The following is a 55,441-nucleotide window of genomic DNA, read 5'->3' as shown; positions in this document are numbered from 1 at the left end:
AGGTGATCCATAGCAAGGCTTTGAGGACCAGGCGTCGGTGTTGTTCGTTCTTGGCAGCGTAACCAGGCATCGGTGTTCTCGGGCGGAGTGAGGCAATTGCGACAGTGGTGCGATGGCGGCAAATGGCGTCATGCAGGAACCCTGCCGAGCCTGGTGAGTCCAGTGTTCGCAGGCATTCGAAGGGACGAGGAAACCGGTAATGATAGTGCGCCGGGAAATACGTCAGAATCACGACGTTAGTTGGGAGAGGGCTGTATGACAACAACAATGGACAAACGGGGATGGCATCGCTGCCTGCTGGCGCTGCTGTTGATGGGGGGGGGACTGGGCTTGGTTCAGGCCAGCGAGGATCTGGCGCTGATCGAGACGATCAATACCTATCGCAGCGAAGTGCAGCGTTGTGGCGTGCAGGCCTCCGAACCGTTGCCACCGTTGACCAACGACCCGCGCCTGATACTGCCCGCCAATGGCACCGCGGACCTGCAGGATTCGCTAAGTGCCTCCGGCTATCCGCTGGTCAACGTCCAGGCCATTACCCTCTCCGGCCCACGCAATGCGCAAGCGGCGATGCAGGCATTGAGCGAGAGCTTCTGCCGCGTGCTGCTCGACCCGCAGTTCATTGATATCGGCGTCAGCCAGGAGGATCGTGACTGGCGCATCGTGCTGGCAAGGCCGCTGCTCAGCGGGCGCCTGCAAACCTGGCAGACCGAGGGGGAAGGGCTGCTGCTGCTGGTCAATTCCGCCCGTGCCGAGGCGCGCCAGTGCGGCGACCAGGCATTCGCCGCGACGGCGCCGCTGGTATGGAGTGCTGAACTGGGCAGCGCTGCCGAGAGCCACAGCCGGGCCATGGCCAACGGCAACTTCTTCGCCCATCAGGGCCGCGACGGCCTGACGCCGGGTGATCGGGCCGAACTGGCGGGCTACGGCGGCACCACGGTGGGTGAGAATATCGCTGCCGCGCTGGACACCACCGCCAAGGTGGTCGAGGGCTGGCTGGCCAGCCCAGGACACTGCGCCAACATCATGAACCCGGCGTTCAGCGAGTTGGGCGCTGCCTACGCCAATGACCCGCAGAGCGATGCCGGCATTTACTGGACGGCATTGTTCGGCGGGCAATGACTCAGTTGACGCCGAACACCTTGGCCAGGTGCTGCTCGTAGCGCGCCACATCGCGCTCGACGTTCGGCACCTTCATCACGTCGTTGCACAGGAACGTGGGCAGGCCGCTCATGCCAAGGAACTCGTTGGCCTTGTGGAAGGGGAAATACACCGCGTCCACGCCCTTGCCCTCGAAAAAGTCGCTGGGGTCTTCGAAGGCCTGCAGCGGCGCGTTCCAGGTCAGCGACAGCATGTATTGCTTACCCTGGATCAGCCCGCCGCTGCCGTACTTCTGCGACGCATCGGAGCGCGTACGGCCGTCATTGGCGTAGAGGCTGCCGTGGCCGGCGGTGAACACCTCATCAAGGTACTTCTTCACCGTCCATGGGGCGCCCATCCACCAGCCGGGCATCTGGTAGATCACCACGTCGGCCCAGAGGATTTTCTGCACTTCATCCTCGACGTCGTAGCCGCCATCGATGAAGGTGGTCTTGATGTCGAAACCGGCGCGGTCGAGGAAGGCCACGGCAGCATCGTGCAGCGTGGCGTTGTACTGGCCGTCGGAATGGGCGAAGGCTTTGCCGCCGTTGAGCAGGAGGATCTTTTTCATCGGGGGTTCTCCAGAAAATGTGGCGGCAGGTTAACGAGCCCTACGCGGGCGAAACACCCCGGAACGCTCAAATTATTGTTGACTGAAAGTCATGAAAGTTAATTTCAGTCCTGCGTTAAGGTGAGGCATCTTCATTCTCACGAGACCTTTGTCATGCACGCCTTCATCCTCCACGCTCATACCAGGCCCGAGCAGGCCGAGGCCTTCGAGCAACTGTTTCGCGCCTACATCGAACCCAGCCGCGCTGAGCCCGGTTGCGTCCAGTACCACATGCTGCGCGACGCCCAGGACCCGACATTGTTCATCTTCTTTGAGGTCTGGGCGTCGCAGGCGGCGCTGGCCGAGCACATGGCATTGCCGCATATGCGTGCCTTCCATGAACGACGCATGGATTACCTGCGCCGCGATTTCGAGATTCGCGAGATCGTCATGCTCAGCCCGGCGGGTTGATCCAGTTGCGCCTACGCTGGCGCCTTTCACCGTCCGCCTTCTATGCTTGCGCTGAAGCTGGCCTGGCTCGACGCCGGGGACAGTCGACCATCTGGAGAACGACTGCTTGGAGAAGGCGCATGTTCGCTAATCGATTGAAGAAGGAGCTGCAGGAGAAAGAGGCCGAGCTGTCGTTGTACAAGCAGCTCTACGAAGGCATCCGGGCGCAGAAGATCATGGTGTCGATCGATCCCGAGAGGCGGATCGTCGACCTGAACGACAAGTTCGCCCGTTTCGTCGGCTATGCACCCGAGCAGTTGAAAGGTCGCCCGCTCAGCGACATCGTGCCGGCTTACGTCAAGGATCTACCATGCTTCAAGAACCTCAGCACCGCGATCAGCTTGGGTGAGTCGGTCAGCGATCGTTATCGTTTCCTGCGTAGCGATGGTGCGCTGGTGTGGGTGCAGGCCTCGTGGATGCCGCTGGCCGACGAGCGCGGTGTTGTGCGACAGATCCAGTGCATCGGCAGCGAAGTAACCGAGAGCATGAACAAGGCGCGTGAGAACGAAGACTTTATCAACGCGCTGCTGCGCTCCACCGCGGTGATCGAATTCGATCTTCAAGGCCAGGTGCTCACCGCCAACCAGCAATTTCTCGATGCCATGGGCTACAGCCTGGAACGGATCAGGGGCCAGCATCACCGGATCTTCTGTGAGCCGCAGGAGGCGTCGTCCAGCGAGTACGCCCACTTCTGGGAGCGGCTCAACCGTGGCGAGTTCGTCGCCGGGCGTTTCAAACGGGTGGACAGCCATGGCCGGGCCGTCTGGCTGGAGGCCACCTACAACCCGGTGCACGACACGCAGAACCGCCTGTACAAGGTGGTCAAGTTCGCCACCGTGATCACCGAGCAGGTCAACCGCGAGGAAGAGGTCAACGATGCCGCCGACACCGCCTACGGCATCTCTCAGCGCACCGATACCACCGCACAGCAGGGCGCCCAGGTGGTGACCGAGACGGTGCAGACCATGCAGCGTATCGCCCAGGAGATGACGTCGGCGTCCGAAGGGATCGAAGCCCTCGGCAAGCAATCAATACTGATCAGCACCATGGTGCAGACCATCGGCGGCATCGCCCAGCAGACCAACCTGCTGGCGCTCAATGCTGCCATCGAGGCTGCGCGGGCGGGCGAGCAGGGACGCGGCTTCGCCGTGGTGGCTGATGAGGTGCGTCAGTTGGCCAGCCGCACCAGCAAGGCCACCGAGGAGATCGTCGGAGTCGTGCAGGACAACCAGCGGCTGGTGGATGCCGCCGTGCGCGATATGGCCAGCAGTCGCGCCCAGGCCGAAACCGGGTTGGCCCTAGCCAACCAGGCGGGCGACGTGATCGTCGAAATTCGCCAGGGCGCCAAGCAGGTTCTCGGAGCAGTGGAGCGATTCGCCCGGCAGTTGCATTAGGCCGGTACAGCCCGCAGACGCGGGCGCTCCACTGGCGTCGTCAGGCCCTTGTCGTGCTCGTCGAGCACCTTCCTGACGATACGCATCACCTCGACGTTGGCGTCCTCCATGGTGGCCAGGTTGTCCAACGTCTCTTGCAGCCGACCTTCGGCGAAGGCGGTGATGGCCTGGGCGCCGCACTGGTGAACCTGCTCGTGCGGATGTTCGATCTGACGGAACTCGCGGTTGCCCTGCAGCGCCGCGTTGCCTTCGCCGTAGTACCAGCGCCCGAACAGGCACTGCTCTTCGCTGGGCAGGTCGCGGGCATTGCCCTTGCCGTTGAGAATCGCCTGGTAGACCGAGGCCTTGAGCGACAGCTCGGCGAGGTTGGCCAGCTCGATGCCGGAGCGGAAGAACGACTGGCTGATCTCGTGGTGCATGCGCTGCGCCTGGCCGTGAACGTTGAGCATGGCGCCGCTGGCTTCGGTGGTCATGGCATGGAAATGACCGGCGCTGCCGGTGTGTTGCTGAATTTCCTGCTGGGCCGCATGGATCACGCTCTGGATATCTGCCGTCTCGCGAACGATGTCCTGAGTAGCGCTGGCAGTTTTCTCCGCCAGATCGCGGATTTCACCAGCGACCACAGCGAAGCCGCGACCGGATTCCCCTGCGCGCGCCGCCTCGATGGCGGCATTGAGTGCCAGCAGGTTGGTCTGGCTGGCGATACTGCCGATCAGGCCGACGATGCGGTCGATTTCACTGGCGCGCTTGACCAGTTCCGATATGCGCTCATTGAGGCTGGCCAGGCCGTCCTCCATGCGTTGCGACTCCTCTTGCAACTGGCCGAACTTGAGTTTGTTCTGAATCGCTGCATTGGCCACGTCCTGGGCGCGACGATTGTTCTCATCGAGACGCGCGTTGAGATAACTGAAGGAGTCGCCGACATGCTCGATGGATAGGCCGAACTTGAGCAGATTACCCGCCAGCCCCTGGTAGAAGCTCAGGTCGCTCTGCAGCCGGGTGTCCTCCTGGCTGGCCTGTAGTGCGCTGCGCAGATGTTGGGTTTCCTGCTCGCTGGCGGTGAGGCGAGCGAGTAGGGCGTGATGGTCGGCTTCGAGGCTGCGATGGCGTTTGGCGCTGACGAAAAACATGGCGGTATCCGGCACGAAAAGAAGAGGTCACGGAGGACATTTCAGGTTTCGTGCCAGCACCTGGCGGCTTGCAAATCAATGACTTGTCGTTTCGTTGTCATCATGACTTGATGTCAATCTGACATTTTACGGTGTTAATGACCTGATGTAGCACCGGACTGTCGCCAGGCCGGCAAGGTGTCAATGACTGTAGCCCGGCTTCTGGCGAATGGTCTTGAGCAGGTCGTCTGGGCTGATATGACCGACCACCTGGGTGGCGGCACTACCAGGCTGCGGTAGGTCGAGGATGTGGCCCTTCATCTTGCCGATCACGTGCATCTCGCACGGTTTGCAATCGAACTTCAGGGTCAGCACTTCATCACCGTGCACCAGTTGCATTGGCGCGACCTTGGTCTTCACCCCGGTGACGCCCTTGGCCTGCTTGGGGCACAGGTTGAAGGAAAAACGCAGGCAGTGCTTGGTGATCATCACCGGCACTTCGCCTTCTTCTTCGTGGGCCTCGTAGGCGGCGTCGATCAGTTGTACGCCGTGGCGGTGATAGAACTCGCGGGCCTTGTGGTTGTAGACGTTGGCCAGGAACGACAGGTGCGACTCGGGGTACACCGGCGGTGGGTTGCTCTCGGCCTTGCGGCGGCCGCGCGGGTGGGCCGCGACGCGGGCTTCTGTCAGCGCCTCGATGGCCTCGCGGCGCAGGCTTTTCAGCTGCGAATTGGGCACGAAGAACGCCTGTGGTGCATCCAGGTTGACGCCTTGGGCGTGGTAGATGGTGGTGCCGAGCTGGGTGAGCAGGTCGCGCAGGCCGTCGAGCGCCTGTTCCGGCTTGTTGGCCACGCCGAACGGGCCGGGCAGGGCGACGTCGACGCTGATGCCTTCTTCGCTGGTGGCGGTGAGCTTGAGGGCGTCTTCACGCAACTCGGCCTTCCAGCTCACGCCGATGCGTCGTTCCGCCGAGGTTTTCTGCAGCGCCTGTTGCCAGTTATGGTCGAGGTTGCGCGAGAGCGGGTGATTCGGGCGCAGGCGGAACAGGCCTTCGGGCATCTCGTTGGGCTCGACGCGGTAGCGGTAGCGCTTCTCGCCGTCTTCCTCGAACTCGCCTTTCAGTTCAGCGATATTGGCGCGGAAACCGACGACTTCGCGCTTGACCAGCACGTTGAGGCCGTCGCCGTTGGACAACGGCTCATGGGTGACGGCGATCAGGTCACGCTTGCCCACCTTTTCGACATGGCCGACAGCGAGCCCGGTAAAGGTCGGCGAGTCGAAGGCGCCGATGTCCACTTTGCGCTCGGTGACGAAGTAGTCGGTGCTGCCGCGGTGGAAGGTCTTGTCCGGATCCGGCACGAAGAAGTGCGCGGTGCGGCCGCTGGAGGCGCGGGCGAGATCCGGGCGGTCTTCGAGAATCGCGTCGAGTTCGCGGCGGTAGTGAGCGGTGATGTTCTTCACGTAGGCCACATCCTTGTAGCGGCCCTCGATCTTGAACGAGCGCACACCCGCCTCGACCAGGGCGCGCAGGTTGGCGCTCTGGTTGTTGTCCTTCATCGACAGCAGGTGTTTCTCGAAGGCGATCACGCCGCCTTTTTCATCCTTGAGTGTGTAGGGCAGGCGGCAGGCCTGAGAGCAGTCGCCGCGGTTGGCGCTGCGCCCGGTCTGCGCGTGAGAGATGTTGCACTGCCCGGAGAAGGCCACGCACAGCGCGCCGTGGATGAAGAATTCGATGGCAGCATCGGTTTCATCGGCGATGGCGCGGATTTCCTGCAGGTTCAGCTCGCGGGCCAGCACCAGTTGGGAGAAGCCAGCCTGGTCGAGAAACTTGGCGCGGCCCAGGGTGCGGATATCGGTCTGGGTACTGGCGTGCAGCTCGATGGGCGGAATGTCCAGGTCCAGCACACCCAGGTCCTGCACGATCAACGCGTCCACGCCCGCGTCGTAGAGCTGGTGGATCAGCGCGCGCGCCGGCTCCAGCTCGTCGTCATGCAGGATGGTGTTGATGGTGGTGAAGATGCGCGCGTGGTAGCGGCGGGCGAATTCCACCAGTCTGGCGATATCGCTCACCTCGTTACAGGCGTTGTGCCGCGCGCCGAAGCTCGGGCCGCCGATGTAGACGGCGTCGGCGCCATGCAGGATGGCCTCGCGGGCGATCTCGACGTCGCGGGCAGGGCTGAGCAGTTCCAGGTGGTTCTTGGGCAAGGACATGGTTTTTTCTTTATCAGGCGGCACGGGCAAGCTGCGCATTGTAGCGGCAGCCCGTGGCATCGGCACACGTCCCGACGAGCGTTCCTGCGACAAAGCTTGGAAACGGCCCCTATTGGGTAGCAGCGAATTTATTCGCGATCATCGTCGGGCGCCCAAGCCTTCGCGAATAAATTCGCTCCTACCGGCCATGCGTCCCGGTGACCCGCGTGCAGGAGAGGCCTCTTGCAGGCTGAAAAGGTCGAATGCAATCAGGCTCCGGGGAGAAGGCAGCCAGGCGCCTGCGGCCCTGAGTGAACAGCATTACCCTTGTAGGAGCGAATTATTCGCGATCGTGGGCGGGCATTGGGCCAAAGCTTATCGCGAATAAATTCGCTCCTACGGGTATGTTGGGGCTGAAAATTCTGGCGCTTCCAGGCCTGCAGGGCCAGCGGCCAGGCTGTTTCGCGGCGGCCAACTGTGGGACAGTAGCGCCCTTTTTCAGCGGGAGGCGTTGCGATGGACAACAGAGGGTTGGAGAAGCTCGATCAGTGGCTGCTCAAGTACGGCAACGATGACTCGATCCTCTCTGCCAGCGAACTGGACGGCTATTTCGCCGCCATTGTCTCTGCGCCGCGCCAGGTCGCGCCGGCCGTCTGGTATGCAGCGATCTGGGCCGACCAGCCACCGCAATGGCCGAGCGACAAGGACGGCGAGCGCTTCATGAAGCTGGCGGTGGAACTGATGAGCGAAGCCACCTACATGCTCAGCGAAGAGCCGGACGACTACGAGGCGATCTTCCTCGCCGACGACAACGGCAAGGGCGAGAAACTGATCGTTTCCGAATGGTGCGCCGGCTATCTGCGAGGCGCGGCGGTGGCCGGCTGGCTGGAAGCCTCGCTGCCCGACTCGGTGGCGGCAGCCCTGGCGTTGATCACTCTGCACGGCGACGAAAGCGGCACCGAGACGCTCAAGGCCATGTCCGACGCGGAATATGACGCCAGCACGGCGCTGATAGAGCCGGCTGCTGTCGAGCTCTACGAGTACTGGCAGCAGAACCTCGAGCCGGTGCTGCCGGTGCGCCGGGACGACACCAAGGTGGGTCGCAACGACCCTTGCACCTGTGGCAGTGGCAAGAAATACAAGCAGTGCTGCATGCGCTGACTCCCCCTGCCGCAGCCGGCCGGCTTGGGTTCGATACCTGCGCCAGCCGGCGGCTGCATGGCCGGGTGATGCCGCTCAGCTGAGCAGTTCGGCAAACGCCTTGTCTGCCTCCAGCACCGCCGGCAGCGCCTCGAACAGCTTGTCCAGGTCGACCTCTTCGAACAACGGGCCTTCCAGGCTCTGTCTGGCCTGCTCGTTGACACCGTGCGAGTCGATGCATTCGGCTACGGTCACCGACTGGGCCAGCAGGCGCGCATAGCGACTGTCACCGGGCGACTGGGTTGGACGTGCCTGATAGGCGATGGCGTGCTGGATCAGCGCCGGCAATTGCCAGCGTCGTGCCAGTTCGGCGCCGACCTCCGGGTAGCCGAAGCCCAGTTGCAGGGTTTCCTCGGCGGCGTGGGCGGTGGCCTCGCGTTTCGGGTGACGGTTCATGCGCCGGGCGAAATCCGGCGCGCCGGTCTGGATCAGCAACTCGCCGATGTTGTGCATCATGCCGCAGGTGAAGGCCGCGTCGGTGTCCAGCTTTAACTGCTTGGCCAGGCAGCGGGCGATACTGGCGACGCGGAAGCTGCGAATCCAAAACCCCTTGAGGTCGAAGCCGGTGTCGGTCTTGAACGCGCCCGTCATGGCCGAGGCCAGCACCAGCGTACGCAGGGTGTTGAAACCCAGGCGCATGGCGGCGTCCTCAACGCTCACCGCTTCGCGCGCGCCGCGAAAACGGGGCGAGTTGGCCAGGCGCAATACCTTGGCGGCGATAACCGGGTCACGCTCGATGTTGCGCGCCACGCTTTCCAGGCTGGAGGAGGGGTTGTCGAACTGTTGGATCAGCTCCTGCGCGACCTTCGGAATGCTGGGCAGGGTGTGCAGTTGGGCAAAGAGACTTTCGATATCCATGTTGGCTCCGGTGGCTACGGGCGCGGCTCTGGCGCTCGGTGAGAAGGTGCTCTTTGAGCATAGTCGCGCCGGCCATCGCATCCAGTCTCACAGCCGCTTGCTAGAGCTTTTTTCACCGCCCGGCCCGCTCTCGCACAAGCGCCACGAAGCATGGGTCGTCCGTGGCCAGTGCGGCAGAGTCCGCCGCTACTGGCGCGGCGCTGGGCTGGTCTCACCCGTAGCCGACCACAGGCGATAGCGCACCTCGATATCGTCCGGCGCGTAGATCACCAGCGGCAGCTTGCTGTTGTAGCGCACCAGCTGCGGCTCGCCGCCAACGCGTACGAATGCCTGCTTGCGGCTGCCGTCCGGGCAGGCCATCAGCGTGCTAACAGCCGGGCCGACCTGGCCCAGTTCGTAATAGCTGTAGCCCCAGCCTTCCACGGTCTTTTCCTGCCACTGACCGCCCAGGCGGTGTTGGTTGCAGTCCACCTCCAGTGTCTTGCCGGCGATGATCTCTACCTTGTACTCGGCTTCGTTGGCTTGCGCCGGCAGCTCGATCACATGGCGGCTATAGCCTTCGCCGGCTGCAGGGTAGGGTTTCAGCGCCTCGGGTGTGGCGGCGCAGGCCGCCAGGGGCAGCGCGCAGGCGAGGGTGAACAACGGCAGCTTGAGTCGGTTCATAATGATTCCTTGCTGAAGGGCCTTTTGAGCCATCCGTGAGTGGGAAACCGCCGGGGTCGGCGGAGCAGCACAGACCCTTTTCAATAGGTCTGGTCCTCGCGCTTTTCAAGCGGCCTCAGGCGCCATGCCGTCGCTTTCGCTTCGTCATGTTGGGATCATGGCCAGACTTCTGTCGCTGGCCATTACCGCACCGTAAGGTCACCGGGCGGGCCCCGCCTCGTCGCCGAGCAGGGACTCGTCATCCCTGAGCAAGCGACCTGCCAGCGCCAGCGTGGCGCCGAGATAGACCACCGCACTCCAGCCCGCCATCAGCATGCCGCCCAGGCGCTGATCGTCCAGGGCCTGCAGGCCGAAAGCGCCCAGGCAAAGCTCGGGAGGATAGATGAGCTGTGGCGCCATGATCAGCACCAGACCCAGCATGGTCATGTGGGCGAACGTCAGGAAAAAGCCGCACAGCGTCAGCACCAGCCCCTGCTGTGAGCGTCTGGCGAAACCCAGTAACCAGATGGCCAGGCCGACGGCAAGGAAGCTGGCCTGCTGCAGGACAAAAAGGGAAGTGTGCAGCGCGGCGGCTTCATGCAGCGCCGGTAGATGCCAACCCCACACCACCAGCAACTCGGCGATGAAGGCCAGGCTCAGCCAGGTTGCGCTGGCGTAACGGTCGAGGCAGAGGCCGGCACGCGCCAGGCCGATGGCCAGCAGCGGGGCGGCGAGCGCCACGACGCCCAGGTGCAGCATCATGTGCAGCGAGAACGCCGTGCGGCTCATGGCAGGCAACGGTCCCAGCCAGAGCACCGCCAGTACCAGCAGGCCCAGGTACAGGGGCCAGTTAAGTGATGTTTCGGCGCTTTCAGTCCGCATCGAGGTAGTCACCGATACTGCTTGCCAGGTGCTCGGGCGTGACGTTCTGCGCGAACAGTTCAACCAGGCGTCCATCAGGAGCCACCAGGTAGAGGCTGGTGGTGTGATCGAGCAGGTAGGTGCCGCTGCCCTCGCGCCGCGAAACATACACTCCGTAGGCGTCGGCGGCCTGCATGACCTGCCCGACGCTACCGCTCAGGCCGAGAATGCGCGGGTCGAAGAAACCCGTATAGCGCTGCAGAAGCTGCGGGCTGTCGCGTTCCGGGTCGAGGGTGATGAATAGGGGTTGCACGTGCTGGCTGCTTGGCCCGAGCTTGTCCAGCGTCTTGGCGACCGTGGCGAGGGTGGTCGGGCATACGTCCGGGCAGTGGGTGAAGCCAAAGGACAGCAGCAGCCAGCGTTCGGCAAAACTGTTCTGGTCAAGGAGTCGGCCCTGATGATCGACCAACTCGAATGCCCCGGCGACTTCCCCGACCAGTGCGGCCGGTGGTACGGCAGCCGGCCAGAACCTGTAGGCCAGCGGCAAGCCTGCCAGCAGCAGGCCGATGCAAATTGCCGTGCCCCATAATGATCGCCTCATCCTGCCCTCTCGCGCGCATCCCGATCTCTACAGACCCGCAATCGGCCATTGGGTGCCCGAAATATCTGTCGTTTGCATGATGGCCGAGCGTGCTCGGCTCGATGAGCTCGATGCTGGCGGATGAGGCAGGGTCGAATGCCTGGGATGGGCGGTATTGCTCGTACGCAGCGGCGGACGAGTCGGTGGGCGCCATGTCGGCGCACACCGTACTGAGGTGCAGCGATCAGGCGAAAACGAAGTACTTGCGCACGGTCTCGACCACTTCCCAGGTGCCCTTCATGCCGGGCTCGACCACAAAGATATCACCGGCCTTGAGGTGAATCGGCTCCATGCCGTCCGGGGTGATGATGCAGTAGCCTTCCTGGAAGTGGCAGTACTCCCACTTCACGTACTCCACGCGCCATTTGCCGGGCGTGCAGATCCAGGTCCCCATGATCTTGCTGCCATCGTCGGAGGTGTAGGCGTTGAGGTTGACGGTGTGCGGGTCACCTTCGATGCGCTCCCACTTGCAGGCATCGACGACGGGCATCGGCTGGGTATCGCGCAATACGGTGATCGGTTTGTTGGCCATGTGGCGCTCCGGTGTCGGTCAGAAAGGGCCTTCACCATAGAGCGGGGGCGCAGTGGTCGGTTGCCGGGGCGCGACACGGGGCTATTCATTCGCGCTGTGCGTGCGGGACCTTCAGGGCCGTAAAGAACAAGGCCGGCTTATCAGGCCGGCCTTGCGGGGCTGCGCTTGCCATCGAGTCATACGACGTTCTCGATCAGTGGTGGAAGTGGATCAGGCAGTGCGGTTCTGGATCAGGCGATCGGAGCCACCTTCGGCAACACGGTTCTGGATCAGACGGTCGAAACCACCTTCGGCGACGCGATTCTGGATCAGGCGATCGGAGCCACCTTCAGCGACGCGATTCTGGATCAGGCGATCGGAGCCACCTTCGGCAACACGGTTCTGGATCAGGCGGTCGGAGCCACCCTCGGCGACGCGATTCTGGATCAGGCGATCGGAACCACCTTCGGCGACGCGGTTCTGGATCAGGCGATCGGAACCACCTTCGGCGATGCGGTTCTCGATCAGGCGATCGGAACCACCTTCGGCAACGACGGGTTGGGCGGAAGAAGCGGCGAATACGTTGGCTGCCAGTACGGAGAAAGCGAAGCTGAGGATGAGTTGGCGTTTCATGGTGTCGTGCTCCAGCGGGGTTGTGATCGGGTCTGGAGCAGATGTTACGCACTGGATTTTTTCAGAGAACTTCATTGGCATGATGGTGAACATCGATGCCGCTGATGCTTGCTGAAACGCGCGAAATAGAGCGTTCAAAGCCTTCTGGAAGGGGAAGCAGGCCACGGCCGGATCGGCCGTGGCGCAGTCGTCACTGGACGAAGGTGGCACCGCGTGCGTTGACGAACAAGGAATAGATGCCATGGCTGCTGGCCATGAACAGGCGATTGCCTTTCTCGCCGCCAAAGCACAGGTTGGCGCAGCGCTCGGGCAGGCTGATATGGCCGATGGCCTTGCCCTGCGGGTTGAACACGCGCACGCCATCGAGTTTTTCCGGGTCGCTGTCAGCCGAGCCGTTGCTACCCCAGCCGCACCACAGGTTGCCGAACTCGTCGCACTTAATGCCATCCAGCGCGCCGGTGTCGGTGGCTTCGATGTGTTTGCGGCGTTGACCGAGGCTGCCGTCGTCGTTCACCTGATATGCCCATACCAGGCGATGCGGCTTGGCGCGACCCTCGACGATGTACAGGGTCTTCTCGTCCGGCGAGAAGCACAGGCCGTTGGGGCCGGCCAGATCGTCGATCACACGGGTGACCTGCTGCGTCTCGCCGTCGATGCGGTAGACGCCATGGGGCAGCTCCGGCTCGATCTTGTAGCCCTCGTAGAAGTTACCGGTCTGGAAGGGCGGGTCGGTGAACCAGACCGAGCCGTCGCGCTTGACCACCAGGTCGTTCGGCGAGTTGAAGCGTTTGCCCTCGAAGGTGTTGGCCAGCACGGTGATGCTGCCGTCGTGTTCGGTGCGGGTGATGCGTCGGCCAACATCCTGGGTGGTCGAGCCTTCGCAAGCGATCAGCCGGCCCTGGCGGTCGCGTACCAAGCCATTGGCATAGTTCGACGGCTGGCGATAGATGGCCAGCGACTGGCTGATTTCGTCCCAGCGCATGATGCGGTTGTTGGGAATGTCGCTAACCAGCAGGTAGCGACCGTCACCGAACCACACAGGGCCTTCGGCCCAGCGGATGCCATCGGCAAGTTTTTCCACGCTGGCGTTGAACAGGCGCAATTGCAGGAAGCTATCATCCAGCGCCTTCACCGCGCCGGACGGGTAACGCAGATCGAGGGGTTGCGTGGCGTTGGCCAGTTGCGGCAGCAGAGAGGCAGCGCCGGCGGCGGCAGCGGAGCAGACCAGCGATTGCTTGAGAAAATGGCGGCGTGAACCGACGGGGCGTTGTTCGTCATTCATCGGGAGGTTTCCTTGTTGTTCTTGTTGATCGCGGATGCGACTCAGGAAACTTATACGATGTATGACGACATTGAAAACACTGTCACCCAACTCGTTCAGGATATTCGCGAATTGGCTTTGGATCGGGCCATTCAGGGTTTCATGGAGGATCAAGTTGTGTGATGACTAGGCGGCGGTATCGTGAGATCACAACTGCGTAGCGAAAATCTCCACCGCCTTGACCACGCGCCGCGCGCCATCCTGGATTTCCTCGATGACCTGGCCAGCCTGGCCCGACAGTTCGAGGCCCAGCTCGGCCTGGCTCTTGCCGCGGTCGATGATCTCTACCGCACGCTCGGCCAATTGCTGGTTCTGACTGACCACCGAGGTGATTTCCACCGTTGCTGCGCTGGTTCGGGAGGCCAACTGCCGAACCTCATCGGCTACCACCGCGAAGCCGCGCCCCTGGTCACCGGCACGCGCCGCCTCGATGGCCGCGTTCAGCGCCAGCAGGTTGGTCTGGTCGGCGATGCTGCTGATGTTCTTGACGATGGAGCCGATCAGCTGAGATTGCTTGTCCAGCGCCTCGATGCCTTGCGCGGCTTCCTGCATGCGCGTAGCCAGTTCGGTCATGGCGTCGAGCATCTGCTGTACCACAGAGGCGCCGTTGCGCGCGCTTTCGTCGGTGCCCTTGGAGGTCTCGAACGCAATGCCTGCGGCCTGGGCCACGGCCTCCTCGCGCTGCACTTGGTCGGTGATCACCGTGGCGAACTTGACCACCTTGTACAGCTGGTCGTGGGCGTCGGTAATGGGGTTGTAGGACGCCTCCAGCCACACGTCGCGGCCGTGGCTATCGAGGCGGCGAAAGCGGTTGACGACGAATTCGCCACGGCGCAGTTGCTCCCAGAATCGCTGGTACTCGGGGGAGTTGTATTCGCTCGGGTCGCAGAACATGCGGTGATGCTTGCCCTGGATCTGCGCCAGGCTATAGCCCATGGAATCGAGAAAACGCTGATTGGCGGTCAGCACTTCACCGTTCAGATTGAATTCGATCACCGCAGTGGAGCGCTGCAAGGCCTTGATCAGGTTTTCATGCTCGCGCGAGGTCTCAATGGTGCGGGTCAGGTCGCTGGCATGGATGGAAAAGTAGCGAATACGCCCACCGCTATCACGCACCGGCTGCAGGATCGAGCGCAGCCAGGCTTCCTCGCCATTGCCGCGCAGCAGGCGGATCACCCCAGCAAGGTGCTCGCCACGCTCCAGCGCCTGGCGCACGCGGTGGTGGAAGTCGAGACCGCGCACATGCTCGGGAATCATTGCCAGCAGGGGCTGACCTTGCAGGCGCTGCGGCGTATAGCCCATCTCACCGAGAAAATTGTCGTTGGCGCGCTCTATACGACCCTGTGGGTCGAGGATCAACACCAGCATTTCCTCTTCCAGGCTGGCGCGCACCTGCTCCACGGAAGAGAGGTCCTCACGCAATGCCTGCAACTCCTGCTTCAGTCGTCCATTGAACATGTGGGCCATCTCGCTGAGTGTTGACGTCATTGTTTCGGCTGCAAACGTCAGGAGTTTAGCGGGGTCGTAGCCTGTGCAAAAAAGCGAGTAGCGCGGTGATATGTTCCCTATCGGCGCGCGGCTGCGCTTGGGATATGATGCGCGCCCCTCGGCTCCCCTGGCGGGTCATCATGTCCGGCAACGCTCTCTATACCGACCTGTCGGGCTATTACGACCTGATGTGCGCGGACATCGACTACGCCGCGCAGAGCCACTGCGTGCAGCGCCTGCAGCAGCTGTTCGGCAATGGCGGCAAACGCCACCTCGACCTGGCCTGCGGCACCGGCCCGCATGTGCGCCATTTCCTCGATGCCGGCTACGCCAGCAGCGGGCTGGACATCAACCAGCCGATGCTCGACCGCGCCGCCCAGCGCTGCCCCGAGGCGCGCTTTTCCCGGCAGGACATGTGCAGCTTCCAGGTCGACGAGCCGCTGGACCTGATCACCTGTTTTCTCTACTCCATCCATTACAGCGCCAGCATCGAACGGCTCAAGGCCTGCATCGCCAGCGTGCACGCCGCCCTGGCGCCGGGCGGGGTGTTCTGCTTCAACGCCGTGGACAAGCAGCGCATCGACAACGCTTCGTTCGTATCCCACAGCGCGTTGCATGCCGAAGGGCAATTTCGTTTCAGCTCCGGCTGGTTCTACCGCGGCGAGGGCGAACAGCAGGCGCTGCGCCTGCGCATCGAGCGCACCCTGGGTGAGCAGAGCGAGATCTGGCACGACGAGCACCCGATGGTGGCGGTGAGCTTCGCCGAATTGCAGGCCCTGCTGGCGCCGTATTTCGAGGTGCAGGTGCTGGAGCATGACTATCAGCGGCTGGTCCCGTGGGATGGCAACTCCGGCAATGCGCTATTCGCCTGCAGCAAGCGCTGAACGGCAAGTGGCAGGGCCGCGCGGCAGATGCCGGGGGTAACTATTCTCATTTGCTAAAACAGCATTCTTGCTTATCATTCCGCCACTTTTGCCTGGGGAGGTTGGAGTGATGCAAGAGCTGTCGCTGGCAGCCAATCCGTTGACTGAGCTGCTGGCCGTTCTGGCCAGGCAGTTTCAGGGGCTTTTCGACCTCAACGGGCGTATCGGACTGGTCTTCATCCTGCTGTCCTACAGCGTGGCCTACCTGCTTTACCGCCGGCGTCGCGTGAGCAACGGCATTGCATCGTTCTGGCAGTTCATCGGTGGGCGCCAGGTGCTGCTGCATCCTTCGGCGCTGCTCGACTACCGCTACTACTTCATCCGCGCTCTGCTGCGCGTGCTGCTGATCGTTCCGGTGATCGGCCTGGTTGATCCCTACGTGCTGCATTCGGCCGACTACATGGCTTTCTTCACCAACCTCTGGGGCGCGCGGCCGCAACTGGGTGAAAACCTCGGTCTGAGCCTGCTCTATGGCCTGGGCGTGTTCCTGATCAACGATTTCGCCAGCTACTGGACGCACCGCGCCTTCCACTCGCGCTGGTTGTGGGAGTTCCACAAGGTTCACCACGTCGCGCCTGTACTGGTGCCGCTTACTGCCAGCCGTGTGCATGTCGTGGAAAAACTTGCCGACAGCCTGCTGACGCTGGTGCTGCTGGGCGCCTACTCCGGGACGTTCTGGTACCTGTGCGGGGGCGAAATCAGTCGCTACACGCTGTTCGGCGTGACTTACCTGGTGTTCATCTTCAACTGCCTGGCGGCCAATCTGCGCCATACGCACATCTGGCTCTCCTTCGGGTCCAGGTTGGAGCACCTGCTCAACAGTCCGGCGCAGCATCAGATCCACCACAGCGATGCACCGCATCACTTCCACAAGAACTTCGGCACCAACCTGTCGATCTGGGACTGGATGTTCGGCACGCTCTACACCACCACGCACACCCCGGAGCCGCTCAGCTTCGGCACGGCCGAACGCGATGCGCATCGCTACCAGAGCCTGTACAGCCTGATCGTGCTGCCGTTCATCGACACTGCGCGCAAGGCGCTGCACAGCATCGAAGGGCGAAGCCTGCGCCGCAGGGCTTAACGCGGATGGCGCCGCGGCCATCCACGCGAACCCCTCGCGTCGTCACGCCGGCTGCGCGGCGCGTTCGGCCTGCACGGAGCGTTGCAGTTCGGCCACCAGCGCATCGACCTTGTTCAGCCCCTGCCTGACTGACTCGGCAAGCAATTCGCCGCCGACTTCCTGACCTTCGATGGCGATCTGGTGCACGCGGGTGAGGCCGATGAAACCGAGCGCGGTGATCAGATTCGGCTCCAGATGGTTCATGTGCGCCATCTCGCCACCGGCATCGAAGCCGACACCGCCGCGTGCCGTGAGGATCACCACATGGCGCGGCCGATCAGCCAGCTTGGGCACGTAGGGATCGAGCGGGTTGCTCTCGTCCACCTCCACGGTGCGGCCAGGGCGCACCACTTGGTCGATCCACGCCTTGAGTGCGGCGGGCATGCCGAAGTTGTACAGCGGCGTGCCGATCACCAGCACGTCGGCGGCAATCAGTTCATCCACCAGGCGATCGCTTTCGGCCAGGGTGTCGCGCATCCAGGCCTCGCGTTTCAGCTCGGGGGTAAAGGAGGAGGCGATCCAGTCATGGCTGATGATCGACGGCGGGTTCTGGCCGATGTCGCGGTAGGTGACGACGACCTGTGGGCGGCGCGCCTGCCACTGGCTGATGAAACGGTGGCTGAGGTTGCGGCTGTGCGAGCCGTGCTGGTCCTTGCCGGCCAGGCCGGGGCGGGCGCTGGCGTCGATATGCAGAATCTGGGTCATGGTGAGTCTCCTGCTTGAATTTCTATTCATCTGTGAAAAGCTGCAGGGACAGGCTAAGTTCGCCTGAATGAGACGACAAACGATCAATATTTTCTGAAATGGATGAGGAAAACTCAGCTATGAGCCGGCGCACACTACCGCCGCTTTCCGCCTTGCGCGCCTTCGAGGCGGCGGCTCGCCACGAGAGTGCCAAGCAGGCCGCGGAGGAACTTTCCGTCACCGCCACGGCGATCAGCCACCAGATCCGTGCGCTGGAGGAATCCCTCGGCCTTGCGCTGTTCGTCCGCAAGCCTCGTCAGCTGGAACTGACCATGGCCGGGCGCGAGCTGCAGCAGGTGCTGGAAAGTGCCTTCGACAGCATCGGCGCTGCGGTCGAGCGGCTCAGCGCCGCACCGCGCCGGCATGCCGTCACCCTCAGCACCACGCCTGCGGTGGCGGTGCGCTGGCTGCTGTCCTGGGTCTGCCTGCTGCGCGATTCCCACCCGGACATCGACCTGCGCATTCATGCCTCGCACGAGCCGGTGGCGCTCGATGGCGTCACCGCCGATATCGCCATTCGCTACGGCGATGGCCGCTGGCCCGGGCTTGTGGCGGAAAAACTCTTCGACAACACCTTCGTGCCCGCCTGCAGCCCGCTGCTGGAGCTGCACGATGCGGCCGACTTGCCCAGGCATTCGCTGATTCACTTTCGCAACCAGGCGGCGATTTCCTCGCCCATGGATTGGGCCTTCTGGCAGAAGCAGGCTCAGGTGGAGGGACTGGACGTCGGCGCCGGGCTGGTGTTTTCCGACGAGACCCACGCCGTCTCGGCCGCCGTCGGCGCCCAGGGCGTGGCGCTGATGAGCCGGCAGCTGATTGAAGACGAGTTGAAGGCAGGGCGATTGGTGCAGCCCTTCGGACCCGAGCTGAAAGGCAAGCCGTTCTTTCTGGTATACCCGGAAAGTCGGCGCAATGACCCGAGTATCCAGGCCGTGCGGGAATGGATCCTGACGGTGCCGGGTGGGATGTGTTCGGTGTGACGAAAGTTTAAGGGGCCACAGCCATGGCTCCTGCTAAGCATCCGTGCCAAGATTTGCCGGTACACAAGCGAGAGGTGAAGCCATGGATCTGCAGAAGATCGAGGATGAAGCCCTGCATCTTTCCAAGAAGGAGCGGGCACAGCTGATCCAGCGTCTGATCTTGAGTCTGGATACCCCTGCGGAAGACGAACTGCGTTCAGACTGGTTGCTTGAAGCACAGAGGCGTGCACAAGAGCTCGATAGCGGCTCGATTCAGGCAGTGCCGGGGGACGAGGTGATGAAGAAGGCCAGAGCCCTGATTCGATGAAGTATTTTTTCCACCCGGCAGCGGAAGCCGAGTTTCTGGAGTCAGTCGGTTATTACGAATCGAAGGTTCCTGGATTGGGTGGGGTATTGATCAACGAGTTTCAGGCCTTGGCTACATTGATTGATGAGTCGCCCAAGGCCTGGCGGGTTGAACTTGAGCCAGATATTCGCAGCGTTCCCCTTCAGCGTTTTCCGCTATCGATCATCTACCGGCCAAAACCTGACGGCTTCCAGATTCTGACCCTTGCTCATCACCGTCGGCGTCCGCAGTACTGGCTTGGCAGGCTTTGATTCGTCCTTTGGCTGACCGGTACGGCCCATCACATCGGCTTCGTTGATGCGCGTGGGGCGTTGGCCGTGGCAGAGCGGTGGCGAGTGCTTCTGATGATGCGCGGGAGCGGCAGCCAGGATGGATCATCTCGTCCAGCATTTGCTGCGGCGGTTACTCGCTATGGAGCTGGCCTGCGATAGTAGGCGTCCCATAGCTTGTTGCGGAATTTGTTGGTGGGATCGACGCGTTCCTTAAGGGCGAAGAATTCCTCGGCATGGGGATAGGCGGCGAGGAACTGCTCACGGCTGGCATGGATTTGATATGGCAGGTAGTAGCTGCCCTGGTGGGCGATGGCGAGGTCGATCAGTTGCCGGGTCCAGTCGGCGACGGCATCGCGCTCGCTGGGCGAGACGCCCTGGCGGTAATAGATCACCAGCGCGAAGGTGTCTTCGCGAGCCCAGGCCAGCAGCGTACCCGGGTCGCCCTTGGCATGGCGGATGGAGATATTGGCGACCTTGACCTCGTGCTCCTGGAACACCTCCTTCATTCCTGCTACGAACTGCTCCAACTGGGCTTGCGGGACGAAATACTCCTGCAGCACGTAGCTGTAGTCGGGGCCGGAAATGGGCTGCAGCTCGCGCACATCCAGGCTGGCTTCATGGTTGCGCCACTGCACCTGCGGTCGTTTGAGCAGTAGCGGGTCGACCAGACTTTCACGCACCTTGGCACCGCCGTTGCTGCTGGCTACTGTCAATGCGGCGCGCATGGCCTTGTAGTCGCGGTCCAGCGGCACCAGGCCTTCCGTCACGGTCAGCGGTGCGTCCGTACGCAGGTAGGACACGGCGCGAACGCTGTTGTAGTCGTCGGTGTAGAGAATGTCGTTGTGCATCACCATGTCCGGGTTGTCGATGACCTGGCTGGCGAAGAACTGCGCATAGTCACTGAGCGGCATGACTTGCGTCTGACGCATCAGCTTGCTGTTCTCCACCAGCGGCAGGGTGGCTTCGACGATGACGCCCAGCCCGCCGTAACCGCCAATGGCACCGTAGAAGAGCTCGCTGTTGTGCGTCGGGCTGGCGTCCACCACCTGGCCGTCGGCCAACACCAGACGCAACGAACGCACGCCGAGCACCAGCGGCCCCTGGCCGACGTAACGGCCGTGGGCATTGACGCTGAGCGCGCCGCCTACGGTGAAGTTGGCGTAGGATTGCATGATCTGCGGCGACAGACCGTGTGGGTCGATGTACTCCAGCACTTCGCGCCAGGTGATGCCGGCCTGCACACGAATCTCCCGGCGCTCTGCGGAAAACTCCTGCACCTGGTTGAAACGGCGCATGTCCAGTTGCAGGGCCTGCTCGGTAGCGATCTGCCCGCCCATGCTGTAGCGACCGCCACCAATGGCGATGGGCCCGGCATGCCCGCGCACCGCCTCGACGATCTGCTCCAATTCGGTAGGCGCCAGCACCTGCGCGACCTCGATAGGGTTCATGCCGCTGACGTCGTTGATGATTTCCCCGGCATGGGCGGCCTGGCACAGAAGCAGGATAAGGAGGGGGAGGATGCGCATCGGACGTCCTTGTTCGCGGCAGTGAGGCGGATGATGTTGCTGCTGGGGCTGTTGCTCGCGCGGCTACGCAGGTGCCGCCAGGCGAGCGCTGCCGTGCATTGTTCCTCAACTGCGCCTGCGAGTGTCAATTGAAATGTCGGCGGCACCTGGCGGTTGGCATCCGCCGCGCCGGTCAGCCAGGGCTGGGCAAATTCAAGCCGGCAGCGCCGGGCGTACGCGAAGCGTCATGCCGGCATGCACCGCCAGGGTGGTGATCACCAGCGCGCCACCGTAGAGCGTCGCATTAGCCGGCGTCTCCTGCAGGAAGTACCAGACCCACAGCGTACCCAGCACGCTTTCCAGCAGGTAGAACAGCGCGACTTCGGCAGAGGGCAGATAACGGGTCGCGTTGTTGATCAGCAAGGTCGCCAGCGGCATCTGCACCAGGCCCATGATGGCCAGCGCCCAATAGCTCGAAGCGCCCAGGGCGAATGGCTGCGCGTTGGGCCAGGCGATCAGTGCCGCCGCCAGCCCGCCGAGGGCGATCAGCGGCATGCGTTCCAGCTTAGGGTGGCGGCGCAGCAGCGTCAGGTTGGCGCCCACGGCCGCCGAGGACAGCAGCGCATAGCCGTTGCCGGCCAGGTCGATCGCGTTAAACGCGCCGGCGAATACCAGCATGATGCCCAATGCCGCCACGCCGATCGCCAGCCAGGTGCGCAGGGCCACCTGCTCGCCGAGAAAGAAGCGGGTGAACAGCGCCGCGAACAACGGCGCCGTGCACAGGATGACCACCACATTGGCGACCTGTGTATGGATCACCGCCAGCACGAAGAAGATCGAGATCAACGCCAGCAGCAGGGCCGAGCAGGCGCTGAGGAGCGGTTGCGCACGGACGCTGGCACGGCTTCTGGCTGACAGCGAGAACACGCCGAGCGCCAGGAACATCAGCAGACCGCGCCAGAACACAATGCTCCAGCCATCGGCCTGCGCCAGGCGCATCAGCAGACCATCGAAGCTGAGTAGGGTGATGCCGCTGGTAACGAGCAACAAACCGCGCGCTGAATCTTTCATCCGTGGTGTCCTCGACGTGCCACTGGTAGGCATTCTGTTGCTGCTGGAGGGAGGCTGCCTCGAAATAGTGCACAGCCAGACGCTGTGTCGATGGTGGACGTGGTTTTTGCTGCAGACCTGCCCAGAAGCGCCGCGAGTGCTGCGGTTCGCGACCTTATCGTCGTGGGGAAGAGCGCGGCTGTTTTCATCTAGCGTTGGCGCTGGCGTGCGGGTTTCTTGCTACGTGAGGCTGCAACTACTGAACAGCCGAGGCGGGCCCAGTGGCTCGCGGTTGGAGAAGGGCGGTAGAGCAGGACACCGCACAGGAGCCCTGCACGCCTTTATTCTCGGGGCAAAGCGGCTGCGTTGCAGACCGCTCGCAACGTGCACGACAGCTCTTCATCACGTAGTGCGGGCCTGCTGCTGGCTTCCGTTCATCCGAGGTGAGGCATTCAAGATTTCAGCAGGCGTGAAGCAAGTAATAAATACTTCTATGTATCAAATGAAAAACATTATCATGCGCGCCCGTTAATAAATCACCTTTGTCTGGATGCGTGCTGAGATGTTCTCCCTTTCGCGACTAACCTCCATTTCGCTGGGCTTTTCCGTTCTACTGACAACCGGCTTTGCTTGCGCCGCCACGGCAAACCTGCCTGAGATCGTGGTCTATGGCGAGGCTGACGAGGAAGCCGATAACCCCCGCGTCAAGGAGGTCAGCACCGCCACCCGCACTGCCACGCCGGTGCGTTACGTGCCGCAGGCCATCGATACACTGAAAACGAGCAACGTGCTGAACTATGGCACCAATGATCTGGGCAAGGCGCTCAGCGGCCTGCCCAACGTCAGCAGCGGGGCGGATACCCGTTTCGACAGCCTGCGCATCCGTGGCTTCGATGCCAGCAACGACTTTTACCTGGATGGCGTGCGTGACGACAGCCAGTACGTGCGCGACCTGCACAACATCGAGCGCATCGAAGTGCTCAAGGGGCCGGCAGCCGTGCTCTATGGGCGTGGCAGCCAGGGCGGTATCGTCAACCGCATCAGCAAGGCGCCCGAAGCTGGTCGTCGCTCCACGCTCGAGGCACAGGGCGGCAGCGAAGACCTGCGCAGCCTGTATGCCGACCTCAGCGCCGACCCCTCCGACACCATCAGTCTGCGCCTGAACATGGGCAATGAAGACAGCAACAGCTTCCGTGACGGCGTCTCCAGCCATCGTCAACTGTTCGCGCCGTCCATGAGCTGGCAGCTGACGCCTGAGCTGAACTGGCTGGTGCAGTATGAATACAGCCGCTTCGACCGCACCCCGGATCGCGGTATTCCCGGCGTTGGTGGACGCCCGGCGGACGTCAAGCGCGACACCACCTATGGCGATGACCGCGATTTCATCGACGACACCACGCAAACACTGCGCTCCAGGCTCACCTACGAATTAAATGACAACTGGCAACTGCGTCATACCGCCAGCCTCTTCAAACTCGACAGCGACTTCGACAACACCTACCTGACTGGCTTCAACGCTGCTACCCAGCGCGTGACCCGGCAACGTTGGCAGCAGGATCTGCGTACCCGCAACCTGTTCAACAACCTGGAGGCCGAAGGCACCGTCGACACCTTCGGCTTAGAGCATCGTCTGCTGACCGGTGTGGAAATCGGTAGCCAGCGTCGTGACCCGAAGCTTTACAGCGCGCTCGCCGTCAATCAGGGCGGCCAGGCCGTACCCGCGCTCGACCTGTACAACCCGGATCGCAGCCAGAGTCACCCGGGCGCCATGACCCTTTCCAGCAACAACCACACCGAAGTCGAAAGCCGTGGCATCTACGTGCAGGATCAACTGCGCCTGAATGACCAATGGCAACTGCTGGCCGGCTTGCGTTACGACGAGTTCGAGGTGGCCACCACCAACAAGCTGCGCAACCTCAAGGAAGATCGCAACAGCTACGGCCTCAGCCCCCGCGCCGGTATCGTCTGGACGCCGCTGCAGCATCACTCCTTCTACGCCTCCTGGAGCAAGACCTTCTCCCCGGTCGGCGGTGGACTGATCGGTATCACCCCGGGCGCCTCGGGCAATGGCAACGAACTCGAGCCCGAACAGACCCGGCAGAAGGAAGTCGGCGTCAAGAGCGACTGGCTGGACGAGCGCCTGAGCACCACCCTGGCCGTATACGAGCTGGAACTCTACAACCGCCGTACCAGCGACCCGAACGACCCGACCCTGACCATTCTCACCGGCCTGCAGCGCTCGCGCGGTATCGAGCTGACCGCAACTGGCCGACTGGTCGGCAACTGGTACCTGCGCGGCGGCATCGGTTTGCAGGACGCCAGCATCGTCAAGGACAACAACGGCCTGGAAGGCAACCGCGTCAGCAACGTTGCCAAGCGCAATGGCAGCCTGTTCATCACCTGGAAGCCTGAGCTGGGCTGGTACGCCGAAACCGGCGTGACCTTGGTGGGCGAGCGCTTTGCCGACAACCAGAACACCACCGTACTGCCTGGCTATGGTACCTGGGACGCCCTGGCCGGCTACCGTCACAAGGACTGGGATGTGCGCGCGGCGCTGAACAACATCACCGACCGTACCTACTACAGCTCTGCCACCAGCGCCGGGCAGATCCAGCTGGGCGAACCGCGTAACCTGGTGGTTAGTGCCAGCTACTCGTTCTGATCGGGCGAGAGCCCCCTGTCGTAGTGCTTTATCAGCGTTGGCGGACCGTCGCAGGGGGCGCTCGGCGTTTCGTTAAACCCCCACGGCCAGCGTGGGACATCGCCTCAATGCAGCGCGCGTGAAGGCAGGCGCTCGTCGACCAACTGCTGAGCCTGCAGGGCGAGCGCATCAAGGTGCTGGTCGCGCTGCTTTTCCGCCTGTTGCATGGCGCGCTGGCCGTGCTGCTTGAGCAGGTAGGCGTGAATCTGCCGGACCTCCGTGGAGGCGAACACGGGCGCCAGGTCGGCGACGGCGAACATGCCGCTGGAGCGATAGTCGCGGCTGTTCATCACCACCTGCGCACCCTGTGCGGCCAGCACCTGCAAACCCAGGGCCTCGAACAGCGGCACCTTGTCTGCCGTGCATGCCAGCTCCAGGTGCGGGCGTCGCTCCAGCAAGCGTTGCAGCAGCGCCCGACCGATGCCCTGAGCGCGATGCTCGCTGTGCACCGCCAGATAGGCGAGGGTGCAGGCGGCAGCATCGTCGGGGCTGGGCAGGTACAGGGCAAACCCGAGTACACGGGCTGGGTCTTCATCATCGAGCGCCAGTAGCAACTGCACGGGGCCTTCGGCGTCGCCGTTCATGCTCTGCAGGTGCAGATGCAGCTCATAGCCGATCACGTACTGGTAGAGCTGATACAGCGGGTTGCTCGGCAGCAGCGGTACCGCGCTGACGTCGGCGAAGTAGTCCACCACCATCTGCTGCACCTGACTCTTCAGTGACTCGGGCGGAGGGCTGCTGAGGTGGGAAAGGGTGAACATCAGGAGGCTCCGCAGGGCAAGGGCGTGGCCGGGGATTGTAACCCGCCGGCTGCGTCCATGACGTTTCGTAGGCGATGGCGCCACGAACCGATCCCGACCTTGATCCGGGACGGCCAGCAGATCGGCGCTACGGTGTGCCTCTATCCGCTCGGCTGCAATTCGCCTCCGTCCGGTCATCCACCCGCGTGCTGTTGCGGCCGCCGCGCTTGGACTGATACAGCGCGGTGTCGCCTTGCTCGATCAACGCCGCCAGGCTGGCCGGTGGTCGATCGAACAGCGTGGCGCCGATGCTCAGGGTGACGGCCTCGGGAGTGTCGAATGCTTGCGCTGCCATCGGGTTGAAGCGTTGGCGCAGCGCATCGCTCAAGGCCACGACACGCTCGTTCGACGCATCGCCCAGCAGGATGACGAACTCGTCACCGCCCAGGCGAGCCGTCAGCGCGCGTTCCGGCAGCAGCGCGCGGAGCATCTCGCCGAGGGCGATCAGCAGGCGGTCCCCCGCAAGGTGGCCGTGGAGATCGTTGACCTGCTTGAAGTTGTCGATGTCGATCAGCAGCAGCGCGCCAGGGCGGGTGGGCGAAGTTTCCTTCAGCAGGTTGCCGGCTCTCGCCTCCAGCGCGCGGCGGTTGTACAGCGCGGTCAGCGGGTCGCGAGCGGCCAGGCGCTCGATGCGCTTCTCGCGGCGCCAACGTACGGTGCCGGTCATCGACAGGGCAATCAGCATCAGCGCCATGGCGCCTTCCACCAACGAAATCTGGATGATCAGGCCACGAAAGGCGTTGAGGTCGATCAGCGCGCCGGGAATCACCGCGGTCATTGCCTTGGCCGCATAGAACAGGCCGTGCATCAGCAACACATAGCGCAACTGCACGGCGCCCACGCTCAATGACCTGCCGTGAGGACGCAGCAGGGCGCTGGCATTGAGGGTGACCAGGGCGACCAGCATCGAGTTGGTGAACAGCATGACCCTGGACCACAGCGGCCCCTCCGGCAGGAGCAACATCGCCAGCCAGGCGACGAAGATCAGGTACCAGGCCCGCGAAAACCGCGCTTCGGTGAAGCGGGCCACACCTAGTAAAAACAGCCAGTGAGCCGTGATCAGCAGGCCATTGGCGAACCAGATGCCAATCAGGATCAGGCCGCTGCCGCGCAACAGGGCAAGGGTCGAGCCGATGGCGATGGTCGCGAAGCCCGCACTCCAGAACAGCAGGGGCGACTCCCGCACGTTGCGCCACTCAACCGCCAGGTACAGCGCAGCGGCCACGGCGAGAGCGATGGTGAGAGTCAGCATGGTCGGGGCGTCGAACGCCATGTTCTGCAGGGCCTGTATAGATCGATGGGGAGGGAGCGGTGGGCATTCCGCCTGCGGTCTGTTTGGCGGCAGATTTTAAGGGTTAGGGCGGATTTTCACAGGGCTGGCGGTCGGGTGTCTGCAGTGGCCATTGGACGCTTTGCTCGTTCCCACGCTCTGCGTCGTGAACGCCATCGCAGCGTCCTGGCCTATAGCGTCTCGGGTAACATGGCGGGGCATCGAACACAGATCCGGAAGAGCCCTATGCCATCGCCGAAACGAAAATACTCAGGCATCGAGCGCGAGCTGATCCGCGAGCTGACCCTGGCCTGTGAAACGACGAAAAGCGAAGTCGTCGGCTTCCAATGGCTGACCCATGATGTGGACTACGAGCAGTTTCCGCAGAGCCTTGTCGTAACCTGGGTGTTCGACACCGAGGCGAACAAGGCGCGGGCACTCGCCAATGCCGACAAGGCGAGAATGCTGGCGCTGACCCTGGCGGCTTTCGACGAGGTGGGTATCAGCGTATCCCGCATCGCCGACCACGTAGCGTTTTCGGTCGAACGACCGGCAAGGGGCAAGCGTGGCCAAGGACATTGAGAACCCCTGCGTGTCGCTGTGCCAGCTCAACGGCGAGCTGTGCGTCAGCTGTGGACGCACGCGCGAGGAAATCCGCAAATGGCGGGGCATGAAACGCCCCGAGAAGATGGCCACCGTGCAGAAGGCCGCAGCAAGGATGAAGGCGATTGCCAAGAAGAAAGGTAAAGGTCAGTAGGGTGGATGACGCTTTTTTTCATCCACCATCGGGTAGCTCACTCACCATAACCACCCTCGACCTGCTCCGGCACACCACACCAATCTGCTGGGTAAATACCTTCCGCCACTGCCCGATGGAAGCTCGAATAGGGCCAATCCGCCAACCGTGCCACATGGCCGTGTTTAAGCGGGTTGTAGTGGATGTAATCGAAGTGGCGCTGGTAATCGCGTTCGTCACGGATCAGATGTTCCCAGTAGCGCCTTTGCCAAATACCACGCTCACGCCTGTTCTGTTGGTTGGCGCTTAGCATTTCGAGGGCGGGTAGGCGTTTGCTGAAAGCGAACTTGATGACCTTCCAGCGCAGGGCAAAATCTGCGTCGCTAGGCGGGAGTGTCCACAGGCAATGCATGTGCTCGGGCAGCACCACCCAGGCATCGATATGGAAGGGGTGACGGGTTTTGGTGGCGCGCACAGTCTCGCGCAGCAAGTCGATTTCGCGGATCAGCAGATCGCTGGTGCGATCGCGCAGGTTGACGGTGAAGAAGTAGGTGGCGCCAGCAACGCGGGCGCGCCGGTAATTGGGCATTGCGGCTCGTCCTTGAGCGGTGGCTGTATCTAAACCATGGTGGACAAGCTTCGCGTTGTCCACCCTACACCCGGTCTGTCGGCGAACCGTAGGGTGGATGACGCTTTTTTCATCCACCATCAGCGGTTGTCCAGGCTACTCGCTGCTGATCAGCCTCGCTCAACTTCCTGCAGAAAACTCTCCAGAATCTTGCGGCTCTGCGCCAGTTCGGCCGCTTTCTGATCGGCCACGCGGATCTGTTCGTGCAGAACGTCGCGCAGCTCATCGCATGGCTCGAAGGCGAGGCCTTCGCCTCTCACGCACGGCAAGAACTTCAAGATAGTCGCCAGGGTCATGCCTGCTGCACCCAGCAACCTGATGCGTTCGACCGTGCGCAACTCTGCCAGGTCGTAATCTCGGTAGCCGCTGGCTGTGCGCTTGGGCTTCAGCAAACCGTCGGTTTCGTAGTAACGGAGCATTCTCACACTCACGCCAGAACGCCTGGATAGCTCACCTATTTTCATCGCTTCCTTCGCCTTGACTCTGACAGTGCTGTCAGGGTCGATGATAGGTGCTCGATCAATCGAGCACCACAGGAGCCGTACTCATGGCGATTCACTCGAACCCCTATCCGTCCTACATCAATGGGCAACCTATCAGCGCCTCACCGCTGAACCCGCTGGCTTTCGCCGGTTTTGCTCACTTCACCGCGATGCAGGTCAGGCACTCCAGAATCAAGGGGCTGGATCTTCACCTGCAGCGCCTACGCGATGCCTCTCTAAAGCTCTTCAACCGTGCGCCTGCTGAAGCGTTGCTGCGGTCGTACATTCGCACCGCGGTTGAAGACGGCGCGAGCGACCAGTCACTGACCGTCACCGTCTTTTCACCTCACGGCGAGTTCACGGCCGCCAGCATGGAGGTTGAACCGGCCGTATTCGTGCGCACAGCCGCGCCGTCCGATGGGCCGCAAGGCCCGTTGCGCTTGAGTGTCATCGAGCATGAGAGGCCGCTGGCGGCAATCAAGCATGTCGGTGAAATCGGCAAGACCTATTACCTGCACCAGGCCATACGCGAGGGTTTCGATGATGCGGCCTTCGTCAATCAACGTGGGCACCTGAGTGAGGCCACGATCTGGAACCTGGCGTTCTGGGATGGTGAGACGGTGATCTGGCCTAAGGCCGAGATGCTCAAAGGCACCATGATGGGCATGGTTCAGCGGCAACTTGCCCGCCTCGGCGTGCCCCAGCGTTGTGAAGTCATCACGCTCGAGCGTGTGAAACAGCTCGCTGGTGCAGCCGTGATGAACTCATGGACACCGGGGGTTCCGGTCACCGCCATTGCTGCCCATGAACTCGATGAGGCAAGGCCGTTTATCGAGTTGCTGCACAAGGCCCATAAGGTCGAACCGGCCGACTTGCCCTGAGATTGGCGCAAGGCGGACAGTGGAGGGTAATCCGACCGGGCGCAGGGTGGATGATGCTCTTTTGATAGCTCGCACGCTCTAGCGTAGCAGCCGGCCTGCAGAGCTTTGCGTCGTCCACAGGTTGCTGGCTGGCAGCCGCCTGCAGCTTCGACGATCAATCATCGAGCCGCTTCGCCGAAGAGATAATCCACCGCTACCAGTCGATCCAGTGAGTTGCCGTAATGAAAGGTGAGGGGTCGCCCGGCAGCCATGATCCGCTTCAGGCAGCTCGCCTCGAACTTGCCAAGGTCGTTGGTGGTAAGGCCGCCCCTGTGTTCGACCAAACCTAGCTCACCGAAAAAGAACACGAGTTCATCGGCCAGGTTGGCACGGGCATTGGCGCCGGTGATCAGCTTGTAGCGGTAGTGGCCTTCGGCAACGGCCTGATCAAGGTCGCTGTTGCCGATACTCACCGACGAAGGCAGACGGAAGCTCTGTGTCGCCAGAAACTGGTTGAGCATGTCGACGCTGCTGCTCTCGCCGGGGGCGTTCAACTGATAGTGGATTTGCGGCAGCGGCTTCTCCAGTCCCAGGGTGACCTGGCAGTGCACCGGGCTGGACTGATACAGGCGGACACCTGGCGCCTCGCGCTCCTGGTACATCAGTCGTGGCGTATCGAAGTACTCGATGCGGCTGGTGAATTGCGGGCGCATCGTGTTGGCCTTTGCCTGCAGCATCCGGCTCGTGTCGGCAAATGGATCGCCCTTTACCACTTCGGGCTCCTGCTGCTTGATGCGCAAACGCACCTGTTGCGACTCGGCACGTGCCTTGAGCAGATCGTCGAAGTAGGTGGTCAGGCTTGCCTGCTGTTGCTGGCTCAGCGCGTCTTCGGGGAAGGAGACGGCTACCGCCTTGCCATTGTCGCGTGTGTCGAGCGTCGCCTGGCTGCTGTCGATACCGGCGTTTTGCAGGCCATCGAGGATCGCTTGCTGGTATTGCGAGTCGAGCCCCCAGCCGCTGGAAACAGGTTGTTCGAAGTGCAGAACCAGGCGTTCTTCCTTGCAGGCGCCAAGTAATGCCAGGGTGCCAAGCAGCATGATGCGGCGAGCGTTCACGAGACCTCTCCTTTGGTCTGAAATGGCCGCGCATGATAGCGCCTGGTTCATGAGTGGGAAGGGAAGTGGGCCACGACTGTGGGGATTTCTGTGTGGCAAGGGGGAGATCATCCACGGGTGTGGTTATCGCGATAGCTCCCACGCTCCAGTGTGATAGCCAGCTCGTGGCGCTCTGCGTTGCCTACAGGTGCGGGTCGGCAACACGCGAAGCGTGGGAACGATCCATCGTCCGTATTCACAGTACGGCCTGCGCGATTGCCCCGGCAAGGGCTTGCTCGACTTGCAGTACGCTCGGCATGAGCTTCTGGCTATCACGGAACTGAACCGTGAAGGCATTCGCAACGTGGTGCTGGGATACCTAGCGGGAGATTGAGCCGTTTCGAATCCCGAGTATGATCTGGCAACCTGCCACTAGGCAGGAAACCTCTACTTTCAGGGATGTGTGGACGATATGAATATCAAAGACTTCATGGACATGATGAAGGACGAGTTGCACAAAGTGCTCAATGACGGTGATCAGGATGATGAGCAGGAAGACGAATTCCCCCCTTTCCATCGTTCCCTGAATAGGGCTGGGTTCGCGCGGTTATCGCCTGAGGCGCAGGCGGTCATCGGCCAGAAGCTTGCCGTTGTTGATCCCGATTATGATGGCTGGGATGGAGAAATCGGTGAGGTCTGCCAAATCAAGCGTTTGCAGCGTGACACCAAGCTGAGCTGTTCACTTGAGCTCTATCGGAAAATGTCAGTCATCGATCCGGATTCGGTACCAGGCCTGAAGTTTCGCGGCAAGCTCGTCGTTGATGCGGCAAAAGTGGCGGAGCAGGACAATGAGCAGTTGGCTCAACTTTTAGCCCCGCATCTACCGGCCTATTTGCTAAAGCGTAATGGTGAAGAAATCTCTGCCTTCGAGATCACCAGTCCCGAAAACCTTGAAGTACTGGCAAACAACGTCATGTACGAGACGTACCTCGAATTCGACGAGCGTGACACGGACGGCGATGCAGAGGTCGATTTCATCAACCACTTGGTTTATGACGAGGATGTCCATCTCAATGTCCAATTCCCTTCGTTAGGTGGTCACATCCTTTTCTCCTCCGGGCAGATTTTCATCGGTGCAATCGATGAAAGTGGGCTCAAGCGTATGGAGGAAGTGTTGCAGCCACTGGGTACATTCGATTACCGCGCCGACGAGGACAATGATGATCAGGACGACGATTAAGCCCACTATAGAGAATGAACGGGCCGCTAGGCTGTACTAGCGGCCTGCCGCGCACCTCGCGCGAGAGAGCCATCATCGCGGTATGAACTCCATCGCCGCCCTTGCCCGCCTGATCGAAAGCTTTGTCGCTTATCGCCTGCGGGTTGCGGGGCGGCAGATGCTTTTAAGTTGAATGCTACGGTGTGAACTCGCCGCTTATGTGGTGATTCTCATACCGGTTCCGCTCTTACAGCGGCTCACTTTTGGCAGACGCCCGGATGGCCGGCCCCGCCAAAAGTAAGCAAAAGGTCTTGCCCCTGGCATCCGGCCCGACTTCGTCGGGTTGATTCGCTTCGCTCACCCTCCGGGCCAGCCTGCGGCTGTTACTGCGCTTCGCTATGTTTCCTCGCTCCATCATTGCTCCAGGGGCACGCCGCGAAGGGCCATCCCTGGCCCATCGCGGCTCTCGCGGCATCCATGCCGCTCAACTCCTTACACAACGATTCCACTCGGCCTCCTGAAAGGGGCGTTTGGCGTTGCCAGTGAGATCGGTGCTTCAAAAACACTAAAGAGCCAGAGCAACATGGCAACGCCGCGTTGCTCTGGCTCTTTAAGCTCTGCTCTTGCTTGTTGCTCTACCTTCCACAAAACATTCAGGCGACTCGGTCTCCGAATCCCGTCAGGAGGCTGAGCGGAGGTGCTGTGGAGAGGGGCGTTTGGCATGGATGCCAAACGAGGAACGATGGGCCAGGGATGGCCCACCGTGACGACCCTCGGAACAGCGCCGGAGCGAGGGGAGTTGAGCGCAGCGAAACCCGGATGTCGGGCGCGCTTTCTCTTTGGTTACTTTCTCTTTCGCGCGAGCAAAGAGAAAGTGACTCGCCGTAAGGGCGAAAAGGGGGCATGGGTGGCGCCGGTAAGTCGTGGTCTGTCCCCGATTGTTTTGAATCCAAGTTTCTTGCTTAATTCTTAATCTGTTCCTCTGAATCGAGATTTGAGGTGAGACTCGCCATCTTTTGAAACGCGCATGTAGATAAGCTTGCCAACCTTTCGAGTTTGAAAGGTTAGTTTTTTACTTGCTAGGCGTTGAATGTTCGTGGATGGGTTGGCGATTTTGATTCCGTGTTCTTTTAGGCAGTTGTTGATTTCTGATGTTTTGAAATCGTTTGTCGCGGATTTCGCTTGCACATAAAAAGCGCAAATTAATGCTTTTTCTTGGTCGTTTATATCTTCTTTGAACTTGTACATCCATTCGCCGAAGTTGTCCGGAACTGAAAGCTCACTTTTGGGGTGGATTGTTTCTGGCGTGGCCAAGGGCAATTCGCTTGCTGGCTGTGGGGTTGTGGTCTTGTTGCTTGTGCTGTTTTGGTCAAAAATTTTGAGGAGCGAGTGGATTCGTTCTATTTGTCGCTCTATGAATTCTTCTGATCCTTCTATTTCAATATTTTGACTATTTAGAGTGATTTTGAATTTTGCTGTCATCATGGAATCCCCTTATTTTAATAGTTTTGATTTATATAAAAGTTCTTCAATGGTAGCTCTGAAGTCGGGTGCTATTTCTTTTATGTCACCTCTTTTGGCATTGTAATAAATCTTATGGGCAGAGAAATTTCCTAGCTTCCTAAAGGTGTCCAGGCAGTCTTTTGTGTTTCTAGATAAGGCAAGGCTTTTGTTGCTTATGGCTAGTTTTATTATGGTTGCTAAATTATGATAATCGCCGTTTGATTCTTTGATTTGATCTTCTATTTTTAGCGCCTCATAGGAATGTATGAGTAGTATTTCCAGAAGCCTTCGCATTAGAACGGCGCATCCGTCATATATGTTGTTTTCAAAGGATGCATTAATTTGCTTGGATAATGACTCTATGTAGCCGCGAGTGTCGGCGTACAAGGCTTGAGGGATAATTGAGTCTATAGTTTCGATGTTCTCATTGGTGTTTTTTAGCTCTGGGAGTTCTTTTAAAAAATCTAATGTGGCTTTGGGGTGTAGCTTGTAGGAATCTTTGTCTTTAGCTTTGATTAGCTTTTTTGATTCTAAGATTTTCTTTTTAAGTCTTGAGGTGTTAGGGGAAGGTAGGCCTAGCATTTCAAACCAAGTGCATATCTCTCTAATTGAGAAGCTTTCTAAGTTGGATATCTGGTGATGAAAGAAAGCTAGATTTTCTACTTTTTCAATCTCTGTTAGGTCGAGTAGTTTTGAGATTAAAGCAAATTTTTCAATATTCATATTTTGCCCAATAAAAAGCCCCGCAGTAGGCGGGGCTTTTTAGTTTCTCTCGCTACCCCGAACATCCGTACTCAGGCAAAGCGCTTTCTAATCTGTCCTAATGGTCTAGACCCAGGTATCAATCCCAGCTCAACGCCCCACCAGTCTGATACTCGATCACTCGCGTCTCGAAGAAGTTCTTCTCCTTCTTCAGGTCCATGATCTCGCTCATCCACGGGAAGGGGTTGGTGGTACCCGGGTACTCTTCCTTCAGGCCGATCTGGGTCAGGCGGCGGTTGGCGATGAATTTGAGGTAGTCCTCCATCATCGCGGCGTTCATGCCCAGTACGCCGCGCGGCATGGTGTCACGCGCGTATTCGATCTCAAGTTGGGTGCCCTGCAGGATCATCTGGGTCGCTTCGTCCTTCATCTGGGCATCCCACAGGTGTGGGTTCTCGATCTTGATCTGGTTGATCACGTCGATGCCGAAGTTCAGGTGCATGGACTCGTCACGCAGGATGTACTGGAACTGCTCGGCGGTGCCGGTCATCTTGTTGCGGCGGCCCATGGAGAGAATCTGGGTGAAGCCGCAGTAGAAGAAGATGCCTTCCAGTACGCAGTAGTAGGCGATCAGATTGCGCAGGAACTGGCGGTCGGTTTCCGGGGTGCCGGTCTGGAACTTGGGATCGGAGATCGAGCGGGTGTACTTCAGGCCCCAGGAGGCCTTCTTCGCGACGCTCGGGATCTCGTGGTACATGTTGAAGATCTCGCCTTCATCCATGCCCAGCGATTCGATGCAGTACTGGTAGGCGTGGGTGTGGATCGCTTCCTCGAAGGCCTGGCGCAGGATGTACTGACGGCACTCGGGGTTGGTGATCAGGCGGTACACGGCCAGGACCAGGTTGTTGGCAACCAGGCTGTCGGCAGTGGAGAAGAAGCCGAGGTTGCGCATGACGATGCGGCGCTCGTCTTCGGAGAGACCGTCGGTGGATTTCCACAGCGCGATGTCGGCGTTCATGTTCACTTCCTGCGGCATCCAGTGGTTGGCGCAACCATCCAGATACTTCTGCCAGGCCCAGTCGTACTTGAAGGGTACGAGCTGGTTGAGGTCGGCGCGGGCGTTGATCATCTGCTTGTCGCCGACCTGCACACGCGCGGAGGCGCCTTCGAGGTCGTCCAGGCCTTCCTGGATGTCGAGGTCGTTCAGGGCTTTCTTGGCGCGGGCGACGGCGTCGGAGTCGTTGGCGTCAACGGCGCGGGCCTGCTCGACCGAGCCGGCAGCTTCGCTGTCGAGCTTGTCGAAGTTGGTGCCGGCGCTTTGTGCGGTGGCTTTGCTTGCGGCGGCTGCTTCTGCGCCGTCTTCCTTGTCGAATTCATCCCAGCTCAGCATGGCTTGGCTCCTGCGTGAGGGCCGGTTAACGAACCGGCCTGTATGGATATACAGATAATTTGAATTATGTTCCGTTGCGTGATGCGCGCAAGGGTAAACGGGTACCACTGGTCAGCAGGCGGTGGATTGCTGGCTGACCCTTTGCCCCTCGTCCCGGAGGAGGACGGGCGGGAATTAGATGGGGGAGGGAAGCATCGCGGATAAATCCGCTCCTACAAAGAGCTTTGCCCTCTCCCTAACCCTCTCCCGCAAGCGGGAGAGGGATTTACTGCTGAATCGCTTTAGAGCTTCACAGACCTTCGAGCGTGTAGCTGAGCGAGTGTGCGCTAGGCGCCTGGTAGGTCGGAGCCCCTGAGCGTACTTCAAGTACGTGATGGGGGCCGGCCTACCAGGCAACGACGCGGGCGCCGCTCAGATCCACGCGAAAGCCTTACTGACAAGCTTCGCAGTCGGGTTCGTCGATGGCACACGCTTTCGGTACTGGCGCCGGGGCCGGGGCGGCCTGCTGGGCAGGGGCCTGGGCCTTGGCCGAGAAGCCTTCGTCACCACCAGCGGATACAGCGTTGAGCTTGCCGGTGTTGATGGTGGACTTCTCGGTGCTGGTGGCGGCCAGGGCACGGAGGTAGTAGGTGGTTTTCAGGCCACGGTACCAGGCCATGCGGTAGGTCACGTCCAGCTTCTTGCCCGAGGCGCCGGCGATGTACAGGTTCAGCGACTGAGCCTGGTCGATCCACTTCTGGCGACGGCTGGCAGCGTCGACGATCCACTTGGTTTCCACTTCGAAGGCGGTGGCGTACAGGTCTTTCAGATCCTGCGGGATGCGCTCGATCTGCTGCACGGAACCGTCGTAGTACTTCAGGTCGTTGACCATGACCGGGTCCCACAGGCCGCGGTTTTTCAGGTCGCGCACCAGGTAGGGGTTGATCACGGTGAATTCGCCGGAGAGGTTCGATTTCACATACAGGTTCTGGTAGGTCGGCTCGATGGACTGCGACACGCCAATGATGTTGGAGATGGTCGCGGTCGGCGCGATGGCCATGATGTTCGAGTTACGAATACCTTTCTTCACGCGCTCGCGGATCGGCGCCCAGTCCAGCGATTCGGACAGGTCGACGTCGATGTACTTCTGGCCACGGGCTTCGATCAGAATCTGCTGCGAGTCCAGCGGCAGGATGCCCTTGCTCCACAGCGAACCTTCGAAGGTGCTGTAGCTGCCACGCTCTTCGGCCAGGTCACAGGAGGCCTGGATGGCGTAGTAGCTGATGGCTTCCATCGACTTGTCGGCGAACTCAATGGCCGCGTCCGAACCGTAGGCGATGTGCTGCAGGTACAGGGCGTCCTGGAAGCCCATCAGGCCGAGGCCGACCGGACGGTGCTTGAGGTTGGAGTTACGTGCCTGGTCGACGCTGTAGTAGTTGATGTCGATGACGTTATCGAGCATGCGCACAGCAGTCTTGACGGTGCGGCCGAGTTTCTCGATGTCCAGCTTGCCGTCGACGATGTGGTTGACCAGGTTGACCGAGCCCAGGTTGCAGACGGCGATCTCGTCCTTGTTGGTGTTCAGGGTGATCTCGGTGCACAGGTTGGAGCTGTGTACCACGCCCACGTGCTGCTGCGGGCTGCGCAGGTTGCACGGGTCCTTGAAGGTCAGCCACGGGTGGCCGGTCTCGAACAGCATCGAGAGCATCTTGCGCCACAGGTCCTTGGCCTGGATGGTCTTGTACAGCTTGATCTTGCCGTACTCGATCAGGGCTTCGTAGTACTCGTAGCGCTCTTCGAAGGCCTTGCCGGTCAGGTCGTGCAGGTCCGGTACTTCGCTCGGGCTGAACAGGGTCCACTTGCCGTCTTCGAAGACGCGCTTCATGAACAGGTCAGGAATCCAGTTGGCGGTGTTCATGTCGTGGGTACGACGACGGTCGTCACCGGTGTTCTTGCGCAGCTCGAGGAATTCCTCGATGTCCATGTGCCAGGTTTCCAGGTAGGCGCAGACTGCGCCCTTGCGCTTGCCGCCCTGGTTGACCGCCACGGCGGTGTCGTTGACCACTTTCAGGAACGGAACCACGCCCTGGGACTTGCCGTTGGTGCCCTTGATGTAGGAGCCCAGCGCGCGTACCGGGGTCCAGTCGTTGCCCAGGCCGCCGGCGAATTTGCTCAGCATGGCGTTGTCGTGGATGGCGCCGTAGATGCCCGACAGGTCGTCCGGCACGGTGGTCAGGTAGCACGAGGACAGCTGCGGACGCAGGGTGCCGGCGTTGAACAGGGTCGGGGTCGACGCCATGTAGTCGAACGAGGACAGCAGGTTGTAGAACTCGATGGCGCGCTCTTCGCGGTTCTTCGGCTCTTCGATGGCCAGGCCCATGGCCACGCGCATAAAGAACACCTGCGGCAGTTCGAAGCGGATGCCGTCCTTGTGGATGAAGTAACGGTCGTACAGGGTCTGCAGGCCGAGGTAGGTGAATTGCTGGTCGCGCTCGTGGTTGATGGCGCGGCCCAGTTTCTCCAGGTCGAATTCCTTCAGCTTGGCGTCCAGCAGCTCGAACTCCACGCCCTTGTCGACGTAGGCGGGCAGGGCCTTGGCATACAGGTCGGCCATCTCGTGGTGAGTGGCGCTGCCAGCGATGCTGAGGAAGCTCAGGGCCTCGGCGCGGATGTTGTCCATCAGCAGGCGGGCGGTGACGTAGCTGTAGTTCGGCTCACGCTCGACCAGGGTACGGGCAGTCATCACCAGGGCGGTGTTGACGTCCTTCTCGGCCACGCCGTCGTACAGGTTCTTCAGGGTTTCGCGCTCGATCAGACCGCCGTCGACTTCGGCCAGGCCTTCGCAGGCTTCGCGGATGATGGTTTGCAGGCGGCCCATGTCCAGCGGCTGTACTTCGCCAGCGGCGTTGGTGATGCGGATGCTCGGGTGCGGCTGGGCGATTTCGCTGCCGGCACTGGCCTTGCGCTTGCTGGCCTGGGCTTCGCGGTAGATCACGTAGTCGCGGGCGACTTTCTGCTCGCCGGCGCGCATCCGGGCCAGTTCGACCTGGTCCTGGATTTCTTCGATGTGGATGGTGCCGCCGGACGGCATGCGGCGCTTGAAGGTGGCGGTGACCTGCTCGGTCAGACGCGCGACGGTGTCATGGATACGCGACGAAGCGGCAGCGGTGCCGCCTTCTACTGCAAGGAAGGCCTTGGTGATGGCGACGGTGATCTTGTCATCGGTGTAGGGGACGACAGTGCCGTTGCGCTTGATCACACGCAGTTGGCCGGGCGCGGTGGCAGCCAGATCCTGGGAGGATTCAGCGGCCTGCGGCGCCACGGCCTGCGGGTTCTCGCGAGTAGTGTCGGTATGCATGGAGATCTCCGTGTTCTGTAATTTTTGGTTGGACGTCACGATTAGAAACCGTGCCCTGTCCGCCGTTCATTCCATTAACAACTGAGCCGCACGCGGCGGCGGGGCCGGGTACGGGGTGTCGCAAGAGCTGGCAGGGTGGGCACGACTTCAAGTGCCGTCCTGGCGCATAAGTCACAGCGGGGCATTACCACACCCCGCCTACTACATATAGTGGTCGACTGACGGGCAAGACCGCTGTCTGACCGGCTCACGCGCAGCGTCGAGCGTTGCGGCGTGGCTGTAACCCGGGCCAGGCCTGGGTTAGGGCGAAACGATTGACCGGAACATTTGGAAAACCCTGTGAAAAGGGCTTGCGCGATTCGTTCTTTTTGTGTCCGGTTTTTTGCGGTAACCCAATATCTGGTGGGTATCGCGCGATGGGGATACAAGATAGTGCGCTGTTGCAGGCATTGCAAGGCGCTCGAAACAGAACAACCTGTGGATAAGGTGTGAGTGTCTTGTGGGCGCCAGCGGCGTAGCCCGCGTGTTCTCTGGCTCTGGCCACTGACGACCGTTCGTCGCCCTTGAAGGGAGGGTTTGGGCGACTTGGCGAAGCTGTTTGGCGGCGCACAGACTACCACTATATATAGTGCTTTTGGCATGTGCTGTGCTTGACGAGCCGGCCAGGCCCCGGCGCTGGTTTGCTGCTCGCACCGAGACGCGTACAGCCCCTAGAATGGATGAGGGAGTTACGGCGCTTGCCGGTATGCAAAGGGGAGAAGGTGTGGAACAAGAAGCGTGGCAGATTCTGATCGTCGAGGATGACCAGCGCCTGGCGCAGTTGACCCGCGAGTATCTGGAGGGCAATGGCTTGCGCGTTGCCATCGAGGCCGACGGTGCCAGTGCGGCGGCGCGAATTCTCGCCGAGCAGCCGGATCTGGTGATTCTCGACCTGATGCTGCCGGGTGAAGACGGCCTGAGCATCTGCCGCAAGGTGCGCGGCGGCTACAAGGGGCCGATTCTCATGCTCACCGCGCGCACCGACGACATGGACCAGGTGCTGGGCCTGGAGATGGGCGCCGATGACTACGTGTGCAAGCCGGTGCGCCCGCGCGTGTTGCTGGCGCGCATTCGCGCGCTGCTGCGCCGCCGCGAGGGTGGTGAGAGCGAGCGTGACGAGAGCCAGACGCGGCGCCTGCAATTCGGTGCGCTGGCCATCGACAGTGCCATGCGCGAGGCCTGGCTGGGCGAGCAGGGTGTCGAGCTCACCAGCGCCGAGTTCGATCTGTTGTGGCTGTTGGCGGTCAACGCCGGGCGTATCCTGTCGCGCGAGGAAATCTTCAATTCCCTGCGAGGCATCGAGTACGACGGCCAGGACCGCTCCATCGACGTGCGCATCTCGCGCATCCGCCCGAAAATCGGTGACGACCCGATGCATCCGCGGATGATCAAGACGGTGCGCAGCAAGGGCTACCTATTCGTCGCCGAGGCCGCCGAAGCGCTGCCCTTCGGTGATGCGCCGCTTCTGCGCGATTGATCGGGCGGCCATGAACTCGATCTTCCTGCGTATCTACGGCGGCATGCTCGCCGCGCTGGTGCTGGTGGCGTTGCTGGGCGTCGGCACGCTGCATCTGGTCAACGAAGTGCGCGGCGACCAGTACCGCGAAGGCCTGGCGCGCGGCACCTTCCGCCTGATGGCGGACAACCTGCTGCCGATGAACGCAGTGGAGCGTAAGCGCGCCCTGGTGGTGTGGTCGCGCCTGCTCGGCATCCCGCTGGAGCTGCAGGCGCTGAGCGACGTGGCGCTGGAGAGCAGCGAGCGCAACCGGCTGCAACGCGGCCACGTGCTGGTGCAGCAGACCGGCCCGCACTCGGCCAAGGTCTACGGCCTGCTCGACGGCACGCAGCCGCTGCTGCTGACCGGCGAGATCCAGCAGATCAGCGAGCAGCTGGCGCGGGCCACTAACTACCTGCTGATCGACGAGCTGGTGCGCTATCCGGTGCATGAGCAGCCGCAACGCCTGGCCGAACTGAAGGAGGCCAAGCAGTTTGGCTTCGATCTGCAGCTGGTGCGGCTCGAGGACGCCACCGTCGACCCCGATCAGCGCCGCCGCATCGACGAGGGCGATACGGTGATGGCGCTGGGCAAGGGCGGCGACTCCATTTACGTGTTCTCCGGCATCGTCGATACGCCCTGGGTGCTGGAGATCGGCCCGCTGTACCAGATGAACCCCTATCCGCCGCAGCTGCTGGTGCTGATCGGCGCGCTGGGCCTGAGCCTGATCGGCCTGATCGTGTACCTGCTGGTGCGCTCGCTGGAGCAGCGCCTGCGAGCGCTGGAAAGCGCTGCCACGCATATCGCCAGCGGCCGCCTGGATGCGCGCGTGCCGACGCGCGGCGCGGACTCGGTGGGGCGCCTGGCCAGCAGCTTCAATGCCATGGCCGAGCATCTGCAGACCTCCCTGAGTACCCAGCGTGAGCTAGTGCGTGCGGTGTCCCACGAGTTGCGCACGCCGGTGGCGCGGCTGCGCTTCGGCCTGGAGATGATCGCCGATGCACCCAACGAAAGTGCTCGGCGCAAATATATGGATGGCATGGACAGTGATATCCAGGACCTCGACAAGCTGGTCGACGAGATGCTGACCTACGCGCGCCTGGAGCAGGGCTCGCCGGCGCTGAATTTCCAGCAGGTGGAGCTCAAGGCGCTGATCGATCAGGTGATCGACGAGCTGGCACCGCTGAGCAACAAGGTGCGCGTGGAATGTGGTGCGGCGCTTAGCGTGCAGGCCGAGGGCGCCTGCTGGGTCGAGGCCGAGCCGCGCTACCTGCATCGGGCGTTGCAGAATCTGGTGAGCAACGCCATGCGTTATGCCGAAGGGCGGGTGCTAATCAGTTGCCAGGTCGGCTACAAGCGTTGCCGCATCGACGTCGAGGACGACGGGCCGGGCGTGCCGGAAGAAGCCTGGGAGCGTCTGTTCAGTCCTTTCCTGCGCCTCGACGACAGCCGCACGCGCGCATCCGGTGGCCATGGCCTGGGCCTGTCCATCGTGCGCAGGATCATCTACTGGCACGGCGGCCGCGCGCAGATCGGCCGCAGCGACAGCCTCGGCGGCGCGCGCTTCAGCCTGGTGTGGCCGCGGCGCCAGGGCGAGTAGGCGTCGGCGTAGCGCTGCAGCCCGTAGCCCGGCTGCAATCCACGGCGATTTCTGCATCATTCCCGCATTTTCATCCGGCCTACGAAACTGTGGGAGCGGCCTTGGCCGCGATGTTTCTAATCCGCCCCGTTCGCGGACAAGTCCGCTCCCACAGAGCACGCCGCCACGAGGGAATGCAGCTACAAACGCACCGTCACCGTCCGCTCGGGTGCGCCATGCGCGCCGATGGCGCGCGCCGGCCCGGAACCGAAAAGCCCGCACTTGGCGTAATGCTGTTCATAAGAAACGGCCGAACGCGACCAGCTCTGTAGCCCGGATGCAATCCGGGGCGATTTCTGCATCATCCTCTGGATTTCATCCGGGCTACGAAACTGTGGGAGCGGCCTTGGCCGCGATGCTTCTAATCCGTCCCGTTCGCGGACAAGTCCGCTCCCACAGCGCACGCTGCCACGAGGGAATGCAGCTACAAACGCACCATCACCGTCCGCTCGGATGCGCGCCGATGACACGCGCCGGCCCTGAACCAAAAGCCTGCACTTGGCGTAATGCTGTTCATAAGAAATGGTCGAACGCGATCAGCTCTGTAGCCCGGATGCAATCCGGGGCTGGCCGGCCACCTGTTCCCGGATTTCATCCGGGCTACGCCGCGACCGCCGCCAGTTCTGTAGGGGGGGCGTGCGCACCGAGCTAGCCATGATGAGACGATGCATGATTACGCCGCCACCGCCACCAGGCTCAGCACCTTGTTGTTGAACAGCACGAATTGCCCGTCCAGCTCGGTGCCCGCGCGCCAGTCCGTGTTCAGGTCGATCAGCAGGCGCAGGCGCGCGCAGTCCTGATCGACGTCCAGCAGCTCGGCGTCCTGGAAATAGAAGCGTGTCAGGGTCAGCGGGTAGAGCGCCTTGAACAGGCTTTCCTTGATCGAAAAGGTCAGGCTGATGCGCAGGGCGCGGGCGTTTTCGTCGAGGTCTTGCAGGCGTTGCAGCTCGGTGGGGGTGAGGATTTCGCCCTGCAGGCGTTGGGCGCGTTCGGCCGGCAGCAGGCGCTCGACGTCCAGGCCCACGGCGCGCCATCGATCATCCGGCGCGACCAGCGCGGCGGCCCAGTTGTCTCCGTGGGTGATGGAGCCGACCACGCCACGCGGCCATTGCGGCGCGCGGTCTTCACCCACTGCCGGCACGCTGGCCTGGCCGGTCACGCGGCGCAGCGCTTCGCGTGCGCACAGACGCCCGGCCAGGTATTCGGCCTGACGCTTGGCGACGCCGCGCACGGGGGGGATGCCGCAGCGGGCGAGATCGTCTTCTGCCAGCAAGGCCGGGTCGAAGCGTGTGCTGATCAGCTGCGCGCCGGCGAGCGGGCGCGGTAGCGAATCATGATCGTCGAGGGGGCTGCAGCAGGCCGGGTGGTAGGCGTTCATGGGCGCGATTGTGCCGCGCCGCGGACCGTGCAGTCATCCGCCGTTTACATTTCTTTGCAGGCAGTTAACAAAGCTAAACGGACGCTGTGCCTGGCTTTTGTCAGACTGCGCTGGCATTCCCCCAGGGAGTGCAGGTGAGGTTGTAGTCAGTGCGAGGGCACTGACGTTTTCTCCGAGTTCGAGAACGGTAGCCCGATTGGGCTGCCGTTTTTTTTTTGCGCTGCGTTTGGCATACCCACTGGACCGAGATCGTCGGGCGTGGGAGGCGCTTCAGCGGCGAAAGCATCGCGGCTACGACTGCATGGATGCAGGAGGTATAGCGAAGCAGGATGCCCGAGCCGAAAGCCCCTCCCACAAAGGTAATGCTGTTCATATAAAAGTGGTGGAGCGCAATTAGTCCCCTGGCCCCTTTGGGGGAAGGGCGGGCCGCGTTCGAATAGGAGAAGCCGGCGGTTTTGCTGCTGTTCAGTCCTCTCCCCCAGCCCCTCTCCCATGGATGGGAGAGGGGGGCTAAGCGCACGCAGCCTTAGATGAACAGCATCACCTCCCACGAAGTGGTGTTAGCCAAGGCGTTCGCATTTGCCCTGTGGCTTTCGTGGGGCGATTTGCAGTCAAATGCCTGTGCGGGCAAAACCGACTCCCGCGAGGACCATGGACGATGACCCAACAATCGCAATTCGCCCTGCTCGGCAAGAAGCGCTTCCTGCCGTTTTTCGTGACGCAATTGCTAGGCGCCTTCAACGACAACATCTTCAAGCAGTCGCTGATTCTCGCCATCCTCTTCAAGCTCAACACGGGCGTCGACCGCGATCTGCTGGTCAACCTCTGCGCCTTGCTGTTCATCTTGCCGTTCTTTCTGTTCTCCGCGCTCGGCGGCCAGTTTGGCGAGAAGTTCGCCAAGGATTCGTTGATCCGCAAGATCAAGGCTGCCGAGATATTGATCATGCTCGCCGGCGCTGCCGGGGTGTTGTTCGACAGCCTGCCGCTGATGCTCGCCGTGTTGTTCGCCATGGGTACGCAGTCGGCGCTGTTCGGCCCGGTGAAGTACTCGATCCTGCCGCAGCACTTGAAGGAAGAGGAACTGGTTGGCGGCAACGCACTGGTGGAAATGGGCACCTTCCTGGCGATTCTGGCCGGCACCATCGGCGCCGGCATCATGATGGCCAGCAGCAGCTATGCGTCCATCGTCGCCGGCTCGGTGGTAGGCGTGGCGCTGCTCGGTTACCTGGCCAGCCAGGCCATTCCCAAGGCTTCGGCGGCGATGCCGGAACTGCCGCTGGACTGGAACATCTTTCGCCAGTCCTGGGCGATCCTCAAACTTGGCCTGGGCCAGCGCCCGGCGGTTTCACGCTCGCTGGTGGGCAACTCCTGGTTCTGGTTTCTCGGCGCGATCTACCTGACGCAGATCCCGGCCTACGCCAAGGAGTGGTTGTCCGGCGACGAAAGCGTGGTGACGCTGATTCTCACCGTGTTCTCGCTGGGGATCGGCCTGGGCTCGATGCTCTGCGAGCGCATGAGCGGGCACAAGGTGGAGATCGGCCTGGTGCCGTTCGGCTCCATCGGTCTGACCCTGTTCGGTATGTTGCTGTGGTGGTTCTCTGGCGGCTTCCCGCAGGGCGCCACGCCGCATGACTGGCTGGCGCTGCTGGGCCATGGCCAGGCCTGGTGGATTCTCGGCTGCATTCTCGGCATCGGCCTGTTCGGCGGCTTCTACATCGTGCCGCTGTACGCGCTGATTCAGTCGCGCACCGCCGAGCACGAGCGGGCGCGGGTAATCGCGGCGAACAACATCCTCAATGCGTTGTTCATGGTTGCGTCGGCCATCGTTGCGATCCTGTTCCTGAGCGTCGCCGGGCTGTCGATTCCGCAGCTGTTTCTGGTGGTGTCGCTGATGAACATCGCGGTCAACAGCTACATCTTCAAGATCGTCCCCGAGTTCAGCATGCGCTTTCTCATCTGGCTGCTGGGGCATTCGATGTACCGCGTCGAGCACAAGAACCTGGGCGTGATTCCGGATGAAGGCGCGGCGGTGCTGGTGTGTAACCACGTGTCTTTCGTCGATGCGCTGTTGATCGGCGGCGCTATCCGCCGGCCGGTGCGCTTCGTCATGTACTACAAGATCTACGATCTGCCGGTGCTCAATTTCGTCTTCCGCACCGCCGGCACCGTGCCGATCGCCGGTCGCAGCGAGGACCTGCTGATCTACGACGCCGCGTTCAAGAAGATCGCCGAGTACCTGCGCAACGGCGAGCTGGTGTGCATCTTTCCCGAGGGCAAGCTGAGCGGGGATGGCGAGATCGACGAGTTCAGGGCCGGGGTCGAGCGGATTCTCGAAGAGAATCCGGTGCCGGTGATTCCGATGGCGCTGCAGGGCCTGTGGGGCAGTTTCTTCAGTCGCGATCCGCACAAGGGATTGTTCAAACGCCTGTGGTCGCGGGTGTGCCTGGTGGCTGGCGCGCCGGTCGCGCCGGAGCAGGCCAAGCGTGACGTGCTGCAGGCGCAGGTGGCCGAGTTGCGCGGGGATTGGCGTTGAGCTTGTGGGAGGGGCTTTCGGCTCGGGCATTCTGCTTCGCTCCCTGCATCCATGCAGTCGCAGCCGCGATGCGCCGCTGAAGCGCCTCCCACAAAGCTGGATTCCGGCTTTCTCAGTGGCTCAGCTTGAGCCCGACCAACCCGCAGACGATCATCGCCATGCTGGCCAGGCGCAGCAGCGCCATCGACTCGCCGAATAGGATAATGCCGGCGATCACCGTACCCACGGCGCCGACGCCGGTCCAGATGGCGTAGGCGGTGCCCAGCGGCAGCTCCTTCATGGCCAGGCCCAGCAGGCCGAGGCTGACCAGCATGGCGCAGACGGTCAGCGCCGTTGGCAGCGGGCGGGTGAAGCCTTCGGTGTATTTCAGGCCGATGGCCCAGCCGACCTCGAACAGGCCGGCGAGAAACAGGATGATCCAGGACATGGTTACCTCCAGTGGCTGAAGGGGCCGTCCCCGGATGAGCCACCCTGGGCTCAGGGTGTGGAGGTCGTCCTCGCGCGCACCGTTATTGTGCATATCGGCGTGTCCGGGGCAAGGCGCCCGGATTTGGTGTGCGGCACTCAATCAGTCGGTGCTTTGTTTGCCATCCTGGCCCATGCGCCGGTAGAGGGTCGCCAGCAGCGGGCCGGACAGGTTGTGCCAGACGCTGAACAGGGCGCTGGGCACGGCGGCCAGCGGGCTGAAGTGCGCGCTGGCCAGCGCGGCACCGAGGCCGGAGTTCTGCATGCCGACTTCGATGGACAGCGTCTTGCGCTGCGCCAGCGACATGCCGAACAGGCGCCCGGCGAGATACCCCAGGCCCAGGCCGATGCCGTTGTGCAGGATCACCACGGCCATGATCAGCAGGCCGGATTCGGCGATCTTGCCCTGGCTGGCCGCGACCACTGCGGCGACGATGGCGACGATGCTCACCACGGAAATCAGCGGCAGTACCTCGACGGCGGTTTTTACTCGCTCGCCAAGCAGACGCTGGGCGATCAGGCCGAGGGCGATGGGCAGTAGCACCATCTTGAGGATAGAAATGAACATGGCGCCGAACGACACCGGCAGCCATTCCGAGGCCAGCATCCAGATCAGCGCCGGGGTGACGAGCGGAGCGAGCAGAGTAGTGACGGCGGTGATCGATACCGACAGCGCCAGGTCGCCACGGGCGAACCAGGTAATCACATTGGAGGCGGTGCCGCCTGGGCAGCAGCCCACCAGAATCACGCCCACGGCAATCTCAGGTGGCAGGGCGAATGCCTGGCACAGCACCCAGGCCACCAGTGGCATGATGCTGAACTGCGCCAGCACACCCAGCAGCACCGCCAGCGGGCGGCGGGCGACTTCCTGGAAATCTGCGCCCTTCAGAGTCAGGCCCATGCCGAACATGATCAGCCCGAGCAGCGGGACGATCCAGGCGGTCAGCGGCAGGAACCAGCTGGGTTGGAAGAAGGCCATGACGGCGAACAGCAACACCCAGACGGCGAAGGTGTTGCCGATGAAACGGCTGAAGGCGATCAGTGCTTGCATGGAATGAGGCCTGGGCTTTTCGGGAAAGCCGGCAAGCCTACCAGAAGCGACGCAATTTGCCTGAACGGCGCGATGCGGGTGGGCGCGGACATCATCGGCGCAACCTACGCGCAGATGCCTTGTCCGAATCTCTACAGCGACTCTTCATCCGCCGGATAGCGGCTGGCGGTCAGGCTTTCCTTGATCTTGCGCAGGTGCGGCTGGAAGTCCACGCCTCGGCGCAGGGTGACGCCAGTGGCGAGTACGTCGAGTACGGTGAGTTGAATGATGCGTGAAGTCATTGGCATGTAGATGTCGGTGTCTTCCGGCAGCGGAATGTCCAGGCTCAGGGTGCTGGTCTTGGCCAGCGGCGAGCCGGCGGCGGTCAGTCCGAGGACAGAAGCGCCATTCTCACGCGCCAGGCGCGCCACCTCCACCAGCTCGCGGGTGCGTCCGGTGTAGGAAATGATCACGAACAGATCGCCGGTGTGCGCCACCGAGGCGATCATGCGCTGCATCAGCACGTCGGAGTGGGCCGAAACCGCGAGGTTGAAGCGAAAGAACTTGTGCTGAGCGTCAAGCGCAACCGAGGCCGAGGCGCCGAGGCCGAAGAAGTGGATCTGCCGCGCCTGGATCAGCAGGTCGACGGCGCGGCTGACGTGCTGCGGATCGAGGCTCTGGCAGGCGCTGTCCAGCGAGGCGATGGTGCTGCCGAAGATCTTGCGCGTGTAAGCCTCGGGACCGTCGTCGGCGGACACTGCGCGGCTGACGTAGGCGGCGCCGCTGGCCAAGCTTTGCGCCAGCTGCATTTTAAGCTCGGGGTAGCCGTTGGCGCCGAATGAGCGGCAGAAGCGGTTGACCGTGGGCTCGCTGACACCGGCCGCCTGTGCCAGTGCAGCGATGCTGAAACGAGTGGCCTGCTGTGGGTCATGCAGAATCACTTCGGCGACCTTGCGTTCGGCCTTGTTCAGGTCGTCCAGGCGGCTCTGGATCTGTTCCAGCAGATTGCGCACTCGGTCCATAGGGGTTCCTTACGAGCGGTTTAACGGGGCTCTGCAGCAGGGCTGGGCAGCCAAACGGCCGGCCTATCCTACTGATGCTGCCCTCGGGCCACCACTGGCTTATCGGTGGTTATAGAAAATGTTGTTGCTATGACAACATTTTTTCTTGATAAATGCAGTATCACCCGGTATTTCTAGTTCATCTTGATAAAAGAACAAACTCATGCCGATGAAACTTGAATCCTGCACCTTGGCCCTGTTCGGCGCGCTGGGCGATCTGGCTTTGCGCAAGCTATTTCCCGCGCTTTACCAGCTCGATCGCGCCGGTTTGCTGCACGATGGCACTCGCATTCTCGCCTTGGCGCGTGACGGCGGTGAGCCGAGTCGGCATCTGCTCGCTATCGAGCAGGCTCTGCGGCTGTACGTGCCGGCCAAGGAACTGACGGACCCCGACCTGGCGCGCTTCCTTGCGCGGCTGAACTATCTGACGATGGATTTTCTCAAGGCCGAGGACTATGCCGCGCTGCTCGAGCATGTCAGCCCTCAGGATCAGTTGATCGCCTACTTCGCCACGCCGGCATCGGTGTATGGCGGCATCTGCGCCAACCTAGATGTCGTGGGGCTGGCCGAAGGTACGCGGGTGGTACTGGAAAAGCCGATCGGCCATGACCTCTCGTCCTCGCGTGCGGTCAACGATGCCGTGGCCCAGGTGTTCCCGGAGAATCGCGTCTATCGCATCGACCATTACCTGGGCAAGGAGACGGTGCAGAACCTCATCGCCCTGCGCTTCGCCAACAGCCTGTTCGAGACCCAGTGGAACCAGAACCACATCTCCCACGTGGAAATCACGGTCGCCGAGAAGGTCGGCATCGAGGGCCGCTGGGGTTACTTCGATCAGGCCGGGCAGTTGCGCGACATGATCCAGAACCACCTGCTGCAGCTGCTCTGCCTGATCGCCATGGACCCGCCTAGCGATCTGTCCGCCGACAGCATCCGCGACGAGAAGGTCAAGGTGCTCAAGGCGCTGGAGCCGATCAGTGTCGAGCAGCTCGGTCAGCGCGTGGTCCGTGGCCAGTACGTCGCCGGCAGCAGTGACGGGCGGCCGGTGCCGGGCTATCTGGAGGAAGAGAATTCCAATACCCAGAGCGACACAGAAACCTTCGTCGCCCTGCGTGCCGACATCCGCAACTGGCGCTGGGCCGGTGTGCCGTTCTACCTGCGAACCGGCAAGCGCATGCCGCAGAAACTGTCGCAGATCGTCATCCACTTCAAGGCGCCGCCGCACTACATCTTCGCCCCGGAGCAGCGCCAGCTGATCGGCAACAAGCTGATCATCCGCCTGCAGCCGGACGAGGGCATCGCCCTGCAGGTGCTGACCAAGGATCAGGGCCTGGACAAGGGCATGCAGCTGCGCAGCGGCCCGCTGCAGCTGAGTTTCTCCGATACCTACCGCAGTGCGCGCATTCCCGATGCCTACGAGCGTCTGCTGCTGGAGGTGATGCGCGGCAACCAGAACCTGTTCGTGCGCAAGGACGAGATCGAATACGCCTGGCAGTGGTGCGATCAGTTGATCGACGGCTGGCAGCGCCTCGGCGAAGCGCCGAAACCCTACACCGCCGGCAGCTGGGGCCCGATGGCCTCGGTGGCCTTGATCACCCGGGATGGCAGGAGCTGGTATGGCGATCTCTGAACTGAAACTGCCGCAGGGCGTACAGGCCTGCCCCTACGACAGTGCCGAACAACAGGCCCAGGCGATGGCGGTGCGCGTAGCCGATGCGCTGCGTGCAGCCATTGCCAGTCGCGGTCAGGCCACGTTAGTGGTGTCTGGTGGGCGCAGTCCGGTGCCGTTCTTCGAAGCGCTGGCGCAGCAGGACGTGCAGTGGGCGCAGGTGCTGGTGAGCCTGGCTGACGAGCGCTGGGTGCCGATCAATCACGCGGGCAGCAACGAGGCGCTGGTGCGCCGTCACCTGCTGCGTGGGGCGGCGGCCGAAGCGCGTTTTCTCAGCCTTTATCAAGTGGCCGGCAACCTCGAACAGGCGGCCGAGCTGGCTGATGCGGCGGTCGCCGCGTTGGCGCCTATCGACGTGCTGGTGCTGGGCATGGGCGATGACGGCCATACCGCCTCGCTGTTCCCGCACAGCCCCAATCTGCACCAGGCGCTTCAGCCAGCTTGTGCGCGCCGTGTGCTGCCGATGCTGGCGCCGAGCGAGCCGGCGCAGCGCCTGACCCTGACCCTGCCGATACTGGCCAGCGCACGCCTGCCGCTGTTGGCGATCCAGGGCCAGGCGAAACTGAACATCCTCAGCGCGGCGCTGCAGCCCGGTGAAACCTCCGAGCTGCCGATCCGCGCGTTCCTGCATTCCCCTCTCGAAATTCATTGGTGCCCCTGACATGACCAGCCTCGACCAAGACCAGCGCGCGCGCATGGCCGACAAAATCGCCGAGATCGACCGCATCTGCGCCCAGGCGCGGATCATGCCGGTGATCACCATCGCCCGTGAGGCGGACATTCTGCCGTTAGCCGATGCACTGGCCGCCGGTGGCCTGCGAGTGCTGGAAGTGACCCTGCGTTCGGAGCACGGCCTAGAGGCGATTCGTCGCCTGCGTGCCGAACGCCCCGAGCTCTGTGTCGGCGCCGGCACCGTGCTGGACGAGAGCATGCTCGCCGCCGCAACTGATGCCGGTGCGCAGTTCATCGTCACGCCGGGGAGTGCGCGCGAACTGCTGCTGGCGGCGCTGGACAACCCGCTGCCGCTGCTGCCAGGTGTGAGCAGCGCGTCCGATGTGATGGTCGGCTACGCCCTGGGCTATCGCCGCTTCAAGCTGTTTCCGGCAGAGGTCTGTGGCGGCGTGGCGATGCTCAAGGCGCTCGCCGGCCCCTTCGGCGGCGTGCGTTTCTGCCCGACTGGTGGCATCACGACGGACAACCTGCAGGGTTACATGGCGCAGCCCAACGTCATGTGCGTCGGCGGCACCTGGATGTTCCAGCGTGAATGGGTGGAAAACAGTGATTGGGCGCAGATTCAGCGATGCAGCGTAGAGGCCCTGCAATTGCTGAAGTGACGCCATTTTCGTCCACGGGCAGTCATTTGGTCATCTAGTTGAATGATGACTTAATAGTGGCGTCATGATATCGTCGACTAATTGGTCACTCTATGTGAGTGCTGAAGGCTAGCGGGCTGGCAACAAGAAAAATTCTCCAGCGGATGCCCAATCCCTCTTCCTTGGACGGAGAATTCTCATGAGCAAATGGCTCGGCAATGTCAGCGTTAGGTTGAAACTCGCTTTCAGCTTCGGCTTCATTCTGTCTCTTACTCTCGTGCTCGCTTTCAGCGGCTGGACCGGCATAAGCCGCATGAGCGAGCGCAGCCAGCGGGTGGTCGAGATCAACCAAGTCAACGACCTGCTCAGTGCCTTGAGAGTGGACCGCGTGCGTTATGTGATGAGCAACGGTGACGAGGAGCGTGGAGAGACCATGCAGCAGTCTCTCGACCGATACCGGGAGGCTCACCAGCGCATCATCGGTAACTTCGTATCGGCTGGAAACATCGGTCTGCTCAAGCAGCAGGATAGCCTGATCGTCAACTATCAGGCCTCGCTGAAGGCCATGAAAGCCGGCTTTGCGCAGGCGGCGCAGGCGCGCAAGGAAATGGGAGGGCTGGCACGCGACGTCTTCGCCGAGATCGAGGCGCTCGAGGGCGGCATAGAGCGTATGCCGGAGTACGACCCGCAGCGCCAGGTGCGCTACCGCGCGATGCGTGATGCCCGTGAAGGTATCCAGCTGATGCGCTACGAGGTACGTGGCTACACCGCCAACGTCAACGCCGACACCGAAGCAGCCGTGGCTCGACAGGTGCAGCGCACGGCCGACAGTCTGGTCCAGCTGGAGCTGTCCATGGGCAGTGAAAGCGCCACGCAAGTTAAGGCGATTCAAAGCGGTTTCGAAACCTACCGGGCGGTGGTAGCGGCCTTCCAGCAGGCCAATACTGCGGCGCTCAAGGCGCGTGACGAGTTGGACCAGGCCGGTAACGAAATCGTCAGGCTGAGTAACGAGCTGATCCGCAATCAGATCATGCAGCGCGACAGTGACAGCTCGTCAGCCAAATCCATACAGTTGATCGCCACGCTGGTAGCACTGCTCGTCGGCATTGGCGCAGCCATCGTGATAATCCGTCAGATCACCCGCCCGCTTGGCGAGACGTTGGCGGTGGTCGAGCGCATCGCCTCGGGCGACCTGACCGACCTGCCGGAAACCAGCCGTAGCGACGAAATTGGCGTGGTGCAGCAAGGCGTCCAGCGTATGGGCCGCTCCCTGCGTGAACTGATCGGTGGCATCAGCGACAGCGTCAGCCAGATTGCCAGCGCGGCCGAGCAGCTCTCGGCTGTGACGGAGCAGACCAGTGCCGGGGTCAACAGCCAGAAGCAGGAAACCGATCAGGTGGCGACCGCCATGCAGGAGATGTCGGCCACGGTCAACGAGGTGGCGCGCAATGCCGAGCAGGCCTCGCTGGCCGCGGCGGACGCGGATGCCGAGGCGAACCAGGGGGATCGAGTCGTGGCCGAGGCGATTGGCCAGATCGAGGCGCTGGCCGGCGAGATGGCGCGCTCCACCGACGCCATGAATCTGCTGCAGAAAGAAAGCGAGAAGATCGGCAGCGTGATGGACGTGATCAAGGCCGTGGCCGATCAGACCAACCTGCTGGCGCTCAACGCAGCCATCGAGGCCGCGCGTGCGGGCGAAGCAGGACGCGGTTTTGCTGTCGTTGCCGATGAAGTGCGTAGCCTGGCGCGGCGCACGCAGCAGTCCACCGAAGAAATCGAAAGCCTGATCGGCGCCCTGCGGCGCGGTACCGAGGAGGTGGCGGGGGTGCTCGGCCAGAGCCGCAGCCTTACCGAAGGCAGCGTCGAATCGGCGCGCAAGGCCGGCGTCGCGCTGGGTGTGATCAACCAGAAGGTGTCCAATATTCAGTCGATGAATCAGCAGATCGCCGCGGCTGCCGAACAGCAGGGTGCGGTCGCCGAAGAGATCGGCCGCAGCGTACTGAGCGTGCGCGACGTGGCCGAGCAGACCGCTGCTGCCAGCGAGGAGACCGCCGCCAACTCGGTGGAGCTGGCGCGCCTGGGTGGCCAGCTGCAAAGCATGGTCAGCCGCTTCCGCGTTTGATCCGGTAAAAGTGGTGCGCAAGGCGTGCACCACTTTAACAGCCAGCGCGGCGAGCCTTACCCCGTGATAGTGGCTGCTACACGCCTTGTTACATCCTCATCTTTGCCTGAAAACTGTCTTCATCGTCGGTCATAAGGTGCTGGCGAGTCGGTGCAGCTGGCTGCAGCCCGTCGGATGGCTGGCAAATTACTGGCAGGCAAGCTTGGCAGCGTCGCTGCCCGTTCCCTAGAATCGCGGCCTTTTTCTCGCTGGCCACAACAATAAATCTCCAGCCCTTTGCATTGGTCAATTCTGTTGGAGAATTTATGAAAAGCTGGTTTGCGAACATCAGCGTCACCTACAAGCTTGCCATCGGCTTCGCGCTTGTCCTGCTCATGACGGCGGCACTGGCCCTGGCTGGCTGGTCCAGCCTGGGCAGCCTGATACAGCGCAGCGACTGGATGAGCGATATCAGTCGATTGAGCGATTCGTTGACCAACCTGCGCGTGGTGCGCCTGCAGTACATGCTTGCCAATGGTGATGAGCAGATTGCCCAGAACGTACAGAAAACTCTGGATGAATTCTCCGCTCAGCACCAGCAGGTTCTGTCTACCTTCAAAAGTCCGGAGAACGTGCGCCTGCTGAAAATGCAGGAGAGCGAGATCAAGGCCTACCAGATTTCCCTGAACGCCATGCGTGCCGCCTACCGTGGGATCAACGATGCTCGTCAGGGCATGGTGAGCAGCGGTGGCAATGTCGGGCAAACGCTCGATGAGATCAGTGCCGCGGTGGTGGCCCTGCCGGACTACGATGAAAGCCGCTTCGCACAGTTTCAGGCCATCGCCAAGATCAAGGACGACTGGCAGGTGGTGCGTTACCACGTGAGGGGCTACATCTTCAACGCCACTGCGGAAACCGAGCGTACCGCCATGACGCAGATCGATGCGAGCCTGGCAGCCCTTGGCCAGTTCCGCGAGCGTTTCGCCGGTGAGCATCTTGAGCGTATCAACCGCGCCGAGGGTGCTCTGAGCGATTACCGTAACGCGCTACTGGCGTTCAAGTCCGCGAATGAAAGTGTGGCTGTGGCCCGCAAGGAAATGACCGAACAGGGCTATCGGATCGTCAATGCCAGCGCCGAGCTGACGCAGATCCAGATGACCCGCCGCGACAGTGAGAGCGCCAGCGCCCGCACCCTGCAAATCAGCGCCACGTTGCTGGCCCTGCTTTGCAGTGTGCTGGCGGCGTGGGTCATTACCCGGCAGATTACCGGCCCGTTGAAGGACACCCTCAATGCTGTCGAGCGCATCGCCGCAGGTGACCTCACTCAGAGCCTGCAGGTCACGCGTCGCGATGAAATCGGTGCGCTGCAGCAAGGTGTGCAGCGTATGGGTAACGCCTTGCGTGAACTGATCAGCGGCATCCGTGACAGCGTCAGTCAGATCGCCAGTGCCGCCGAGGAATTGTCGGCAGTGACCGAGCAGACCAGCGCCGGGGTCAACAGCCAGAAGCTGGAGACCGACCAGGTGGCCACGGCCATGCAGGAAATGTCGGTCACGGTGCAGGAGGTGGCGCGCAACGCCGAGCAGGCCTCGCTGGCGGCATCGGATGCGGACCGCGAGGCCTATCAGGGCGACCAGGTGGTGGCTGAAGCGATCAAGCAGATCGAAGAGCTGGCTGCGGAAATGTCCCGCTCCAATCAGGCCATGCACCAGTTGCAGCAGGAAAGCGACAAGATCGGCAGCGTGATGGACGTGATCAAGGCCGTGGCTGACCAGACCAACCTGCTAGCGCTCAATGCGGCCATCGCAGCGGCGCGGGCCGATGAGGCCGGGCGTGGTTTCGCTGTTGTGGCGGACGACGTGCGCTATCTGGCACGGCGTCCCCAGCAGTCCAACGAAGAGATCGAATGCCTTAATGGTGCGCTGCAATGCTGTACCCAGCAGGAGGCCGGAGTGCTGCAGGAAAGCCAAATGCTGACCCAGGGCAGCGTGGAGCGTGCGCGTGAGGCG

Annotated in this window: 52 protein-coding genes and 3 pseudogenes (1 of these 55 cut by a window edge); 26 read left to right on the top strand and 29 right to left on the bottom strand. The window is 62.0% G+C overall.

The annotated features are described in order from the left end of the window. Nucleotides 1–11 carry the start of a GGDEF domain-containing protein gene (locus B3P22_RS09750; RefSeq protein WP_296270826.1) on the bottom strand. Its footprint begins 979 nt before the window's first position, so the window shows 11 of its 990 coding nt (coding positions 1–11); its start codon is at nt 9–11; its stop codon lies beyond the left edge, outside the window. Between the two features lie 244 nt (nt 12–255). On the opposite strand from B3P22_RS09750, the gene B3P22_RS09745 reads away from it, so the two are divergent. Next, nucleotides 256–1,119 carry a CAP domain-containing protein gene (locus tag B3P22_RS09745; protein WP_296270825.1) on the top strand — a complete coding sequence of 288 codons (864 nt, stop codon included), beginning with the start codon at nt 256–258 and terminating at the stop codon, nt 1,117–1,119. A 1-nt stretch (nt 1,120) separates the two neighbouring features. Here the strand turns inward: B3P22_RS09745 and B3P22_RS09740 are convergent, their stop codons facing one another. Then, nucleotides 1,121–1,708, bottom strand: a complete 588-nt coding sequence (locus B3P22_RS09740; RefSeq protein ID WP_296270824.1) for an NAD(P)H-dependent oxidoreductase — start codon at nt 1,706–1,708, stop codon at nt 1,121–1,123. 153 nt (nt 1,709–1,861) lie between these two features. Between B3P22_RS09740 and B3P22_RS09735 the strand changes: the two genes are divergently transcribed. The 3 genes and pseudogenes from B3P22_RS09735 (at nt 1,862) to B3P22_RS23895 (ending at nt 3,591) form a co-directional block, all read left to right on the top strand. Continuing rightward, nucleotides 1,862–2,158 (top strand): putative quinol monooxygenase, encoded by a 297-nt coding sequence (locus B3P22_RS09735; protein ID WP_296270823.1) that lies wholly within the window; start codon nt 1,862–1,864, stop codon nt 2,156–2,158. A gap of 119 nt (nt 2,159–2,277) precedes the next feature. Next, nucleotides 2,278–3,006 (top strand): annotated as a pseudogene (locus B3P22_RS23900) (PAS domain-containing protein); the annotation flags it as partial. Further along, nucleotides 2,986–3,591: a methyl-accepting chemotaxis protein gene (locus B3P22_RS23895; RefSeq protein WP_419096427.1), complete on the top strand. Its 606-nt coding sequence runs from the start codon at nt 2,986–2,988 to the stop codon at nt 3,589–3,591. The pseudogene B3P22_RS23900 and the gene B3P22_RS23895, both read left to right, overlap by 21 nt. On the opposite strand, the gene B3P22_RS23890 is transcribed toward B3P22_RS23895, so the two are convergent. The 3 genes and pseudogenes from B3P22_RS23890 to B3P22_RS09720 all read right to left on the bottom strand — a co-directional run bounded on the left by B3P22_RS23890 (nt 3,588) and on the right by B3P22_RS09720 (nt 6,911). Continuing rightward, nucleotides 3,588–4,010: a CZB domain-containing protein gene (locus tag B3P22_RS23890; RefSeq protein WP_419096426.1), complete on the bottom strand. Its 423-nt coding sequence runs from the start codon at nt 4,008–4,010 to the stop codon at nt 3,588–3,590. The genes B3P22_RS23895 and B3P22_RS23890 overlap by 4 nt on opposite strands. 42 nt (nt 4,011–4,052) lie before the next feature. Then, a pseudogene (locus B3P22_RS23885) lies at nt 4,053–4,388 on the bottom strand (methyl-accepting chemotaxis protein); the annotation flags it as partial. A gap of 513 nt (nt 4,389–4,901) precedes the next feature. After that, nucleotides 4,902–6,911: a peptidase U32 family protein gene (locus B3P22_RS09720; protein ID WP_296270820.1), complete on the bottom strand. Its 2,010-nt coding sequence runs from the start codon at nt 6,909–6,911 to the stop codon at nt 4,902–4,904. 495 nt (nt 6,912–7,406) lie between these two features. Between B3P22_RS09720 and B3P22_RS09715 the strand changes: the two genes are divergently transcribed. Further along, entirely contained in the window at nt 7,407–8,051 is a 645-nt protein-coding gene (locus B3P22_RS09715) for a YecA family protein (RefSeq protein WP_197856103.1), read from the top strand. 75 nt (nt 8,052–8,126) lie between these two features. Here the strand turns inward: B3P22_RS09715 and B3P22_RS09710 are convergent, their stop codons facing one another. From B3P22_RS09710 to B3P22_RS09680, 7 genes are all read right to left on the bottom strand, one after another. Further along, nucleotides 8,127–8,948 (bottom strand): HDOD domain-containing protein, encoded by an 822-nt coding sequence (locus B3P22_RS09710; protein WP_197856102.1) that lies wholly within the window; start codon nt 8,946–8,948, stop codon nt 8,127–8,129. A gap of 186 nt (nt 8,949–9,134) precedes the next feature. Further along, a complete protein-coding gene (gene eco, locus B3P22_RS09705; protein WP_296270819.1) occupies nt 9,135–9,611 on the bottom strand; it encodes a serine protease inhibitor ecotin in 477 nt (158 codons plus the stop codon). A 198-nt stretch (nt 9,612–9,809) separates the two neighbouring features. Further along, nucleotides 9,810–10,472 carry a cytochrome c oxidase assembly protein gene (locus B3P22_RS09700; RefSeq protein ID WP_296270818.1) on the bottom strand — a complete coding sequence of 221 codons (663 nt, stop codon included), beginning with the start codon at nt 10,470–10,472 and terminating at the stop codon, nt 9,810–9,812. Beyond that, nucleotides 10,462–11,052 (bottom strand): SCO family protein, encoded by a 591-nt coding sequence (locus B3P22_RS09695; protein WP_296270817.1) that lies wholly within the window; start codon nt 11,050–11,052, stop codon nt 10,462–10,464. The genes B3P22_RS09700 and B3P22_RS09695 overlap by 11 nt, the downstream gene beginning before the upstream one ends. A gap of 223 nt (nt 11,053–11,275) precedes the next feature. After that, nucleotides 11,276–11,623 carry a cupin domain-containing protein gene (locus B3P22_RS09690; protein WP_013716543.1) on the bottom strand — a complete coding sequence of 116 codons (348 nt, stop codon included), beginning with the start codon at nt 11,621–11,623 and terminating at the stop codon, nt 11,276–11,278. Between the two features lie 210 nt (nt 11,624–11,833). Next, on the bottom strand, nt 11,834–12,235 hold the full coding sequence (locus tag B3P22_RS09685; RefSeq protein ID WP_296270816.1) for a hypothetical protein: 402 nt from the start codon (nt 12,233–12,235) through the stop codon (nt 11,834–11,836). 190 nt (nt 12,236–12,425) lie between these two features. Further along, entirely contained in the window at nt 12,426–13,517 is a 1,092-nt protein-coding gene (locus B3P22_RS09680; protein ID WP_296270815.1) for an SMP-30/gluconolactonase/LRE family protein, read from the bottom strand. A 15-nt stretch (nt 13,518–13,532) separates the two neighbouring features. Between B3P22_RS09680 and B3P22_RS09675 the strand changes: the two genes are divergently transcribed. Next, entirely contained in the window at nt 13,533–13,679 is a 147-nt protein-coding gene (locus B3P22_RS09675) for a hypothetical protein (RefSeq protein ID WP_296270814.1), read from the top strand. Between the two features lie 24 nt (nt 13,680–13,703). Here the strand turns inward: B3P22_RS09675 and B3P22_RS09670 are convergent, their stop codons facing one another. Further along, entirely contained in the window at nt 13,704–15,014 is a 1,311-nt protein-coding gene (locus B3P22_RS09670) for a methyl-accepting chemotaxis protein (RefSeq protein ID WP_296270813.1), read from the bottom strand. Between the two features lie 170 nt (nt 15,015–15,184). Here B3P22_RS09670 and B3P22_RS09665 point away from each other — a divergent pair, with 170 nt between their 5' ends. Then, a complete protein-coding gene (locus B3P22_RS09665) occupies nt 15,185–15,928 on the top strand; it encodes a class I SAM-dependent DNA methyltransferase (RefSeq protein WP_296270812.1) in 744 nt (247 codons plus the stop codon). Between the two features lie 109 nt (nt 15,929–16,037). After that, nucleotides 16,038–17,051 (top strand): sterol desaturase family protein, encoded by a 1,014-nt coding sequence (locus tag B3P22_RS09660; protein ID WP_296270811.1) that lies wholly within the window; start codon nt 16,038–16,040, stop codon nt 17,049–17,051. A 42-nt stretch (nt 17,052–17,093) separates the two neighbouring features. On the opposite strand, the gene B3P22_RS09655 is transcribed toward B3P22_RS09660, so the two are convergent. Then, nucleotides 17,094–17,795 carry an FMN-dependent NADH-azoreductase gene (locus B3P22_RS09655; RefSeq protein ID WP_296270810.1) on the bottom strand — a complete coding sequence of 234 codons (702 nt, stop codon included), beginning with the start codon at nt 17,793–17,795 and terminating at the stop codon, nt 17,094–17,096. Between the two features lie 119 nt (nt 17,796–17,914). On the opposite strand from B3P22_RS09655, the gene gcvA reads away from it, so the two are divergent. From gcvA to B3P22_RS09640, 3 genes are all read left to right on the top strand, one after another. Beyond that, nucleotides 17,915–18,814 carry a transcriptional regulator GcvA gene (gene gcvA / locus B3P22_RS09650; protein WP_296270809.1) on the top strand — a complete coding sequence of 300 codons (900 nt, stop codon included), beginning with the start codon at nt 17,915–17,917 and terminating at the stop codon, nt 18,812–18,814. 82 nt (nt 18,815–18,896) lie between these two features. Continuing rightward, nucleotides 18,897–19,121 carry an addiction module protein gene (locus tag B3P22_RS09645; RefSeq protein WP_296270808.1) on the top strand — a complete coding sequence of 75 codons (225 nt, stop codon included), beginning with the start codon at nt 18,897–18,899 and terminating at the stop codon, nt 19,119–19,121. Next, on the top strand, nt 19,118–19,411 hold the full coding sequence (locus tag B3P22_RS09640; protein WP_296270807.1) for a hypothetical protein: 294 nt from the start codon (nt 19,118–19,120) through the stop codon (nt 19,409–19,411). The genes B3P22_RS09645 and B3P22_RS09640 overlap by 4 nt, the downstream gene beginning before the upstream one ends. A gap of 158 nt (nt 19,412–19,569) precedes the next feature. On the opposite strand, the gene B3P22_RS09635 is transcribed toward B3P22_RS09640, so the two are convergent. Both B3P22_RS09635 and B3P22_RS09630 read right to left on the bottom strand, forming a co-directional pair. Next, nucleotides 19,570–20,958 carry an FAD-binding oxidoreductase gene (locus tag B3P22_RS09635; RefSeq protein ID WP_296270806.1) on the bottom strand — a complete coding sequence of 463 codons (1,389 nt, stop codon included), beginning with the start codon at nt 20,956–20,958 and terminating at the stop codon, nt 19,570–19,572. 192 nt (nt 20,959–21,150) lie between these two features. Beyond that, complete coding sequence (locus tag B3P22_RS09630; protein WP_296270805.1) at nt 21,151–22,008, bottom strand: DMT family transporter; 858 nt, start codon at nt 22,006–22,008, stop codon at nt 21,151–21,153. Nucleotides 22,009–22,549: 541 nt separating this feature from the next. On the opposite strand from B3P22_RS09630, the gene B3P22_RS09625 reads away from it, so the two are divergent. Beyond that, the gene (locus B3P22_RS09625) at nt 22,550–24,649 is read left to right on the top strand and encodes a TonB-dependent receptor (protein WP_296270804.1); all 2,100 of its coding nucleotides are present in this window, start codon (nt 22,550–22,552) and stop codon (nt 24,647–24,649) included. Nucleotides 24,650–24,753: 104 nt separating this feature from the next. On the opposite strand, the gene B3P22_RS09620 is transcribed toward B3P22_RS09625, so the two are convergent. Continuing rightward, on the bottom strand, nt 24,754–25,449 hold the full coding sequence (locus B3P22_RS09620) for a GNAT family N-acetyltransferase (protein WP_296270803.1): 696 nt from the start codon (nt 25,447–25,449) through the stop codon (nt 24,754–24,756). 127 nt (nt 25,450–25,576) lie between these two features. Beyond that, a complete protein-coding gene (locus tag B3P22_RS09615; RefSeq protein ID WP_296270802.1) occupies nt 25,577–26,761 on the bottom strand; it encodes a GGDEF domain-containing protein in 1,185 nt (394 codons plus the stop codon). Between the two features lie 243 nt (nt 26,762–27,004). On the opposite strand from B3P22_RS09615, the gene B3P22_RS09610 reads away from it, so the two are divergent. Together B3P22_RS09610 and B3P22_RS09605 are read left to right on the top strand one after the other, a co-directional pair. Beyond that, nucleotides 27,005–27,340: a hypothetical protein gene (locus tag B3P22_RS09610; RefSeq protein WP_296270801.1), complete on the top strand. Its 336-nt coding sequence runs from the start codon at nt 27,005–27,007 to the stop codon at nt 27,338–27,340. Beyond that, entirely contained in the window at nt 27,324–27,515 is a 192-nt protein-coding gene (locus B3P22_RS09605; protein ID WP_296270800.1) for a DUF1289 domain-containing protein, read from the top strand. Before B3P22_RS09610 ends, B3P22_RS09605 begins: the two co-directional genes overlap by 17 nt. A gap of 37 nt (nt 27,516–27,552) precedes the next feature. Here the strand turns inward: B3P22_RS09605 and B3P22_RS09600 are convergent, their stop codons facing one another. Together B3P22_RS09600 and B3P22_RS09595 are read right to left on the bottom strand one after the other, a co-directional pair. After that, entirely contained in the window at nt 27,553–28,083 is a 531-nt protein-coding gene (locus B3P22_RS09600) for an REP-associated tyrosine transposase (protein ID WP_296270886.1), read from the bottom strand. Nucleotides 28,084–28,232: 149 nt separating this feature from the next. Continuing rightward, nucleotides 28,233–28,586: a MerR family transcriptional regulator gene (locus B3P22_RS09595; protein WP_296270799.1), complete on the bottom strand. Its 354-nt coding sequence runs from the start codon at nt 28,584–28,586 to the stop codon at nt 28,233–28,235. Nucleotides 28,587–28,669: 83 nt separating this feature from the next. On the opposite strand from B3P22_RS09595, the gene B3P22_RS09590 reads away from it, so the two are divergent. Then, nucleotides 28,670–29,485 carry an aminotransferase class IV family protein gene (locus B3P22_RS09590; RefSeq protein ID WP_296270798.1) on the top strand — a complete coding sequence of 272 codons (816 nt, stop codon included), beginning with the start codon at nt 28,670–28,672 and terminating at the stop codon, nt 29,483–29,485. Nucleotides 29,486–29,643: 158 nt separating this feature from the next. On the opposite strand, the gene B3P22_RS09585 is transcribed toward B3P22_RS09590, so the two are convergent. Continuing rightward, a complete protein-coding gene (locus B3P22_RS09585; RefSeq protein WP_296270797.1) occupies nt 29,644–30,579 on the bottom strand; it encodes a hypothetical protein in 936 nt (311 codons plus the stop codon). A gap of 451 nt (nt 30,580–31,030) precedes the next feature. Here B3P22_RS09585 and B3P22_RS09580 point away from each other — a divergent pair, with 451 nt between their 5' ends. Continuing rightward, a complete protein-coding gene (locus B3P22_RS09580; protein WP_296270796.1) occupies nt 31,031–31,798 on the top strand; it encodes a hypothetical protein in 768 nt (255 codons plus the stop codon). 948 nt (nt 31,799–32,746) lie between these two features. On the opposite strand, the gene B3P22_RS09575 is transcribed toward B3P22_RS09580, so the two are convergent. From B3P22_RS09575 to B3P22_RS09560, 4 genes are all read right to left on the bottom strand, one after another. Then, the gene (locus B3P22_RS09575; RefSeq protein ID WP_296270795.1) at nt 32,747–33,262 is read right to left on the bottom strand and encodes a hypothetical protein; all 516 of its coding nucleotides are present in this window, start codon (nt 33,260–33,262) and stop codon (nt 32,747–32,749) included. A 9-nt stretch (nt 33,263–33,271) separates the two neighbouring features. Then, nucleotides 33,272–34,003: a DUF4145 domain-containing protein gene (locus B3P22_RS09570; protein ID WP_296270794.1), complete on the bottom strand. Its 732-nt coding sequence runs from the start codon at nt 34,001–34,003 to the stop codon at nt 33,272–33,274. 118 nt (nt 34,004–34,121) lie between these two features. Continuing rightward, complete coding sequence (locus B3P22_RS09565; RefSeq protein WP_106739528.1) at nt 34,122–35,372, bottom strand: ribonucleotide-diphosphate reductase subunit beta; 1,251 nt, start codon at nt 35,370–35,372, stop codon at nt 34,122–34,124. A gap of 430 nt (nt 35,373–35,802) precedes the next feature. Beyond that, complete coding sequence (locus B3P22_RS09560; RefSeq protein ID WP_296270793.1) at nt 35,803–38,709, bottom strand: ribonucleoside-diphosphate reductase subunit alpha; 2,907 nt, start codon at nt 38,707–38,709, stop codon at nt 35,803–35,805. A gap of 763 nt (nt 38,710–39,472) precedes the next feature. On the opposite strand from B3P22_RS09560, the gene B3P22_RS09555 reads away from it, so the two are divergent. Beyond that, on the top strand, nt 39,473–40,225 hold the full coding sequence (locus tag B3P22_RS09555) for a response regulator (RefSeq protein WP_296270792.1): 753 nt from the start codon (nt 39,473–39,475) through the stop codon (nt 40,223–40,225). A gap of 10 nt (nt 40,226–40,235) precedes the next feature. Beyond that, nucleotides 40,236–41,843, top strand: coding sequence for an ATP-binding protein (locus tag B3P22_RS09550; protein WP_275545746.1), 1,608 nt, complete (start codon nt 40,236–40,238; stop codon nt 41,841–41,843). A 712-nt stretch (nt 41,844–42,555) separates the two neighbouring features. Here the strand turns inward: B3P22_RS09550 and B3P22_RS09545 are convergent. Then, entirely contained in the window at nt 42,556–43,260 is a 705-nt protein-coding gene (locus B3P22_RS09545; protein WP_296270791.1) for a 4'-phosphopantetheinyl transferase family protein, read from the bottom strand. A 530-nt stretch (nt 43,261–43,790) separates the two neighbouring features. Here B3P22_RS09545 and B3P22_RS09540 point away from each other — a divergent pair. Together B3P22_RS09540 and B3P22_RS09535 are read left to right on the top strand one after the other, a co-directional pair. After that, nucleotides 43,791–43,922: a hypothetical protein gene (locus B3P22_RS09540; RefSeq protein ID WP_296270790.1), complete on the top strand. Its 132-nt coding sequence runs from the start codon at nt 43,791–43,793 to the stop codon at nt 43,920–43,922. Further along, nucleotides 43,919–45,793, top strand: coding sequence for an MFS transporter (locus tag B3P22_RS09535; RefSeq protein WP_296270789.1), 1,875 nt, complete (start codon nt 43,919–43,921; stop codon nt 45,791–45,793). Before B3P22_RS09540 ends, B3P22_RS09535 begins: the two co-directional genes overlap by 4 nt. Nucleotides 45,794–45,905: 112 nt before the next feature. Here the strand turns inward: B3P22_RS09535 and sugE are convergent, their stop codons facing one another. The 3 genes from sugE to B3P22_RS09520 form a co-directional block, all read right to left on the bottom strand. Next, nucleotides 45,906–46,220, bottom strand: a complete 315-nt coding sequence (gene sugE / locus B3P22_RS09530) for a quaternary ammonium compound efflux SMR transporter SugE (RefSeq protein WP_296270788.1) — start codon at nt 46,218–46,220, stop codon at nt 45,906–45,908. A gap of 141 nt (nt 46,221–46,361) precedes the next feature. Beyond that, on the bottom strand, nt 46,362–47,309 hold the full coding sequence (locus tag B3P22_RS09525; protein WP_296270787.1) for a bile acid:sodium symporter family protein: 948 nt from the start codon (nt 47,307–47,309) through the stop codon (nt 46,362–46,364). Nucleotides 47,310–47,440: 131 nt separating this feature from the next. Next, entirely contained in the window at nt 47,441–48,301 is an 861-nt protein-coding gene (locus tag B3P22_RS09520) for a MurR/RpiR family transcriptional regulator (RefSeq protein ID WP_197856081.1), read from the bottom strand. Between the two features lie 211 nt (nt 48,302–48,512). Here B3P22_RS09520 and zwf point away from each other — a divergent pair, with 211 nt between their 5' ends. The 6 genes and pseudogenes from zwf to B3P22_RS09495 all read left to right on the top strand — a co-directional run. Further along, complete coding sequence (gene zwf, locus B3P22_RS09515; protein ID WP_296270786.1) at nt 48,513–49,979, top strand: glucose-6-phosphate dehydrogenase; 1,467 nt, start codon at nt 48,513–48,515, stop codon at nt 49,977–49,979. Then, nucleotides 49,966–50,679 (top strand): 6-phosphogluconolactonase, encoded by a 714-nt coding sequence (gene pgl / locus B3P22_RS09510; protein WP_296270785.1) that lies wholly within the window; start codon nt 49,966–49,968, stop codon nt 50,677–50,679. The genes zwf and pgl overlap by 14 nt, the downstream gene beginning before the upstream one ends. Before the next feature lies 1 nt (nt 50,680). After that, nucleotides 50,681–51,352, top strand: coding sequence for a bifunctional 4-hydroxy-2-oxoglutarate aldolase/2-dehydro-3-deoxy-phosphogluconate aldolase (locus B3P22_RS09505; RefSeq protein ID WP_275545739.1), 672 nt, complete (start codon nt 50,681–50,683; stop codon nt 51,350–51,352). A 178-nt stretch (nt 51,353–51,530) separates the two neighbouring features. After that, nucleotides 51,531–52,550: pseudogene (locus B3P22_RS23880) on the top strand (methyl-accepting chemotaxis protein); the annotation flags it as partial. A 39-nt stretch (nt 52,551–52,589) separates the two neighbouring features. Further along, a complete protein-coding gene (locus tag B3P22_RS23875) occupies nt 52,590–53,453 on the top strand; it encodes a methyl-accepting chemotaxis protein (protein WP_419096425.1) in 864 nt (287 codons plus the stop codon). Between the two features lie 305 nt (nt 53,454–53,758). Continuing rightward, on the top strand, nt 53,759–55,441 hold a 1,683-nt coding region (locus tag B3P22_RS09495; RefSeq protein ID WP_296270783.1), incomplete at its 3' end, for a methyl-accepting chemotaxis protein.

It is taken from the genome of Pseudomonas sp. UBA6323 (assembly GCF_002439135.1).
In the GTDB taxonomy this organism is placed as follows: Bacteria; Pseudomonadota; Gammaproteobacteria; order Pseudomonadales; family Pseudomonadaceae; genus Aquipseudomonas.
The sequence above is the reverse complement of the archived record's forward strand: the minus strand, read 5'-3'. Positions and strand labels throughout refer to the sequence as shown.

Excerpts from the sequence above, each read along its gene's own strand:
- B3P22_RS09630 (WP_296270805.1), bottom strand. The coding sequence starts at position 22,008 with ATGAAAGATTCAGCGCGCGGTTTGTTGCTCGTTACCAGCGGCATCACC.
- B3P22_RS09715 (WP_197856103.1), top strand. The coding sequence starts at position 7,407 with ATGGACAACAGAGGGTTGGAGAAGCTCGATCAGTGGCTGCTCAAGTAC.
- B3P22_RS09740 (WP_296270824.1), bottom strand. The coding sequence starts at position 1,708 with ATGAAAAAGATCCTCCTGCTCAACGGCGGCAAAGCCTTCGCCCATTCC.
- B3P22_RS09595 (WP_296270799.1), bottom strand. The coding sequence starts at position 28,586 with ATGAAAATAGGTGAGCTATCCAGGCGTTCTGGCGTGAGTGTGAGAATG.
- B3P22_RS09735 (WP_296270823.1), top strand. The coding sequence starts at position 1,862 with ATGCACGCCTTCATCCTCCACGCTCATACCAGGCCCGAGCAGGCCGAG.
- B3P22_RS09745 (WP_296270825.1), top strand. The coding sequence starts at position 256 with ATGACAACAACAATGGACAAACGGGGATGGCATCGCTGCCTGCTGGCG.
- B3P22_RS09615 (WP_296270802.1), bottom strand. The coding sequence starts at position 26,761 with ATGGCGTTCGACGCCCCGACCATGCTGACTCTCACCATCGCTCTCGCC.
- B3P22_RS09545 (WP_296270791.1), bottom strand. The coding sequence starts at position 43,260 with ATGAACGCCTACCACCCGGCCTGCTGCAGCCCCCTCGACGATCATGAT.
- B3P22_RS09680 (WP_296270815.1), bottom strand. The coding sequence starts at position 13,517 with ATGAATGACGAACAACGCCCCGTCGGTTCACGCCGCCATTTTCTCAAG.
- B3P22_RS23890 (WP_419096426.1), bottom strand. The coding sequence starts at position 4,010 with ATGCACCACGAGATCAGCCAGTCGTTCTTCCGCTCCGGCATCGAGCTG.
- B3P22_RS09645 (WP_296270808.1), top strand. The coding sequence starts at position 18,897 with ATGGATCTGCAGAAGATCGAGGATGAAGCCCTGCATCTTTCCAAGAAG.
- B3P22_RS09685 (WP_296270816.1), bottom strand. The coding sequence starts at position 12,235 with ATGAAACGCCAACTCATCCTCAGCTTCGCTTTCTCCGTACTGGCAGCC.
- sugE (WP_296270788.1), bottom strand. The coding sequence starts at position 46,220 with ATGTCCTGGATCATCCTGTTTCTCGCCGGCCTGTTCGAGGTCGGCTGG.
- gcvA (WP_296270809.1), top strand. The coding sequence starts at position 17,915 with ATGAGCCGGCGCACACTACCGCCGCTTTCCGCCTTGCGCGCCTTCGAG.
- pgl (WP_296270785.1), top strand. The coding sequence starts at position 49,966 with ATGGCGATCTCTGAACTGAAACTGCCGCAGGGCGTACAGGCCTGCCCC.
- B3P22_RS09640 (WP_296270807.1), top strand. The coding sequence starts at position 19,118 with ATGAAGTATTTTTTCCACCCGGCAGCGGAAGCCGAGTTTCTGGAGTCA.
- B3P22_RS09700 (WP_296270818.1), bottom strand. The coding sequence starts at position 10,472 with ATGCGGACTGAAAGCGCCGAAACATCACTTAACTGGCCCCTGTACCTG.
- B3P22_RS09600 (WP_296270886.1), bottom strand. The coding sequence starts at position 28,083 with ATGCCCAATTACCGGCGCGCCCGCGTTGCTGGCGCCACCTACTTCTTC.
- B3P22_RS09540 (WP_296270790.1), top strand. The coding sequence starts at position 43,791 with ATGAACAGCATCACCTCCCACGAAGTGGTGTTAGCCAAGGCGTTCGCA.
- B3P22_RS23875 (WP_419096425.1), top strand. The coding sequence starts at position 52,590 with ATGGGCCGCTCCCTGCGTGAACTGATCGGTGGCATCAGCGACAGCGTC.
- B3P22_RS09550 (WP_275545746.1), top strand. The coding sequence starts at position 40,236 with ATGAACTCGATCTTCCTGCGTATCTACGGCGGCATGCTCGCCGCGCTG.
- B3P22_RS09660 (WP_296270811.1), top strand. The coding sequence starts at position 16,038 with ATGCAAGAGCTGTCGCTGGCAGCCAATCCGTTGACTGAGCTGCTGGCC.
- B3P22_RS09590 (WP_296270798.1), top strand. The coding sequence starts at position 28,670 with ATGGCGATTCACTCGAACCCCTATCCGTCCTACATCAATGGGCAACCT.
- zwf (WP_296270786.1), top strand. The coding sequence starts at position 48,513 with ATGCCGATGAAACTTGAATCCTGCACCTTGGCCCTGTTCGGCGCGCTG.
- B3P22_RS09625 (WP_296270804.1), top strand. The coding sequence starts at position 22,550 with ATGTTCTCCCTTTCGCGACTAACCTCCATTTCGCTGGGCTTTTCCGTT.
- B3P22_RS09505 (WP_275545739.1), top strand. The coding sequence starts at position 50,681 with ATGACCAGCCTCGACCAAGACCAGCGCGCGCGCATGGCCGACAAAATC.
- B3P22_RS09610 (WP_296270801.1), top strand. The coding sequence starts at position 27,005 with ATGCCATCGCCGAAACGAAAATACTCAGGCATCGAGCGCGAGCTGATC.
- eco (WP_296270819.1), bottom strand. The coding sequence starts at position 9,611 with ATGAACCGACTCAAGCTGCCGTTGTTCACCCTCGCCTGCGCGCTGCCC.
- B3P22_RS09695 (WP_296270817.1), bottom strand. The coding sequence starts at position 11,052 with ATGAGGCGATCATTATGGGGCACGGCAATTTGCATCGGCCTGCTGCTG.
- B3P22_RS09570 (WP_296270794.1), bottom strand. The coding sequence starts at position 34,003 with ATGAATATTGAAAAATTTGCTTTAATCTCAAAACTACTCGACCTAACA.
- B3P22_RS09665 (WP_296270812.1), top strand. The coding sequence starts at position 15,185 with ATGTCCGGCAACGCTCTCTATACCGACCTGTCGGGCTATTACGACCTG.
- B3P22_RS09670 (WP_296270813.1), bottom strand. The coding sequence starts at position 15,014 with ATGTTCAATGGACGACTGAAGCAGGAGTTGCAGGCATTGCGTGAGGAC.
- B3P22_RS09690 (WP_013716543.1), bottom strand. The coding sequence starts at position 11,623 with ATGGCCAACAAACCGATCACCGTATTGCGCGATACCCAGCCGATGCCC.
- B3P22_RS09710 (WP_197856102.1), bottom strand. The coding sequence starts at position 8,948 with ATGGATATCGAAAGTCTCTTTGCCCAACTGCACACCCTGCCCAGCATT.
- B3P22_RS09620 (WP_296270803.1), bottom strand. The coding sequence starts at position 25,449 with ATGTTCACCCTTTCCCACCTCAGCAGCCCTCCGCCCGAGTCACTGAAG.
- B3P22_RS09560 (WP_296270793.1), bottom strand. The coding sequence starts at position 38,709 with ATGCATACCGACACTACTCGCGAGAACCCGCAGGCCGTGGCGCCGCAG.
- B3P22_RS09535 (WP_296270789.1), top strand. The coding sequence starts at position 43,919 with ATGACCCAACAATCGCAATTCGCCCTGCTCGGCAAGAAGCGCTTCCTG.
- B3P22_RS09525 (WP_296270787.1), bottom strand. The coding sequence starts at position 47,309 with ATGCAAGCACTGATCGCCTTCAGCCGTTTCATCGGCAACACCTTCGCC.
- B3P22_RS09575 (WP_296270795.1), bottom strand. The coding sequence starts at position 33,262 with ATGATGACAGCAAAATTCAAAATCACTCTAAATAGTCAAAATATTGAA.
- B3P22_RS09720 (WP_296270820.1), bottom strand. The coding sequence starts at position 6,911 with ATGTCCTTGCCCAAGAACCACCTGGAACTGCTCAGCCCTGCCCGCGAC.
- B3P22_RS09655 (WP_296270810.1), bottom strand. The coding sequence starts at position 17,795 with ATGACCCAGATTCTGCATATCGACGCCAGCGCCCGCCCCGGCCTGGCC.
- B3P22_RS09565 (WP_106739528.1), bottom strand. The coding sequence starts at position 35,372 with ATGCTGAGCTGGGATGAATTCGACAAGGAAGACGGCGCAGAAGCAGCC.
- B3P22_RS09635 (WP_296270806.1), bottom strand. The coding sequence starts at position 20,958 with ATGCGCATCCTCCCCCTCCTTATCCTGCTTCTGTGCCAGGCCGCCCAT.
- B3P22_RS09580 (WP_296270796.1), top strand. The coding sequence starts at position 31,031 with ATGAATATCAAAGACTTCATGGACATGATGAAGGACGAGTTGCACAAA.